The 57671-nt window shown below is 63.5% G+C and carries 48 protein-coding genes, 1 tRNA gene and 1 pseudogene (2 of these 50 cut by a window edge); 20 read left to right on the top strand and 30 right to left on the bottom strand.

The annotated features are described in order from the left end of the window. From P2869_RS18795 to P2869_RS18775, 5 genes are all read right to left on the bottom strand, one after another. Positions 1-917: the 5' portion of a transporter gene (locus P2869_RS18795; protein WP_017773360.1), read on the bottom strand. Its footprint begins 97 nt before the window's first position; 917 of the gene's 1014 nt are visible here — the first part of the coding sequence; its start codon is at positions 915-917; the stop codon falls past the left edge of the window. Between the two features lie 125 nt (positions 918-1042). After that, the gene (locus tag P2869_RS18790; protein WP_017773359.1) at positions 1043-1936 is read right to left on the bottom strand and encodes an acetoacetate decarboxylase family protein; all 894 of its coding nucleotides are present in this window, start codon (positions 1934-1936) and stop codon (positions 1043-1045) included. 30 nt (positions 1937-1966) lie between these two features. Next, positions 1967-3424, bottom strand: a complete 1458-nt coding sequence (locus P2869_RS18785; protein ID WP_017773358.1) for an aldehyde dehydrogenase — start codon at positions 3422-3424, stop codon at positions 1967-1969. Positions 3425-3469: 45 nt separating this feature from the next. Then, on the bottom strand, positions 3470-4333 hold the full coding sequence (locus P2869_RS18780; RefSeq protein ID WP_017773357.1) for a fumarylacetoacetate hydrolase family protein: 864 nt from the start codon (positions 4331-4333) through the stop codon (positions 3470-3472). A gap of 35 nt (positions 4334-4368) precedes the next feature. Then, the gene (locus P2869_RS18775) at positions 4369-5298 is read right to left on the bottom strand and encodes a VOC family protein (protein ID WP_277599148.1); all 930 of its coding nucleotides are present in this window, start codon (positions 5296-5298) and stop codon (positions 4369-4371) included. Between the two features lie 198 nt (positions 5299-5496). On the opposite strand from P2869_RS18775, the gene P2869_RS18770 reads away from it, so the two are divergent. The 4 genes from P2869_RS18770 to P2869_RS18755 all read left to right on the top strand — a co-directional run bounded on the left by P2869_RS18770 (position 5497) and on the right by P2869_RS18755 (position 9721). Continuing rightward, positions 5497-6240, top strand: coding sequence for an FCD domain-containing protein (locus tag P2869_RS18770; protein ID WP_277599147.1), 744 nt, complete (start codon positions 5497-5499; stop codon positions 6238-6240). Between the two features lie 143 nt (positions 6241-6383). Then, positions 6384-7628 carry an MFS transporter gene (locus tag P2869_RS18765; protein WP_277599146.1) on the top strand — a complete coding sequence of 415 codons (1245 nt, stop codon included), beginning with the start codon at positions 6384-6386 and terminating at the stop codon, positions 7626-7628. 84 nt (positions 7629-7712) lie between these two features. After that, positions 7713-9314: a bifunctional 3-(3-hydroxy-phenyl)propionate/3-hydroxycinnamic acid hydroxylase gene (locus P2869_RS18760; RefSeq protein WP_277599145.1), complete on the top strand. Its 1602-nt coding sequence runs from the start codon at positions 7713-7715 to the stop codon at positions 9312-9314. Further along, positions 9311-9721 carry a DUF4440 domain-containing protein gene (locus tag P2869_RS18755; protein WP_277599144.1) on the top strand — a complete coding sequence of 137 codons (411 nt, stop codon included), beginning with the start codon at positions 9311-9313 and terminating at the stop codon, positions 9719-9721. The genes P2869_RS18760 and P2869_RS18755 overlap by 4 nt, the downstream gene beginning before the upstream one ends. Before the next feature lie 161 nt (positions 9722-9882). Here P2869_RS18755 and P2869_RS18750 read toward each other — a convergent pair whose 3' ends face one another. From P2869_RS18750 to P2869_RS18730, 5 genes are all read right to left on the bottom strand, one after another. After that, positions 9883-10476 carry a malonic semialdehyde reductase gene (locus tag P2869_RS18750; protein ID WP_277599143.1) on the bottom strand — a complete coding sequence of 198 codons (594 nt, stop codon included), beginning with the start codon at positions 10474-10476 and terminating at the stop codon, positions 9883-9885. Positions 10477-10580: 104 nt separating this feature from the next. After that, positions 10581-10997 (bottom strand): nuclear transport factor 2 family protein, encoded by a 417-nt coding sequence (locus P2869_RS18745; protein WP_017773348.1) that lies wholly within the window; start codon positions 10995-10997, stop codon positions 10581-10583. 59 nt (positions 10998-11056) lie between these two features. Continuing rightward, positions 11057-12697, bottom strand: a complete 1641-nt coding sequence (locus tag P2869_RS18740; RefSeq protein ID WP_277599142.1) for a carbohydrate porin — start codon at positions 12695-12697, stop codon at positions 11057-11059. Positions 12698-12724: 27 nt separating this feature from the next. Then, positions 12725-14092 (bottom strand): MFS transporter, encoded by a 1368-nt coding sequence (locus tag P2869_RS18735; protein WP_277599141.1) that lies wholly within the window; start codon positions 14090-14092, stop codon positions 12725-12727. An 89-nt stretch (positions 14093-14181) separates the two neighbouring features. Then, positions 14182-15471, bottom strand: coding sequence for an acyl-CoA dehydrogenase family protein (locus P2869_RS18730; protein ID WP_277599140.1), 1290 nt, complete (start codon positions 15469-15471; stop codon positions 14182-14184). 251 nt (positions 15472-15722) lie between these two features. On the opposite strand from P2869_RS18730, the gene P2869_RS18725 reads away from it, so the two are divergent. Beyond that, positions 15723-17543: a tetratricopeptide repeat protein gene (locus P2869_RS18725; protein WP_277599139.1), complete on the top strand. Its 1821-nt coding sequence runs from the start codon at positions 15723-15725 to the stop codon at positions 17541-17543. Here the strand turns inward: P2869_RS18725 and P2869_RS18720 are convergent. The 7 genes from P2869_RS18720 to P2869_RS18690 all read right to left on the bottom strand — a co-directional run bounded on the left by P2869_RS18720 (position 17540) and on the right by P2869_RS18690 (position 26604). Then, positions 17540-18085 carry a flavin reductase family protein gene (locus tag P2869_RS18720; RefSeq protein ID WP_017773343.1) on the bottom strand — a complete coding sequence of 182 codons (546 nt, stop codon included), beginning with the start codon at positions 18083-18085 and terminating at the stop codon, positions 17540-17542. The two genes, P2869_RS18725 and P2869_RS18720, sit on opposite strands and share 4 nt — an antisense overlap. A gap of 127 nt (positions 18086-18212) precedes the next feature. Beyond that, a complete protein-coding gene (locus tag P2869_RS18715) occupies positions 18213-19631 on the bottom strand; it encodes an efflux transporter outer membrane subunit (protein WP_277599138.1) in 1419 nt (472 codons plus the stop codon). Further along, positions 19628-20602, bottom strand: a complete 975-nt coding sequence (locus P2869_RS18710; RefSeq protein ID WP_199542042.1) for a biotin/lipoyl-binding protein — start codon at positions 20600-20602, stop codon at positions 19628-19630. Before P2869_RS18710 ends, P2869_RS18715 begins: the two co-directional genes overlap by 4 nt. Continuing rightward, entirely contained in the window at positions 20599-21348 is a 750-nt protein-coding gene (locus P2869_RS18705; protein ID WP_277599137.1) for an ABC transporter ATP-binding protein, read from the bottom strand. Before P2869_RS18705 ends, P2869_RS18710 begins: the two co-directional genes overlap by 4 nt. Beyond that, positions 21345-22508 (bottom strand): ABC transporter permease, encoded by a 1164-nt coding sequence (locus P2869_RS18700; RefSeq protein ID WP_199542041.1) that lies wholly within the window; start codon positions 22506-22508, stop codon positions 21345-21347. Before P2869_RS18700 ends, P2869_RS18705 begins: the two co-directional genes overlap by 4 nt. A gap of 358 nt (positions 22509-22866) precedes the next feature. Continuing rightward, the gene (locus P2869_RS18695) at positions 22867-25245 is read right to left on the bottom strand and encodes a plasma-membrane proton-efflux P-type ATPase (protein WP_277599136.1); all 2379 of its coding nucleotides are present in this window, start codon (positions 25243-25245) and stop codon (positions 22867-22869) included. Positions 25246-25419: 174 nt separating this feature from the next. After that, complete coding sequence (locus P2869_RS18690; protein ID WP_017773336.1) at positions 25420-26604, bottom strand: acetyl-CoA C-acetyltransferase; 1185 nt, start codon at positions 26602-26604, stop codon at positions 25420-25422. A gap of 387 nt (positions 26605-26991) precedes the next feature. Here P2869_RS18690 and P2869_RS18685 point away from each other — a divergent pair, with 387 nt between their 5' ends. Together P2869_RS18685 and P2869_RS18680 are read left to right on the top strand one after the other, a co-directional pair. Further along, a complete protein-coding gene (locus tag P2869_RS18685) occupies positions 26992-28074 on the top strand; it encodes an ArsO family NAD(P)H-dependent flavin-containing monooxygenase (RefSeq protein ID WP_277599135.1) in 1083 nt (360 codons plus the stop codon). A gap of 132 nt (positions 28075-28206) precedes the next feature. Continuing rightward, positions 28207-29259: a sensor domain-containing diguanylate cyclase gene (locus tag P2869_RS18680; protein ID WP_017773333.1), complete on the top strand. Its 1053-nt coding sequence runs from the start codon at positions 28207-28209 to the stop codon at positions 29257-29259. Positions 29260-29518: 259 nt separating this feature from the next. Here P2869_RS18680 and P2869_RS18675 read toward each other — a convergent pair whose 3' ends face one another. Together P2869_RS18675 and P2869_RS18670 are read right to left on the bottom strand one after the other, a co-directional pair. Further along, complete coding sequence (locus P2869_RS18675; RefSeq protein ID WP_277599134.1) at positions 29519-30034, bottom strand: hypothetical protein; 516 nt, start codon at positions 30032-30034, stop codon at positions 29519-29521. A 55-nt stretch (positions 30035-30089) separates the two neighbouring features. Beyond that, positions 30090-31061 (bottom strand): LysR family transcriptional regulator, encoded by a 972-nt coding sequence (locus P2869_RS18670; RefSeq protein WP_277599133.1) that lies wholly within the window; start codon positions 31059-31061, stop codon positions 30090-30092. Between the two features lie 99 nt (positions 31062-31160). Here P2869_RS18670 and P2869_RS18665 point away from each other — a divergent pair, with 99 nt between their 5' ends. The 6 genes from P2869_RS18665 (at position 31161) to P2869_RS18640 (ending at position 37498) form a co-directional block, all read left to right on the top strand. Further along, positions 31161-32237, top strand: a complete 1077-nt coding sequence (locus P2869_RS18665; protein ID WP_026121152.1) for an ABC transporter ATP-binding protein — start codon at positions 31161-31163, stop codon at positions 32235-32237. 81 nt (positions 32238-32318) lie between these two features. After that, positions 32319-33029, top strand: a complete 711-nt coding sequence (locus P2869_RS18660; RefSeq protein ID WP_277599132.1) for an HAD-IA family hydrolase — start codon at positions 32319-32321, stop codon at positions 33027-33029. Between the two features lie 2 nt (positions 33030-33031). Beyond that, complete coding sequence (locus tag P2869_RS18655; RefSeq protein ID WP_277599890.1) at positions 33032-34366, top strand: FAD-binding oxidoreductase; 1335 nt, start codon at positions 33032-33034, stop codon at positions 34364-34366. 38 nt (positions 34367-34404) lie between these two features. Then, positions 34405-35274: an ABC transporter permease gene (locus P2869_RS18650; RefSeq protein ID WP_277599131.1), complete on the top strand. Its 870-nt coding sequence runs from the start codon at positions 34405-34407 to the stop codon at positions 35272-35274. Beyond that, on the top strand, positions 35271-36074 hold the full coding sequence (locus tag P2869_RS18645) for an ABC transporter permease (RefSeq protein WP_277599130.1): 804 nt from the start codon (positions 35271-35273) through the stop codon (positions 36072-36074). The genes P2869_RS18650 and P2869_RS18645 overlap by 4 nt, the downstream gene beginning before the upstream one ends. Further along, positions 36071-37498: an aldehyde dehydrogenase family protein gene (locus P2869_RS18640; RefSeq protein WP_277599129.1), complete on the top strand. Its 1428-nt coding sequence runs from the start codon at positions 36071-36073 to the stop codon at positions 37496-37498. Before P2869_RS18645 ends, P2869_RS18640 begins: the two co-directional genes overlap by 4 nt. A gap of 37 nt (positions 37499-37535) precedes the next feature. On the opposite strand, the gene P2869_RS18635 is transcribed toward P2869_RS18640, so the two are convergent. Beyond that, on the bottom strand, positions 37536-39221 hold the full coding sequence (locus P2869_RS18635; protein WP_277599128.1) for a GMC family oxidoreductase N-terminal domain-containing protein: 1686 nt from the start codon (positions 39219-39221) through the stop codon (positions 37536-37538). 76 nt (positions 39222-39297) lie between these two features. After that, on the bottom strand, positions 39298-40332 hold the full coding sequence (locus P2869_RS18630; RefSeq protein ID WP_277599127.1) for an ABC transporter substrate-binding protein: 1035 nt from the start codon (positions 40330-40332) through the stop codon (positions 39298-39300). Between the two features lie 593 nt (positions 40333-40925). Here P2869_RS18630 and P2869_RS18625 point away from each other — a divergent pair. Further along, on the top strand, positions 40926-41957 hold the full coding sequence (locus P2869_RS18625) for a phosphotransferase (RefSeq protein ID WP_277599126.1): 1032 nt from the start codon (positions 40926-40928) through the stop codon (positions 41955-41957). 38 nt (positions 41958-41995) lie between these two features. Here the strand turns inward: P2869_RS18625 and P2869_RS18620 are convergent, their stop codons facing one another. The 5 genes from P2869_RS18620 to P2869_RS18600 form a co-directional block, all read right to left on the bottom strand. Next, positions 41996-42523, bottom strand: a complete 528-nt coding sequence (locus P2869_RS18620; RefSeq protein WP_277599125.1) for a cupin domain-containing protein — start codon at positions 42521-42523, stop codon at positions 41996-41998. Positions 42524-42560: 37 nt separating this feature from the next. Further along, positions 42561-44603 carry an ABC transporter permease gene (locus tag P2869_RS18615; protein WP_277599124.1) on the bottom strand — a complete coding sequence of 681 codons (2043 nt, stop codon included), beginning with the start codon at positions 44601-44603 and terminating at the stop codon, positions 42561-42563. After that, positions 44600-46144, bottom strand: coding sequence for a sugar ABC transporter ATP-binding protein (locus P2869_RS18610; RefSeq protein ID WP_277599123.1), 1545 nt, complete (start codon positions 46142-46144; stop codon positions 44600-44602). Before P2869_RS18610 ends, P2869_RS18615 begins: the two co-directional genes overlap by 4 nt. Positions 46145-46205: 61 nt before the next feature. After that, entirely contained in the window at positions 46206-47324 is a 1119-nt protein-coding gene (locus tag P2869_RS18605; protein ID WP_277599122.1) for a sugar ABC transporter substrate-binding protein, read from the bottom strand. A 267-nt stretch (positions 47325-47591) separates the two neighbouring features. Then, positions 47592-48614, bottom strand: coding sequence for an AraC family transcriptional regulator (locus P2869_RS18600; RefSeq protein WP_277599121.1), 1023 nt, complete (start codon positions 48612-48614; stop codon positions 47592-47594). A gap of 116 nt (positions 48615-48730) precedes the next feature. Between P2869_RS18600 and P2869_RS31125 the strand changes: the two are divergent. The 3 genes and pseudogenes from P2869_RS31125 to P2869_RS18590 all read left to right on the top strand — a co-directional run. Next, positions 48731-49279, top strand: a pseudogene (locus P2869_RS31125) (3-hydroxyacyl-CoA dehydrogenase NAD-binding domain-containing protein); the annotation flags it as partial. A 12-nt stretch (positions 49280-49291) separates the two neighbouring features. Continuing rightward, positions 49292-49663 carry a 3-hydroxyacyl-CoA dehydrogenase family protein gene (locus P2869_RS31120; RefSeq protein WP_346833764.1) on the top strand — a complete coding sequence of 124 codons (372 nt, stop codon included), beginning with the start codon at positions 49292-49294 and terminating at the stop codon, positions 49661-49663. Positions 49664-49733: 70 nt separating this feature from the next. Next, on the top strand, positions 49734-51077 hold the full coding sequence (locus P2869_RS18590) for an MFS transporter (protein WP_277599119.1): 1344 nt from the start codon (positions 49734-49736) through the stop codon (positions 51075-51077). A gap of 154 nt (positions 51078-51231) precedes the next feature. Here P2869_RS18590 and P2869_RS18585 read toward each other — a convergent pair whose 3' ends face one another. After that, positions 51232-52224, bottom strand: a complete 993-nt coding sequence (locus P2869_RS18585; protein ID WP_277599118.1) for an SDR family NAD(P)-dependent oxidoreductase — start codon at positions 52222-52224, stop codon at positions 51232-51234. Positions 52225-52336: 112 nt separating this feature from the next. Between P2869_RS18585 and P2869_RS18580 the strand changes: the two genes are divergently transcribed. The 3 genes from P2869_RS18580 (at position 52337) to P2869_RS18570 (ending at position 54641) form a co-directional block, all read left to right on the top strand. After that, complete coding sequence (locus P2869_RS18580) at positions 52337-52921, top strand: TetR/AcrR family transcriptional regulator (RefSeq protein ID WP_277599117.1); 585 nt, start codon at positions 52337-52339, stop codon at positions 52919-52921. 304 nt (positions 52922-53225) lie between these two features. Continuing rightward, on the top strand, positions 53226-54038 hold the full coding sequence (locus P2869_RS18575; RefSeq protein WP_277599116.1) for an ATP-binding protein: 813 nt from the start codon (positions 53226-53228) through the stop codon (positions 54036-54038). A 102-nt stretch (positions 54039-54140) separates the two neighbouring features. Then, the gene (locus tag P2869_RS18570) at positions 54141-54641 is read left to right on the top strand and encodes a TniQ family protein (RefSeq protein WP_277599115.1); all 501 of its coding nucleotides are present in this window, start codon (positions 54141-54143) and stop codon (positions 54639-54641) included. 97 nt (positions 54642-54738) lie between these two features. Here P2869_RS18570 and P2869_RS18565 read toward each other — a convergent pair. The 3 genes from P2869_RS18565 to dnaG form a co-directional block, all read right to left on the bottom strand. After that, a tRNA-Ile gene (locus tag P2869_RS18565) sits at positions 54739-54826 on the bottom strand. Positions 54827-54944: 118 nt separating this feature from the next. Continuing rightward, positions 54945-57332: an RNA polymerase sigma factor RpoD gene (gene rpoD, locus P2869_RS18560; RefSeq protein WP_176049109.1), complete on the bottom strand. Its 2388-nt coding sequence runs from the start codon at positions 57330-57332 to the stop codon at positions 54945-54947. Between the two features lie 107 nt (positions 57333-57439). Then, positions 57440-57671: the end of a DNA primase gene (gene dnaG / locus P2869_RS18555; protein WP_126879258.1), read on the bottom strand. 1658 nt of this gene lie beyond the right edge of the window; 232 of the gene's 1890 nt are visible here — the last part of the coding sequence; the start codon falls outside the window, past its right edge; it ends in the stop codon at positions 57440-57442.

The raw sequence follows: 57671 nt of genomic DNA, 5'->3' as shown, positions 1-57671 counted from the left end.
TTGCCGCTCATCTGCCAGAAGAGGCCCGGACCGATGCCCAGCACCTGTTCGCGCCCGGCCACGGACGTGCCGTTGATCCGGTTGTCCGCAAGCTGGCGGAAAAAGTAGCCGTTGATGCCCACATGCAACGTGGGCGTAAGCGCGTAGGACGTCGTGAAATTGATCCAGGCGGCCTGGCCGGCTTGCGTGTCGCTAACGGGCTGGTTGTCGAACGCGAGCGGGTAGCTCGCCGCCGGATCGTGATTCTTGAAGTTGTACAGGTAATGCAGCCGCCAGCTGATCTCGACCTTGGGAAGCGGAAACAGCGAGGCCGCCCAGTATGGATTCAGGGAGAAATACCCGGAACTCTGGTTGAGGTCTGCGTTGTGCTTGTACTGCCCCGTCGGCGCAATCACGTCGAACTCGAAACGCTGCACGAACAGAGGCTGCCCCGAAGAGCCCAGAATGGGCGCGTACTGAAGTTGCGGTCCGAACGTCACGTCCCCCAGCGCCGTGCCGCCGCCCGACAAGCTCGCCCCAGGCTGGTCGAAACTGCCATGCAGCCACGTGAGCGGCACGATCACGTTGAAGCCCAACGTCCCGCCCGCCAGCTGCCACGGGGATGCATAGGCCAGATGATTGACCCACGTGAACGAATCGACACGGGGATGACGGAACGCGCTGTTCGTGCTGCCGTCCGCGTTCTTGATCGAATCCGCCGTCGAATAGCGCACTTCGCTGAGATACGACCAGCCGGGCGGCCCTGAAAATCCGTCGAAGAAGCTCGTGGAACCGAGATTGAGACCCTGCGGCTCCGAAACCGTCGGCGCACGTCCCACCGCGGTCTGCGCGAATGCCGGCGCGGCGCTCGCAAGGCATGCCGCCAACAATAGCCGCCGTCCGGCTTTCGCAATAAATTTAGTGATGCCAATCATCATGTTTGTCTCCAGATATGCCGGCAGATTCCGGCTGTTGTTGTAATGAACGAATCGGGGGATGCTGCGTTGTTTCACACCGCAGCGGGCCGTTGCTCAGCGCCGCCGCGGCATCGATCTGTCTGGTGCTACAGCGCAGGTTCGACCGGGCGAATGACGTTGGCGGACACTGCCTGGCCCGGCGCGGAAAACTGGACCATTTCCGCACCCAGGTATTCGAGGATGTCGAGGTCCGCCACACCGTTGACGACGTGGAACGTGGTAGGCAGTTGCTCGAACGTCGCGCGATGCCAGTTCACCGAGCCGCCCGCGGCTTTCCACTTCCTGAAGTTAGCGCCGCCGAACTTGATGGGCGACGTGTCGCCCGCCGCGCCCGGTTGGGGCTGCGAGGTGGTGGCGTAGGCCACATCGCAGCCGCCGCTACCGAAGCTGCCCGTGCGCGGCATGTACTTGTAGAAGAGCGCCGCGCCGCCCGGCCCCGGCAGCTTCGGCTCTTCGTGCACTTCAACCAGGCCGTGAAGCGCGATCTCGAAGAACCTGAAGTCGAACCACGAGGCCGATCCGCCCGCTGTGCCGTGCGCATGATCGATCTCGAGCGCCGGAATGTCCGCGAACAGCTTCGGGAACCCGAGTTCCTCGCGGCCCGTCAAGATCGCGTCGGGAATGCCTTCCCAGAGCACGGGGCAGAACGCGCCGTCGATGGTTTCCGTTCTGCCGTGATAAGTCGTGGGAATCTCGATCATGGCGATGCCGTACCCGCGGCCCGCCAGCCAGTACAGGTTGCTGAAGAACGCGAGCGACGCGTGGACTTCAGGCTCGCCTCGCAGCCGAAAGCCGGGCGGCAGGATGCGCTCCAGCTGCTCGCGGTGCGTGCGGTATTTGACGGTCATCCACGTGGCGTTCATGGTGCCCGCTTCCTCGGGCGTCCACAGCGTGCCATCGGCTTTTTGACGCGGACCCGGCGCGGGTCCGAACACGGCAGGCATGCGATAGCGCACGCCCGGTTTGAATTCGACGGTCATGATCGAATGTTCCTGGTTGGGTTGAAGGGTTCAGAACGGGTAGTGGCGCGGCGTGGTCTGCACCGTGAGCCAGCGCAGTTCGGTGAATTCGTGTACGCCCGCGCGGCCGCCGAAGCGGCCCAGTCCGCTCGCCTTGACGCCGCCGAACGGCATCTGCGGTTCGTCGTGGACGGTGGGACCGTTGATATGGCAGATGCCGGAGTCGATGCGCCGCGCGACGTCGAAAACGCGACCCACGTCGCGGCCGAATACCGCTGCAGAAAGGCCGTACTCGTTGTCGTTGGCGCGGGCAATCGCCTCTTCCACACCGTTCACGCGCACGATCGGCTTCACGGGGCCGAACGATTCCTCGCGGTAGACGTTCATTGCAGGCGTCACGTGGTCGAGCAAGGTGGCAGGCATGAGCGTGTTCGACGCCTTGCCGCCGCACAGCAGCGTTGCGCCTTTCGCGAGGGCGTCGTCGATCAGCGCGTTGCAGCGCTCCACTGTGGCCATGTCGACCACCGACCCCAGCACGACGGGCGCATCCCCACGCGGGTCGCCCATGGGAAGCGAGCGGACCTTGTTCGCGAGACGCTGCACGAAGTCGTCGGCAATCGCGGCATCCACGATGATGCGTTCGGTCGACATGCAGATTTGCCCCGAGTTGGCGAAGGCACCGAAGGCAGCGGCGTTCACGGCATCGTCGAGATCCGCGTCGTCGAGCACCACGAGCGGCGCCTTGCCGCCCAGTTCCAGCACGGCCGGCTTCAAGTACCGCGCGCAAGTGGATGCCACGATGCGCCCCACCCGCGTGGAGCCAGTGAAGTTCACGCGGCGCACGGCGGGGTGGGCGATCATCGTTTCCACCACAGCGGCGGCGTCTGTTGCCGCGTGGGTGACGAAGTTCACGACGCCCGCCGGCAAGCCAGCATCGCGGAAGCTTTCTGCAATCAGGCGGTGCGTGTAAGGACACAGCTCCGAGCCCTTGAGCACGACGGTATTGCCACACGCCAGCGGCACGGCCACGGCACGCACACCGAGAATCACGGGCGCATTCCAGGGCGCCATGCCCAGCACGACGCCTGCGGGCTGACGGACGGCGAGCGCAAGGCAACCGGGCACGTCGGACGGAATCGCCTCGCCGCTCACCTGGGTCGTGAGCGACGCGGCTTCGCGCAGCGTGGCCGCGGCAACCTGCACATTGAATCCCGCCCACGCGGCCGTGGCGCCGGTTTCGGCGCACATGGCCTGCGCGAACTGTGGCGCTCTCGCCTCCAGCGCATCCGCTGCCGCGTTGAGCCGCGCCCGCCGCTCACCCGGACCGAGCGCGGACCACGCGGGAAACGCCGCGGCGGCGGCGTCGACTGCTGCATGGGCGTCGCTCGCGGTGGCTGCCGCGGCATGCGAGACCACCGCGCCCGAAAGCGGATTGCGCCGCTCGAAGGTCGCGCCGGACGAGGCCGGCACGTCCTTTGCACCTACGAGCAGGTTGACTTCATAAGCCATAGGGATGGACCTCCTGTTTGCTGCGAACGGCGCCTGGCGCCGCGCTCACGCGGGTTCGGCCGCGACGGTGTTCTCGATATGGCCAAGGCCCTCGATCTCCACCTTCACCACGTCGCCCGGCTGGAGGAATTTGCCGAGCGCAATGCCGACGTTCGCGCAGGTGCCGGTCGCGATCAGGTCGCCGGGCTCGAGCGTCATGACCTGCGAAAGCTCGTGGATCTGCTCCCAGATGCTGTAGATCATTCCGCCCGTGCTCGCGCTCTGGCGCAGCTCGCCGTTCACCCACAGCTTCATTTGCAGCGCATGCGGGTCGGCAATGTCGTTGGCCGTGGTGATCCACGGGCCGATAGGCCCGTGCGTATCGAACGACTTGCCGAGCGTGAACGTCGGGCTCCTGAACTGCCAGTCGCGCGCGGTCACGTCGTTCGAGACGAAGTAGCCGCCCACCACGGACGGCGCATCCTCCACGCTGACGTAGCGGCAGCGCTTGCCGATCACCACGCCCATTTCGGCCTCGTAGTCCATCTTGTCCGACACGCGCGGCTTGACGATCGGATCGAACGGCCCCGTGATGCAGCTCACCTGCTTGTTGAACCACAGTTGATGGGGCGGCACGGTAATGCCGGCGCGCGCCGCTTCGTCGGCGTGGTCCTGATAGTTCATGCCGATAGCGAGGTATTTCTGCGCATCGGGAATGGGCGCTTCGAGCTTCACGCGCGCGAGCGGCACGCCGTCTTTCACGTCGCGAAGCGTCTGTTCGAGGCGGCTCAGCAAGGCGGGACCGGCGGCCAGCACGTCGCGGATCGAAGCGGGTGCCGAAGGGTCGAGCGCCTTCAAGGCAACGACGCGATCGCCATCCACAGCACCGATGGTGGTCACACCGTCATAGGTGTAGCGGGCAAGTTTCATACAGAGCGCTCCTGCGCAAAAAAATGGAAAGGGGTTCAGGCGAAAAATTCGGGCGTGAGCGGCGGCGCCCATTGGCGAAGTTCGTCCGGCGACATGGGCGCGTGCCCGGCCGGCGTGCCGTCGTTGACCAGATCGCCGTCGGTCCAGTGCTCGATCTTGTTGCCGAACGGGTCGCGCCAGTAGTCGAAGATCTGGCTGCCCTGCACATGGCGGCCCACGCCCCACGAGTGCTCGTAGCCGCGCGACTTCAGGTGCTCGCCGCCCAGCACGACGTCGTCGAGGTCCAGCACTTCGAACGCAGCGTGATCGAAGCGCGAGCGACCGTCCTGCGCCGAGATCAGGGCAACGGTGTGGTGGTCGGTCCATTGCTCGCCCAGCCCGCAGTGCAGGAAGGCGGCAATGGTGTTCTGCTCGCTGCCGGCCCAGTACGTGTCCGATACGCGAAAGCCCAACACGTCGCGATAGAAGGCCAGCATGGCGGGGAAGTCTCGCACCTGGAGCGCGACGTGGCCCAGCCGCAGCACGCCGCTGGGCCGCGGCTGCAGGCGCACGGTCTGGCCCAGACGCCGGCGCGCGCCGCCGCAGTTCATGGCGACCGGGTCGCGCAGCGGCAACGGCGCGTGCCGTGCGGCGCCATGCACGACGTCCACGAGGAAGCCGTCCGGGTCGCGAAAGCGCACGCGCTGCCCGCCGCCCGGCTCCGGGTTGTCTTCCACCTGAACGCCCAGATGCGCAGCGAGCCGCTCGAGATCCGCCGCTTCGGCCGCATGCAGGCCGAAGCCCAGGGTGACGTTGTCGGGACCGAGTTCGCTTACATGCACGTGGTGCGCGGTGTCCGCGGCCCGCATGTACAACGCGTGCTCGCCGCGGGCCGCGCGGTGCAGGCCGAAGTCGAGCAGAAAGGTTTCCATGCGGTCGAGGTCGGTGACCTGATACCGCACGAAGGCAATGTCTTGCACTGTCATCACGAAAGCGTCTCCTTGTGTTGTGCGAGGCGTGGCAGGCGAGCGTGGCATCACGGCCAGCCGAATCCACAAATTCAACAATCAAAGATTAACCTCAAAAAAATCGATAAAACATAGGGAATTCCATAATCTTGACGAACGTGGATGGCGGAAGCGAGAATCGCGGCAAGCTCCCCACATGTACGAACGCTTGCTCTCATGGACACGACCCTCACCTCTCCAGGCGCAAAAAGCCTGACGTCGCTCGCGGTGGAACGCCTGCGCGGCGACATCCTTGCCGGGCAGTTGCGCCCTGCGGAACGGCTGCGCATCCAGGCGCTCAGCGAGCGGTACGGCATCGGCGCTACGGCCATTCGCGAGGCGCTGTCGCGCCTCGTCACCGACGGCCTCGTGGATTCGGAAGACCAGCGCGGCTTCTGCGTCACGCCGGTCTCGCGCGAAGACCTGACGGACCTCACGCAAACGCGTGTGGAAGTGGAAGGCAGCGCGTTGCGGCTGGCGCTCAAGCACGGCGGCATCGACTGGGAGTCCAACGTGCTGTCGGCCTTTCACCGGCTGCAACGCACGCCTATGCCCAGTTCGCCCGAGTTGCACGAAGCGTGGGCGGCGGTGCACCGGCAGTTCCACGAAGCGCTCATCGCGGGATGCGCATCGCCGTGGATGCTGCGGCTGTGCCGGCTGCTGTACGACCAGTCGGAGCGCTATCGCAACCTGGCCGAGCAGTACACGACCGAGAAGAACCGCGACGCGGCGAAGGAGCATCGCGAGTTGATGGAAGCCGCCATGGCGCGCGACGCGGACCGCGCGGTCCAGCTGCTCGCCGGGCACTTCTGGGAAACCACCGGAATCATCCTGAAGGCCGTGTTCAGCGACAACGCAACCTCCCGCACGGCCAAACGCGGCTCCGGGCGCAAACCGCGCAGCAGTGGCGACGAAACATAACGGGGTGCCGCGCGTAAGCCCGCCCCGCTAACGCTGCGGGGCCGCCCGCGCCCTTTCCAGATCACGATGCAGATGCTGCGCACAACGCGGCAGGGGCGGACTTTGCCGTAGCGAGCCGCTCACGAACAAAAGGAGACAACGCAATGCAACCTCACACCGCGCCGGCAAGCGACCGGGCATACGAATTCAAGGCGGTCAGCCTGCTGGCGTTGGGCCTCGGCATGGTCGGGCTCGACCGCTTCATCATCAATCCGCTGTTCCCGGTAATGCAGAAGGAACTCGAGCTCAGCTACCAGGATCTCGGCCTGATTTCGGCCGCGCTGGCGCTGACGTGGGGCGTGGCGTCGATCGCCAGCGGACGCCTTGCCGACCGCGTGGGTCCGCGCCGCGTGTTGATCGCCGCGATGGCCATCTTCTCGCTGCTCGTGGCAACCACGGGGTTTGCAACGGGCCTCGGCAGCCTGCTCGTGATCCGCTCGGTCATGGGCCTCGCCGAAGGCGCCTACGTGCCCGCCAGCATCGTGGCGACCGTGAACGCTTCGAAGCCCTCGCGCGTCGGGCTCAACATCGGCCTGCAACAGATGGCCCAGCCGCTCGTCGGGCTGGGCTTCGGCCCCATCGTGGCCGTCGGGCTGCTCAAGGTGCTGCCAAGCTGGCATTACGTGTTCGCCGCGGTCGCGGTGCCGGGCCTGCTGCTCGCCGCCGTGATGGCGAAGGTGCTGCGCGACCCGGCCCGTGTCGCCGGCGCACCGCGCAACGAGGCAAGCGATTGGCGCACCGTCGCCATGCTCGGCGCCGTGCGCGTGAATACGGCGGCCATGCTCTGCTATCTGACCTGCGTGATCACGCTCTCCGCGTTCATGCCCAATTACCTTACCGACTACCTCCGGCTGAATCTGGATCAGATGGGCATGGTGCTGACGGGCCAGGGCGTGGGCAGCCTGGTCGGCATGGTGGTCATTCCCGCGCTATCCGACCGGTTCGGGCGCAAGCCGATGCTGCTCGCGGCGCTGCTCGCGGAACTCGTGGCGCTCTGGGTGCTGCGCACGATCGGCGCCGAGCCGGTCAAGCTGTTCGCGGCCTTGTTCGTCATTACGTTCATGAACTCGGGCGCCATCGCGATCACGGTGGGGCCGCTCACCAGCGCCGCGGTTCCCGCCCGCCTCGCCGCTTCGGCCACGGGCGTCGTGGTGGGCATCGGCGAAATTGTGGGCGGGGCGCTGGCACCCGCCGCCGCGGGCGCGCTGGCCCACGCCATGGGCATCGCCGTGATTCCGGTCATCGCGTTGGTTGCCACCGCTGCGGGCGCCGCCATCGTGGCGTTCGGCGTGCGCGAGCCCCGCCCGTCCGCACACATCGAAGAGCATCCGGCCAACACGCTGCCCTGAAGCAGCAACGACGGCGAGATAGCGACGAGACAGCGGCAAGGCGCCGCCCACACCCCATTCACGACCTTCCATTGGAGACACGAAGTGACATCCGTATCGCAGCACCCTGACGACGGCGCGTCGGAAAACCTCGCCGACGTGGCGATTGTCGGTTACGGCCCGGTTGGCCAGGCGCTGGCCTTGAAGCTCGCGCTGGGCGGGCACCGGGTCGTCGTGATCGAACGCTGGCCGCAGCTGTACGGCCTACCGCGCGCGGTCGGGCTCGATCACGAGGCGATGCGCGTCCTGCAGTCGCTCGGCATCATCGACGAATTCGAACCCAACACGTGCCTGAGCCACGTCTACGAATGGCGCAACGGCAAGGGCGAACTGCTGGTCGCCTTCCCTGGCCTCGACGAAATAGCGGTGTCCGGCTGGCCGCGGCAATTCGGGTTCAGCCAGCCCGCGCTCGAACGTCTGCTCGACGAGCGCATCGGCCGCGCCTACGCGGACCGCGTCACGGTGCATCGCAACCTCACCGTCGTGGCCGCCACCGGGCATCCCGACAAGGTGGTGCTCGAAACGCGGCCTACCGGAGAGATCGACGGCGAGCCTCGCCATATCGCCGCGCGCTACGTGGTGGGATGCGACGGCGCCGGCAGCTTCGTGCGAGACGCAATGGGCGCCTCGCTCGTGGACCTGGGCTTCGTTGCGGACTGGCTCGTGGTGGACGTGCAGCCGCGCGACCCATCGCAATGGAGCGCGGACGTGATCCAGGTCTGCGATCCGCAAGGCCCGACGACGATGGTGCCAGGCGGTCCCGGACGCCGCCGCTTCGAATTCATGATGCTCGAAGGCGAACACAAGGACGAGCAGAACAACCCGCAGGCCGCCTGGGCCCGGCTGGAACGGTGGGGCTGGACGCCTGCCAACGCGATTCTGGAGCGCCACGCCGTCTATACGTTCCGCGCCGCCGTGGCCGACCGGTGGCGGCGCGAGCGGCTGATGATTGCCGGCGACGCCGCTCACCTCACGCCGCCTTTCGCCGCGCAGGGGCTCTGCGCCGGCCTGCGCGACGTGATCGCGCTCGCGTGGCGGCTCGATGCCGTGTTGCGCGGCGAGGCCGAAGCGACGCTGCTCGACAGCTACGGGCCGGAACGGCAGGCGCATGCCACCGCGCTCATCGAGTTCGCCGTGATGCTCGGCAAGATCATCTGCGTGCTGGACCCGGCCAAAGCGGAAGAACGCGATCAGCAACTGCGCAACGACACCGGCCGCGGCGAACAGAAGTGGCCGGCGCCGCGCCTTGGCCACTCGCCGCTCGTGCGCGAAAACGACCCAGGCGCCGGATGGCTCGGCGTGCAGGGGCGCGTGCAGCTTGGCGAGCGGACCGCCCGTCTCGACGACCTGATCGGCTCGGGCTTCGTGCTGATCGGCCACGGGCACGATCCGTCGAACGCGCTCACCGCCGAGCAGCGGCGCTTTCTCGCGGGCATCGGCGCAACGGCGATCGGCATCGGCGGATCGTGCGCGGCCCGCGACGTCGACGGCACCTACGCACGCTGGTTCGAGCAGCTGGGCACCACCGCCGTGCTCGTGCGGCCGGACTTCTATGTATTCGGCAGCGGTGAGGCGCCGGTGCTCGTCGGCGACCTCATGGCCGCCTGGACACGCGGCGTGTCGGCGTTCACCGCGGAGGCCGCATGAACGCGGACATGGCACCCCGGCATGCCGCGCTCGAGCGGCACGGCGAGCGCGTCCGGCGGCTTGCCGCCGGCGACCTTGCCGGCCTCGCCGACCTGCTGGACGACGATCTGGTCTACGTGCATTCCACGGGGCTCGTGCAAGGCAAAGCCGAGCTGGTCGGTTTCTTTACGCAGACGCTGCACGTGCTGGACATTCGGACCCGCATCGCGCACTTCGCGCAGGGCAGCGACATGGCCTGCATCGGCCTGTTTCAGCGCATGCACGCGCAACTGCAAACGGACCCGCCGCGCGAGCTATGCACGTACAGCTACGTGAGTGAAACGTGGCGCCTGTGCGGCAGTGGCAGTGGCTGGCGTCTGCGGCATTTCCAGTCCACGGCGGTCAGCGAGCAAGCGGCGCAGCTTTGATTCGTGTCGAAGAGGCGTGGCCACGTTCGTCGTGGGGCCGCGCTTTTTCCAGATGCGAGGCATGCTCGCCACGTGCTCCACGACATCGCCGCCGCGCGTAAAGCCGGTGCCTTGCGCACCGGCGCTTCTGCGCTCCTGCGCTTCTGCACGAAACGCGTGCCCTATTCGATCCGAGCGACCTCGTCGAAGGAAAGACGCGGCCCTCGCGGACGATAGCCCGCCGGGTCCGCCACGCCCAGATTGAAGAGGAAGTTCGTCGTCCACGTCGTATCGCGGAAGAACGCCTCGTCCACCTTGGCGCGGTCGAAGCCGCTCATCGGCCCCACCGCCAAACCCGCCAGCCGCGCCGCGATCATCAGATACGCGCCCTGCAGGCTCGCATTGCGCAACGCGGTCTCGGCCGCCAGCCCGGCATTGGCCACGTACATGCCGGCAATGCCGGGCACCGCGGGAAACTGGGTGGCGAGCTGCTCGTGGAATTGCCGGTCCATCGCGACGATGACCGTCACGGGTGCAGCCATGGTCTTCTCGACGTTGCCCGGAGCGAGCGCATCCTTGAGCTTCGCCTTCGCGGCAGCGCTGCGCACGAACACGAGCCGCATCGGCTGGCAGTTCATCGACGTCGGGCCGAACTTTGCCGCCTCGTACAGCGCCTTGAGCGCATCGTCGCCAATGGCATCGCTGGTGAACCGGTTGGCGCTTCGCGCGTGCAGGAACGGTTGCTCGAAAACAGCGGGATCGATCAGATAAGTCATGAGAACAGGTCTGGATAGAGTGAAGAGACTGTGTGCGTTGCGCGCCGAACGACGTGCCGAACGACGCACCGAACGTCACGTGGCCACAGCGGGCCACGCGCCGTTCACGGGTGACGGGGCGGCGCGATCTTGTTGATGCTGTTCCAGTGCTCGGCCAGCTTCCCGTCGCGCAGCCGAAACGCGTCGAACACGAAGTAGTCGTAGAACGCACCGGGCTTCGCGGGCTCGGGCTGCGGCACGTAGCCCGCAATGATCACGACGTCGCCCTCGGCCACGAGCAGCGCGGGCGGCGGCGAAAGCTCGTCTTTCACGGGCAGCGGCGGCGCATCGCCAAAGAGCCCGCGCAGGTAGCGCTCGAGGCCGTCCGCCCCGTCGGGAATGTGCCGGCAGTGCTGTTTGTAGTCGGCGGTGACGAAGTCTTTCGCCGCAGCGGGATTGCGCGCCTCCAGCACGTGCCGGAAGAAGTCGACGACCACCTGGCGGTTCTTCTGTTCGAGGGTGGGTTCAGCGGTTGCGTTCATGGTTGGAGTGCCTCATTGGACGAATATCATCGGACGGGTAAAAAATTGAACGGCGTTCTTCACGGTCTGGACAGACCCGTGATGCGGCCCAGGTCGACGACCAGAAACATGCCCACCATCCAGCCGCTGCGGATCGGCGTGGTGGAGACGGAAGCCAGCACGGCGGTGTTGGGATGCAGGAAATACTGCGCAAAGCCCTGGACCAGCACGCCGGGCACAAGGCCGAACTGGCCGTGTACGTCGAACGTGAAGGTGTTGCGGGCCACGCCTTCGTTGACGACCGGCACGGCGCCTCCCGTGGACGCATTCAGCATGCCGGTGAAGGCCGCCCGAGCCTGCTGCTCGTATAGCGCCCGCTCGCTGCTCAGGCGGATGTAACGCACCGTGGAGCCCACCATCGCCGCGGGGTTGTTGCGCAGAAAGCCGCCGTACTCCGCGCCGCCATAAGCTTCGATCGGATAGCTCTGGCCCGGGCCAGGTGTGATGAACGCGCCGCCGTACAGGGCAACGTTGCGCGGCACCGGGCCTGATGCTTCGTCCGCGCGCCACACCACTTTTCTCGCCTGTCCGTAGAAGCCCCACGTGCCGCGCCCGTGTTCGAGCGGCGTGCCCGACGAATTGAGCGCCTGGCTGGACCCGTCCACGTTGTACAGCGCGTCCTGATACGGCGACGTGCGGTGATAGATGCCGGCCTCGGCCTTCAGCGGATACCGCGTTTCGGAGAAGTCTGTTTCGTGCAGCACGTTGACGATGCCGGTCCAGCCCGTCCTCGTTCTCGTGCGCCAGTCCCAGCCGGTGGTGTTCTGCCAGATGTCGGTGTTGTCCTCGATCACGCCGAGCCCGAGCCGCGTGTTGCGCGACAGCGCATACGCCATGCGGGCGCCCCATACCGACTTCGTCACACCGGGTGCGTCGAGCACGTTGGCCATCGTCGAATTCACGCAGCCGCTGCACATCGTCGTCACCATGAAGTCGTCGTTCAGGTTCATGCGGCCGTACTCGATATGAAGCCGCTTGTTGAACAGATCGTGCGACAGCGTGAATTTCACGAGATCCGTGCTTTCGGGCTCCACAGGAAAAGGTGTGAACGCAGAGCCCGTCTGGAACAGGTAGGTCTTCGTGTTGTGCGAAGGCCGGTTCCACGACTCCGTGATGTTGAACTGCGTGTCGGGAATGCCGACGAGCTTGTCGAGGTCCACATTGGCCTTCATGAACAGCGCGCCGTAGTCCGCCGACTTGCCGGGCGAAATGCCCGTGGACGGATTCGCGAAATAGGCGTTCGTGAAGAGCAGGCCAAGGCTCACACCGTGCTCCTCCAGCACGTCGCCTACGTGAGCGAGCGGCCCCTGCCTCGCCGCGGGCCCTTCACCGGGCGGCACGGACGGAACGGGCAAGCCCACGCCCGGCGGGTTCTGGCGCGTCTCGGTTTGCGCCTGCAGCAACGAGGAGGACGCAGGCGTTGCCGCGGCGGCGCTCGGCGGCGCGCTGCCAGCGACCGTCGTACTGGCCGTACTGGCGACACTGACCGCACTTGCCGCGTTTGCCGTACCGGGGGCACTTGCCGCACTGGCCGCACTTGCGGCCTGCACAACGCTCGCGTTCGCAGCAGGAACGCTGGAATCCGACGATTGCGCCGCGTAGGCGCCCTGGGCAGCGAGCAATAGCGAGCCCGCTGCAATCACATTGAATGCAGTTGTCATGTCGATGTCCCGATGCGGGTGTGTGTTTTAGTTGTTTCCCGTTTCGGGACCGACGAATGCAGGCCGGCGTGCCGTCTCGCGCGCCTTGGGCGGCGCGGCAAGCGAGACGGCCAGGGTCGCGACGACCGAGAGCGATATGCACAAGGCGAACACCGGCGAATAGCTGCCGGTACGGTCGAATACCGCGCCGGCGGCCCCCACCAGGAACGCACCCGACCCCGTGCCCACGGCCATCATCAGACCCAGCAGTTGCGGAAAGACGTTCGCGCCGAAGTAGTTGCCGAGCAAGGCCATCAGGCAGACCTGCGAGGCGCCGTAACCAAGCCCCACGGGCACGGCGAACATCCACGACCCTGCGTCGCCCTGAGGATGAACGGCAAGAATCAACCCTGCGGTAAGCGACGCGATGGCCACCGCGCCAATGCGCTGAATGGAAAAGCGGTCGCCCAGCACGCCGGCCAGCGCATTGCCCGCGAGCGATGCCGACACCATGATCGAGACGGCAAACGCAGCACTGCCCGACGAGTAGCCGCTGTCGCGCAGATGCACGACGCCGTGGGCCATCATGAGCATCCAGTCGAAGCCGACCACGCACATGTACAGCATGATGAGCCAGTAGGAGCGCTCGCCGAGCGCTTCACGCCATGTCGAAAACACCGGCGCCGTGGGTCCGGATGCGGCGGGCAACGGCGCAGCGACAGCGCCTTCGCCGGCCGGTTCGTCGCGCCGGATGGCGAACGCCGCAATCAGGAACGCAAGCAGGGCGAAGCCGGACATCACATACCAGCCAGCGCGCCATTCGCCGCCGTCCAGAACAATGGCCTTTTCGAGAAAGGGAGCGGCGATCATGCCGCCAACGTCGATTGCCGAAAATACGATGGACACGGCAAGCGCGCGCCGGTCGGGAAACCATTTCGCCACGGCGGCCTGCGCCGGCAGCAGACCCGAACAGGCCACGCCGCTGCCCACCAGCAGCCCGAATACGAGCGGAAACTGCCACGCGTGCCTCACTGCTTCGGCCATGGTGAGCGTGCCGGCCGCGAGCAATGCCGTTCCGGCGAGGATCACGCGCTTCACGCCCACGCGACGAACACCCATCGCGATGATCGGTCCGGGCGCGCCCATCATGAGAATGAACACGCCGAAGCCTGTGCCGATGACGGTCCGGTCGAAGTGCAGCGCGTCCGCCATGTGTGCGTTCACCACGCTTGCGCCGATACTGGGCAGCGCGGCCGCAAAGACGACGATGACCCAGAGTGCTGCGATCAAACGCCACCGGTAGGCGCTACTGCGCTGCGGCTGCTCAACGGGGTGCTTAACAGGCCGCTCAACGGTCTGAATAAGGGTCTGCGCCTGATTGCCCGGCGAAGACGAACCATCCTGAATGGAACTCATGCATGTCTCCTACGTTGTCATTTTTTGCCGACTGTTTTTGCCGACTGTTTAGTGCAATGCCTCGTGAGCGAGGCATGAAGAACGAGGTATCAGCCTGCCGCCTTGGGCCCAGCCACATCCGGCAGACCGCCGGCAAACATGCCGAACGGCGGGCGTCCGAGCAGATAGCGTCCGTAGATTTCACCGAGCGGGTCGACGCGCACGGCGCCGTGCAGATTGGCCACGCGGATATCGCGCACGAAGCGCTGAATGGGATTGGTGTCGCGCGCCGTGGATGACCCGAGACACAGCTGGATCATGCCCACCGCGTCGTCGCACATCTTCGCGCCGTAGGCCGTGTGCATGGTCATCTGCGATTCCGCTTCGGCGGAAAGGACCGTGCCTTCCAGCGCCGAGCAGTCCACGATTTCGGCGTAACGCTGAATGAGCGCCTGCGCGGCGCCGATCATGGCGTCCGCCTTGGCCGCCACGATCTGGGTGGACGGCATGTCCGCCACTGTTTCGTACGGCAGATTGAAGGGCTTGAGCTTCTGCGTCTGCTCCATGAAACACTCGAGCGCGCCCTTCGCCATACCGTGAGCGATCGCCATGACCGTGAGGTGCGTGACGAGCATCAGGCCCCGCGCATCGACGCGATACGCGATGCCGCGGTACTTGCCCTTCAGCGCATCCATGCGCGGCCCCAGTTCGGCGAGGTCCAGATAGCGATGTGCCGGCACGAACACCTCCTCGCGCGCCGTGACGCTGTTGCTGCACGTGCCTCGCATGCCCATGACGTGCCAGTCATCGAGAATTTCGTATTGGCCGCGCTTGAGCAGCGCCATGCCGCGACGGACCACGCCATCCGCCCCTGCGATTTCCACGCCCACCGTTACCCAGCCCGCGTGCTTGCAGCCGCTGCCGAAGTGCCACGTGCCCTTCACCATGTAGCCGCCCTCCACTACGCGCGCTTCGCCTACGCGTGTCGAAAAGACGGAGGCGCCCGCAGCAAGCGGCCCTTGCCAGCTGTCGCGTTCCGAAAACACCTCTTCCACCGCCTGCTCTGGAAAAGGCAGCAAATTGCGCGTGCCACCCGCGACGAATGCCATCCAGCCGGCCGCGCCGTCGGCCCGGCCGATTTCCGACACGATGTCCACGACGTCGCGAATGCCGAGCGCGTATCCACCCAGCTCGACGGGCGTCGTCAGCTTGAACGCGCCGGCCTGAGTCAGCGCTTCGAGCGTCGGGGCAGGCACCTCGCCCGCTGCCTCGCCCGCGAGCGCGTGCTGCCGGATGAGCGGCACCAGTTCGGTCATCCGGTTGCGCAGTTCGCGCCCCGTCTCGGTGGTCAGCTCGGTTGGCAGATCAAAGCGGGGGGTCGGGAAAAACGGCGCAGTCATGTGATAAATGTCCTTTGGAAAAATTGGGCCGCCATGCGTGCATGTCATGCGACTGGTCGGGATGCCTGAATGTGCATCGCCGCGCGTTGCAGATGAAGTCACAACACGTCTAAGCGCGACGTCTCAACGGCGACGTCGCGCAATACGTCGTAATGACGCACGGGGCGAACGTGGTGTTTTCCCGGCTGGGCCGCAGAGGGCGGACCCTCTAGCATCGGAATCCGGACTCACGGATTGGCGGGAACATCGAGGTGGAAAGCAGCGGCGCGATCATTCGTTCTCACCCCGTCGAGGGGAACACGCCCGACGAACGGGAAGTTCGCGACGAGCTGGCGCGCGTGCTGAAGAGCCAATGCTTCGCGACGTCGGGACGCATGCGCGCGCTGCTCGACTACCTTGTCAACGAGACGCTGCAAGGGCGCGGCGACCGCCTCAAGGAATACACGATCGGTATCGAGGTCTTCGACCGCGGCACGGATTTCGATCCGCGCATCGAAACGGTCGTGCGAACCGAGGCGTGGCGTCTGCGCTCGCGCCTTACCCTTTATTACCAGACCGAAGGCGCGCACAACCCTGTCCGTATCGAACTGGCGAAGCGCTCGTTCGCGACGGCGGCGTATCGCCTCGCGGCCGCCACACCTACCCTCGCCTTCGCCGACCTGGCGCCGCAGCGTATTGCACGGCTCGCCGTCCTGCCCTTTGCCGTAACGGACGACGCGCCCGACATCCACCATCTCGCCGCGAGCCTCGCCGACGAAATGAGCCACGCACTCGCGCGCTTGCCGCGCATCGAAGTGCTCGCGCGCTCGTTGTGCCGCGCCATGCCGGCCACCGCAGCTTCCATCGGCGAGACCGTGCAGCGGCTCGACGTCGACTGGATCGTGGAGGGCAGCGTGCGCCGTTCAGGTACCCGCACACGCGTGCTCCTGCAACTGGTGGAGACGGCAAGCGGTTGCCAGGTCTGGGCTCACGCGATCGAACAGGACTGGAACGACGGGCCGCCACGCGTGGAAGACACAGCGGTGGAGCTCGTCACCGAACTCGCGAAAAGCGAAAGAATCTGGCAGACGCCGCTGGCCGAAGCGTTCGTGGAAGACGTCTGCTCCGGTTCTGACCTGCGGCAGCTGCTTCGCTTCGGCACCGGCGGCTCGCCATCGGTGGTCGATGTCTTGCGCCGCGGTATCGGCTGGCTCGAAGGTCGCCTGCAGCGCAACCCGCACGAAGCCGCCATGCACGCGAGCATGGCCAACCTCCTCGCGGCCTTCGTCTCGATCGTGCCGGGTTCGAGCGCGGACCTCATGCCGCGCCTGAAACGCTCGGCCATGGCCGCCGCCACGGCGCCTCGCAGCGGAACGCGTGGACTCGTCGCGCTGGGAATGGCTTCGCTCTTCGTCTGCGACTGGGTGGCTGCCCAAGATGCGCTGGATCGCGCCATCCGCCTCGCTCCCGACGATAGCGGCGCGCGCATGTGTCTCGGCCTGCTTCACCTGCAAACCGGCAAGCTGGGCGAAGCGCTCGACAACATGCGGGAAGCGCGCGACTTGCATCCGTTGTCGGCAACCGTAACGGGGTCTCTCGCCGCGGTCTTGATGAATAGCCGCCGCTACGGCGAAGCAATGGAGCTGGCGCGCCGGGCCGTCGCACTGGACAGCGACTTTCAGCCTGCCCACGTGCTGCTCGCCGACGCCATGCTGTGGGACGGACGTATCTCGCAGGCCTTGGGACGGTTCGAGGAAATCAGCCAGCTGGATGGCCGCAGCGCGTTCGGCCTCGGAAAAATGGGCTATGCGTATGGCAAGACGGGAAATGGGCCGAAGGCACGCGCGATTCTCGATGAACTCGACAGCCGGGACGACGATCCGGGCCGTGTGCTGATGGCCAAGGCGCAGATCCATCTCGGCCTTGGCGAGCACAACGCAGCGTTCGAGCATCTGGACGCCGCACTCGGCGCACCGACTGCGCCGGAGCTGCTGCTTCGCACCGCGCCGCAATTCGATCCGCTGCGGGCCGACCCGCGCTTCGCAAGGCTGCTCGCCCGGCTCGGCCTGACCGCCTGCCGGGCGGACAGTTAGACGGCAAGCGCGCCGCCCGTCTCGCGCAACGGCCGGGCCGGATCATCGGCCGTGGCAAGCCGCCTGTATTGCCCGCCGTGAAAGACGAGGGGCGCCGCGTCCTGCCGTTGCGTGAACGAGCGGACCTCGCCGAGAAAGATGGCATGGTCGCCGCCGTCGTACTGAACGGCGCGCTCGCATTGCAGCCAGCCCACGCATCCCTCGATCAGCGGTATGTCGCCCAGGCCGTGCCGGGTTTGAACACCGGCGAACCGGTCGATTCCCCGGCTCGCGAATCGGCCCGAAAGCGGCTCCTGCTCCTGCGCAAGAATGTGAATCGCCCAATAGCGCGCCGATGCGAACGCCGCATACGACGACGAACTGCGCGCGAGGCTCCACAGCACGAGCGGTGGATCGAGCGAAACGGAGCTGAAGCTGTTGGCGGTGATGCCGACCGGAGCCCCGTCGGGGCTCCGTGTCGTGATGATGGTGACGCCCGTTGCGAACTGCCCCAATACGCGGCGAAAGGAGGCAGGTTCGATTGCGGCAAGCGGCTCTGTCATGGCTGAACGCTCCGTGTTAATCGGGCCCATCGTCGGCCGGATCTTCACGCAGCGGAAGTCACGAGACGTCTCTTGAGCGCAGCGGCGGTCGATGCAACCACGTCGCCGGTCGGTGCGGTGTTCTGTATCAGTCGCGAGGCGCGAGCGCCGCGGTGCGCTCGCCGTCTTCCCAGCCGCCGCCAAGCGCCTTGTAGAGCGCGATGGCGTCCACCGCGAGGCTGACGTCGCTCTGCGCGAGACTGTCCCGCTGCGAAGCGAGCGACCGGTCGGCCTCCAGCACACTCAGGAAAGTGGTGAGACCGGCCATGTATTGCGCCTGCGAGACGTCGAACGCGCTCTTGTAGGCCGCAACCGTTTTCTTGAGCGCGTCGTTGTGCGCCTTCTCGCGGTCCAGCGCAACGAGCGCGTTCTCGGTTTCTTCAATCGCGCTTCGCACCGTTGCCTGCCAGGCCGCGACTTTCTCGTCCCTGACCGCCTCTTTCTCGCGCACCTTGGCGGCACGCTTGTGGGCGTCGAAGACCGGCACGCTCAACGTCGGACCGAACGACCATGTTGCCGATGAACGAGCGGCCATCGACCGTATGCTCTCCGAGTTCACGCCAATTGCCCCCGCGAGCGAAACAGCCGGATAACGGTCCGCCTCCGATACGCCGATGTCGGCCGTTGCCTCGGCAATGCGCCGCTCGGCGGCGCGCACGTCGGGCCGTCTCGCCAGCACCTCGACGGGCGGGTCCGGTTCGATCGCCCACGAAAGCGCCGGCACGGGAGCGACCTCGCGCAGGCGGTCGAGAACGTCCTGCGGCGACGCCCCGGTGAGCACCGCAAGGCGATTGACCGATTCGCGGAAGCTGTATTCGAGCGGCGCAATGCTCGCCGCCGCGCTTTCCATCTCGGCGCGTGCCTGCACTTCGTCAAGCCCCGTTCCGGTACCGGCCTGCGCCTTCGCACGCGTGAGCCGCCAGGTATCGGTGCGCGAGGCAAGCGTCGCTTTCGCTATGACGAGGCGAGCCTGATACCCGCGCGCTTCGACGTAATAGCGCGCCACGTCACCCAGCAGCGAACGGATCGTATCGTCCAGATCGGCCGCGTACGCCTGCACGTTCGCCGCAGACGACTCCACGCTACGTCGCTGGGCCCCGAAGATATCGAGTTCGAAGCTCGCATCGAAGCCGGCCTCGAAGGTGTTGCTCGTGAGGCTCGCGTTATCTCCGAAACCCGAGAGCTTCTGGCGCGACCGGGTAGCACTGGCCGAGCCGTCGACTGCGGGATACAGCCCCGATCGCGTCTGGACCAGCGAAGCCCGCGCCTCGCGCAGACGCGCCTGCGCCTCGCGCACGTCCGCATTCGCACGCATCGCGTCAGCCACGAGACGGTTCAGTTGAGGATCGTTGAATCGCGTCCACCACGATTTCAGGTCCGTGGCTGCTGACTTCGTGGGCGTCCTGTCCGCCCAGTCAGCCGGTGCGGCGGCCTGCATGGCGTGATAGTCGGGCCCAACTGTGCATGCAGCCAGAAGGGACGCGCACAGCAGCGCCAGCGCTCTCATGGCCGGACCGCGCTGGCCGCGCCACTGTCGAGCGGCGGGGCCTGAATGAAGACGTCCACGAGCTGCCCGAGATACGCGGGGAACCGGTCGTCCTCGATCTGGTAGACCACTTCCAGGACGCGCGTATCCACGCGCTCGGTGCTGTCGCCCGTGAGCGACGTCTTCGTGACGACATAAGGCTCGCTGTACATGTATTTCAATGCCGTGCCGATGTTGCCGTTGCCCCGCAGGTAAGCCCGGGCGGCCGCCCCCGGCTTGAAGCGCCAGGCATCGTTCTGGTCGATCTGCACGCGCACGTGGTGCTTGCCCGAGCGGCCCAGCATGACGAGCGGCGTGGAAAGGGCCGCGGCCGACGCATATTCCCCCGGCCGGATGTTGACCTGAAGGACGGTCGCATCGAAAGGCGCCTTCACGGTGAGACGAACGAGCGAAGCTTCGGAATACGCAAGCTGCGCACGCGCAGAAAGCAGTTGCGCCCGCGCCGACGCAAGCTTTGCTTCGTACAGACGCACCGCGTAACGGCGCTTCGACAAATCTTCCGCGCTCACCGCGCGCGGATCGGAAACCGATTCCGCCAGTTTGAGCTGCGCCCGGTAGTCGCCCAGATTGGCGTCGGCTTCGCGCACATTTGCGACCGCCGTTTCGACGTCGGCGCTGCGCTGATCCCGATCGGCGCGTTTGACGCGGTCGTCGATGCGAAACAGCGTTTGGCCGGCCTTGACCTCGTCGCCGGGCGCGATGGGCACGTCAACGACGATGCCGCCGTCAGGCGCCCCGATGCCCACCGCCTGGCCCGGCGGCTCGAGCTTGCCGGTGCCGCCGATGTAGCTCGGGAACGGCGCACTCGCGGGCTCCGAAAGCGGCTTGGTCGCAGAGATCGAGGACGGTGCCGTGATCACCGCCGTGGCGGCAACGGCGACACCCAGTGCGGCCAGCAGCGGCAACATGGCCTGAGTCAGACGGAGTCTCACGGAGCGGTGCCCTCAACAATGACAGAGGATGAAGCGCGGATACCCGTTATGCGGCCATCGTCCATTTCCGCAATACGATCGGCGTATTCGTAGATGCGCCGATCGTGCGTGACGACGATGAGCGTTGTCCCGCGTTCGAGAACCAGACTGCGCAGCAGCTTCATGATGTCTCGCCCCGTTGTGTGATCGAGCGCGCTGGTCGGCTCGTCGCAGACGATGAGGCGCGGCGAATGGACGATCGCGCGGGCAATGGCGACGCGTTGCTGCTGCCCGCCCGACAGTTCAGACGGCATCTTGTCGGCCTGATCGCTTAGCCCGACCAGTTCCAGCGAACGCTGCGCAGTTTTCGCTGCATCCCTGGGCTTCGCCCGCTGGAGCAGAAGCGGGATGCTGACGTTGTCCCGCACGCTGAGCGAGGGGATCAGGTTGTACGACTGGAACACGAAGCCGATGTGATCGCGCCGGAACGCGGTGGCTTGCGCGGAAGGCAAGCTCTCCGGGTCGACGTCGAAGATCGTGCATCGGCCCGCGTCCCGTCGCAGCACACCCGCCACGATGGAGATCAGCGTGGTTTTTCCGCAGCCCGACGGTCCCACGAGGAACATCACCTCGCGCGTGCGCACGGCAAGATCGACGCCGCGCAACGCGGGCACGCTGCCCGTGGGTGTCGGATAGGCCTTGGCGAGCTGTTCACAGACGACGGCGAACCCGGCGCCGGAGGCCGTGCGTTGCGGATCGTCGTTCATTTGAACACCACCCCGGGATCAAGGCGCAGCACGCGACGCAGCCCCAGCGACCCGGCCGTGCTTCCAACCAGCACGACCACCGCGCAGGCGGCGCCCACCACAGGCCACGTCAAGCGGACGTTGATATCGGAATTGACGTTGAGCAGGATGAACGTCGCAATGCCGCCAATGCCCAGACCGTAGCCCAGCAGCGTCACACCCAGGGCCTGCAGCGCGACCATCCCGATCAGCGTCCCATCCTGGGCTCCGATTGCCCGCAGCACGGCAAAGTGCCTCTGGCTGTCGAGCATGAAGTTGTAGAAAGTCATTCCCGCGATGCCGCCTCCAATGGCAAACGTCATCAGCGCGGAGAGCCCCATGTTGAGAATCACGCTGGTATTGAGGATGAACCAGCGCAACGTCTCGTTGGAAAATTCGCGGCTCGTGCGGGCAAGCAGCTTCAGCCCTTCGCGCGTCTGCGATTTGACGCGTGCGACATCGGCATCCGGCCTGAGCTTGACGAGGACATACGACAGCAGCTTTCTCTGGCTCGGCACATAGGTCTTGACGCGTTCATACGTGGTGTAGACGACCGGGGTCGAGGCGAACGTCTTTTCGCCGCGGTAGATGCCTGCCACCACCACACGGTGATCGTTGAGTTCGAACGTGTCGCCCACTCTGAGCGGACGGCGTGCGCCGCTGGAAGTTGCGCCTGAAGCTGAATAGGCGAGGCGATTGCGTGCCCCGTCTTCGTCGACGAACACGCTGTCGGCCATGCGCAGGTCGGCGAGCGAGCCCGACACCATTCGCCCCGGCGCACCGATCAGTGTGGAATCGTCCACGCCGATCAACTGCACGGACTCTGCGCGGCCATCCGGCAGCCGTGCACTGATGCTGCCTTTGTACAGCGGCACGGCCCATGCCACGCCCGACACGCTGCGCATGCGGTAAACGGCGATGTCGTCCATCGCCTTGACGTCGTCGACGTAGTCCGAATGAAGATCGGTCACCCACATGTCGACGCCCTGAATCTGATCAACGAACGTCGTGGTCGACCGCAGAACGGCAACCAGGGTTGCGGCCTGTTGCGTGATCAACAGCGTAGTAAAGGCGAGCGAAAAGACGATGCCGAAATATTTGGCCCGATCGCCGATCAGCATCCGCCAGGCAATTGCCAGCATGACTACCTCACGCGCAATTCATGTGACGCCCTTTGCTCACGGCGCTTCGTGAATGAAATGCCGGGCAATGTCGTGGCGAGAATATGGCTTCGCATATTCCTTTGAATTGACGTGTATCAATTCAGGCCAATCAGCTGCGGCTCCGTAATAATCGGAAAGTAATTGTTATTTCAAAAATAAGGAAATGGATTGAATAAGCGCGGCGATGAGGCGACCGGCAATGAAGCGGCAGATCGCTTTCGCCGGGCGCGCGGTGACGACCATTGGCAAGCGGACTTACCGGCACGCTTAGCGGCTCAACCTGCCGACGCGCTCACATTCGCCAGCAGCGTCATTTCGGGCAGTGCAAGCGCATCGGTTACGCGCAGCCGAACTTAAAGCGCCGAAACACGACGCTCTTGATTCGGTCGAGAAGCAGAGCGAACACGGCAACGGCGCAGATCAAGGCGCCGACGAGTTCCAGTGGGACTGCTGCCATCAGCGTTCCGGTTACGGCCAGCACACTCACCAGGACGACGTCGATGGCGCTGGCCCACGCCATGAGCGTACCGGGAGCGAACGCCCACATGGGCCCGTCGTTGCGGAGCACGTAGACATTGGCCTGCGTGGTGAATACCAGCAGCAGGAACACCATGGTTTGCATCTGCCCGGCACTCAGCCCGAACCGTGCGCGCGCCGTGCCATACAGCGATAGCGTGAACGCAAGCGAAACCGCTGCGAGCACGCCCGCGGCGCCGACCAGTTGCCCGACTCGCCAGCGTTGTGGCTGGCTTGCCGGTAGAACGCGGTCGGTTGCGATGCTCATCGTAACGAAGTCATTGGCGAACAGCAGTAACACGATCAGCCGCGGTGAAATCACAAAGCCTTTGGTGAGCCAGAGACCCAGTGTGAGGAAAACGACGATCTCAAGTGTCTTGACTATCTTGTTGAGAATGTACGTGAGCATGCGTCGGTGCACTTCTCGCCCCATACCGACCACGGTCAGGACACCGCTCAGGCCTGGATCGGTCAGCACAACGCCTGCTGCGGCCTTGGCCACATCGGTGGCACTGGCCACGGCGATACCGAGTTCCGCCTGTCGCAGCGCAGGTGCGTCATTGACGCCGTCGCCCGTCATCCCCGTGACGTGTCCTGCCTGTTGCAGCGCGCTGACAATGGCGTGCTTCTCTTCAGGCAGCACGCGAGCGAAGATGTCGCATTTTTCGGGTTGTCGTAAGTCGTCTTCGCGCGCAACGCAGATACGTGTACCCAGCCCAAGTCGTTGTCCGATTGCCCGTGCTGTTTCCAGTGCGTCGCCGGTGGCCATGCACACTCTCACGCCAAGCTGGCCGAGTTTTGCGATGAGTTCGGCAGCGTCGTCCCGAGGCGGATCGGAGAGGCCCACTAGACCGATCGGTCGAATCGCGCCCACCGGACCCGCCGCAACCGCGAGCACGCGCGCGCCCCCAGCGGCCAACGCCCGCCCCGTGTCTTGCGCGGCTTGACGCTGCGCCACGTCGGCACCGCAATGTTCGAATACTGCGCTGGTCGCGCCTTTCAGCGCATGCCACGCCTGTCCATCGACGACATAGATGCCTTCGCTGAATCGGGTTGCCGGATCGAAGGGCCGAAAATCCGTGCGCGCGGGCAGAAGGGCAGATTGCGCGCTCGTACGATAAGCAGAAAGGATCGCAAGGTCGAGGGGATCCTGAGAGGCATCGTCGCTGGCCATTGCTGCTGCGCGCAAGACGGTGGCCTCGTCGACGTCTGCCAATGCCTTGACCCCGGCGACGGACAGCCTGTTCTGCGTCAATGTCCCGGTCTTGTCGGACAGAAGGGTATCCATTGCTGCCGCTTCCTCTACCGCAGGCAGCCTCGTAACGAGAACCCCCTGTTTCGAAAGACGTGTGCTCGCGAGAGCCGTAGCCAAAGTGTAGGTCGCCGGCAAGGCAACCGGAACCGACGCGACGAGCAGCAATAACGCGAACACCGCGGTATCGCCCCACGGCAAACCATGCGTCGCGGCGTAAAAGACGACCAGTACCACGAGCACGAGGTCGAAGGCGACGAGGCGCTTGACGATCGAGAAGATCGTGCGTTGCATATGGCTGGGGGCATTGGACGTGCGCACGAGTTCCGCCGTCCGGCCGAAGTAGGTTCGCGAGCCGGTGGCAGTGACTTCGCCGCTGGCTTCGCCCTGATGCACGATCGACCCGGTGTACGCGGGCTGTCCGGGGCTTGCATCGACAGCGAGAGACTCGCCGGTCAGGGCCGACTGATCCAGCGTCACTGCGCCATCGAACAAAACGAGGTCTGCGGGGACGATGTCGCCTGCTCGCACGTGCACCACATCTCCAGGAACCAGTTGCGCGGCGGGAAGACGGCCCCAGTGCGCGTCGCGCAGCACGCGCGCGTTGACCTGCAATTGCCGTCGCAGCAACGTCAGCGCGTCTTGCGCGCGCCCTTCCTGTATGGAGGCAACAAGGGCATTGAAAGCAAGCAGGAACAGGATGACCAGCGCCTCCTCGCCACGATGAAGCATGACCTGTAGCACGATCACCGCTTCGAGCATCCAGGGCACGGGTCCCCAGAGTTTGGCGAGAAGCTGGCGCCATCGCGGTGTGCGAACCTCTTCGATAGCATTGACGCCGAATGCTTGCAGGCGATGCTGAGCCTCTGCCGACGTAAGCCCTGTTGCGCGGTCGGTGGTCGGCAGCGCTTTTGCGGTGTCGGCGGGAGGTTTAGCGGCGATTGTCATTGTGAGGAGCGGTTCGCGGTGGTTGGGGCGCGCCGGCCACCGTGCTGACGATCGTCGCGTCACTTCTACGAAGAGCGACGTAGCGGCCGGCGTAGTTGCTCTGCTGCTCGCATGCCAATGGTCGGTTCACCGCTTCAACGAATCATGGCTTGCGGGCGGAACCACTACCGGCGTTCACAGAAGTTCGAGTGCCAGCGCGATGCCCTGTCCTCCGCCAATGCACAGCGTCACGATCCCGCGCCGAGCGCCGCCACGCTGCATCTGATGCAACAGCCGCGTAGTCAGCACCGCGCCGCTAGCACCGATCGGATGTCCATGAGCAATCGCGCCACCCTCTGTATTTACAACGTCTTCCGCAAAGCCGAGCTCGCGCAGACACGCCAGCGCGATTGCCGCAAACGCCTCGTTGATTTCCACGCGATCCACGTCCGATATAGACCACCCGGCGCGTGCAATTGCCTGTCGCACCGCGGGAATCGGGCCCAGGCCGAAGAAACCGGGCTCCACGGCTGCCACGCCATAACTGACCAGCCGGGCCATGGGCGTCAGGCCATTGCGTTCGGCCCAGCCTCGCTCGGCAACGACCATTGCAGCCGCGCCGCTGTTCAGGCCAGGCGCGTTGCCTGCGGTAATCGTCCCGTCCTTGCGAAAGGCCGGTTTGAGCCTGGCAAGCGACTCGGCGCTGGTATCCGGCCGATTGTGCTCGTCGCGGACAAACACCGTTGGCCCTTTGCGACCCGGCACCTCCAGCGGCACGATTTCTGCGTCGAAGAGCCCGGCAGCCTGCGCCTGCGCGAAGCGTTGCTGCGAACGCAACGCCCAACGATCCTGGTCCTCGCGAGAGATGCCGCACTTCGCCACGAGGTCTTCTGTGTGCCAGCCTGAATGCTGACCGCTAAAGGCGTCGTTGAGCCCATCGAGCAGCATGCTGTCGAACAACGTCACGTCGCCCATCCTGGCCCCCCAGCGCCCTTGCGGCAGCAGGTAGGGACTGCGATCCATGTTTTCCATACCACCGGCGAGCGCGCATTCGATCATGCCGGCCCAGATTTCGGTGGCCGCGCTGGCGATGGCCTGCGCGCCGGACCCACAGACACGGTTGACCGTCAGCGCCGGAACGCCGACCGGCAATCCCCCGGCGATGCCCGCCTGTCGCCCCGGATTCATTTTCACGCCGGCCTGAATCACATTGCCCATGACGAGCGAATGGACCTTGTCGGCAGCCAATCCAGCGCGCCGGAGACTTTCGCGGATAACGGCAGCGCCAAGCGTTGGCGCCGCCACGTCCTTGAGTGTCCCGCCGTAGGTGCCGATCGCCGTGCGTACAGGGCTGCACAGGACCACTTCAACGTTGCTCATGAGCTTGCTCCTCAAAGGAATGCCGCGGAATCAGGTAATACGGAAGATCGTGCCGGCCAATGCAGTTCCGGTGCGAGGGTGTCGAGGACCGTCCCGCATCGCTTCAGGTTCAGGTTCAGACGAAGCCACAGGTTTGTGCGGGGCACGGGTCGCTCGTGCGGTCCCGTTTGTACATTAGACGGTTTTCCATGATGGCGAGGGCCGTCCGATCCTTCTTGACGTGTGTCAAGACGAGTATCGTCGCCGCCCTACAAGCTGAGGCACAACAATGGTTGAGCCACATGGTCTGTGACAAAACGGAGCGACGTAGCCCGCCGACCATCGCCATGAAGCGAACCGGGCTGCGTCGCCGCCAGAATCCGGTTCGGGAGATGGGGAAGAAAGCGCATGCCTGCAGACATTGATGTCGTAGTAATCGGAGGTGGCCAGGCCGGGCTTGCCACCGCCTACTTCCTGCGCCGTGCGGGACTCGACTATATCGTGCTGGACGACCAGAGCGCCCCCGGAGGCGCCTGGCGACATACCTGGGACTCACTACACCTGTTCTCGCCGGCGCAATGGAGTTCGCTGCCAGGCTGGCAGATGCCCGTATCAAACGGCACGTACCCGTCGCGCGACGAGGTCATCGCCTATCTGGCGCGATATGAGGATCGTCATCACATCCCTGTGCGGCGCCCGGTTCATGTCAAATCCGTTTCACGCGTCCAGGGCAGCTTGCTGGTCAGCACCGATCGAGGGGAATGGCTCGCGAGAGCAGTCGTGAGCGCGACCGGCACCTGGAGCGCGCCGTATGTCCCCGACTATCCCGGACGCGAGATCTTTCGGGGTCGCCAGATGCATTCGGCGCAGTACCGCAACGCGGACGATCTGCGCGGACAAAACGTGCTGGTGGTGGGCGGCGGCAATTCGGGCGCGCAAATCCTGGCGGAGGTATCGACAGTCTGCAACGCTATGTGGGTGACGTTGCATGACCCCGTTTTTCTTCCCGATGATGTGGATGGCCGGGTCTTGTTCGAACGCGCGACAGCCAAATGGCAGGCTCTTCGCGATGGGCACACGATGACGGCGCCGGTAGGTGGTTTGGGCGATATCGTCATGGTGCCGCCTGTACGGGACGCGCGGGCGCGAGGCGTTCTGCACCCAATGCGTCCGTTCAGCCACTTCGATGCGGACGGCGTCGTGTGGAGCGACGGCACGCATTCCCGCGTCGATGTCGTGATCTGGTGCACGGGGTTCCGCCCCGCGCTCAAACATCTTGACCCACTACAGATCTGCGATGCCAACGGATTGCCGAGGACAGACGGGACGCGCGCCAGAGGCGAGGAGCGCCTGTGGCTGGTTGGCTACGGCGAATGGTGCGGCGCTGCCTCGGCTACGCTCGTCGGTGTCATGCGCAGCGCAAGGGAAGCGGCGCAGAGCATAGCGCAATATCTCATTGCCATAGGGCCGCGAAGCGCATCATCACCGTAGCCGGCAGGGTCCTCCGAAACCAGCGTCGAACCGGGCGAGTTCCTTCAATCTTGTCGATCGATCTTCCAAGTCGCGTTCAAGACCCTACCGTTAGCGGCCGATAATGCACTTACGCGTTATGGGACGATCACGATGAGCCACGAAGACAAAGATCCGGCCGGCGGTTCCCTTCAGGCCGCATTCCTGCGCCACGAGGCGAGCCTTGCACCGCCCGGGCGCCAGCCCGGCGAGGACAACCCCGCCGTTTACCGCACGCTGCTCGAATCCACCCGGGCAATTCCCTGGAAGATCGATTGGGCGACGATGCAGTTCGCCTATATCGGCCCGCAGATCGAAGCGCTGCTCGGCTATGCGCCCTCCACCTGGAAAACGGTCGAGGACTGGGCCGCGCGCATGCATCCGGACGACCGCGAGTCCGTGGTGAATTTTTGCGTCGCGCAATCGCAGGCGGGCGCCGACCACGAAGCGGACTATCGCGCACTGACCGCCGACGGCGGCTACGTGTGGATCCGCGACGTTGTCCACGTTGTGCGCAAAGAGAACGGCGACGTTGACGCGCTGATCGGCTTCATGTTCGACATCAGCGAGCGCAAGCGCACCGAGGAACGGCTCGCGCAGCTCCAGCGCGAACTGGAACGCCTGTCGCTCGCCGACAGCCTGACGGGCGTGGGCAACCGTCGCATGTTCGACACGGTCATCGCGCGCGAATGGGCGAGCGCGGCGGCATCGGGCAAGCCGCTTTCGCTCGTGATGGTCGACATCGATTTCTTCAAGTCGTACAACGATTATTACGGTCACCTGCAGGGCGACGAATGTCTGAAGCGCATTGCGCGCGTGCTCGGCGAGGCTGCCGGGCCGAACGCGTTCGTGGGCCGCTTCGGCGGCGAGGAGTTCGTGCTCGTGCTCGCGCAAACCGACGCTGATGAGGCCGTACGCGTCGCAGAGCGTTGCCGCGCGCTGATCGCGGATGAAGCGATCGCGCATCTGCGCTCGCCGCATAGTCAGCGGGTCACGGCGAGCTTCGGAGTAGGCACCGTTGTGCCGAATGAAGGCATCGACGTCACGGCTTTCATCAATCTGACGGATGCGCAGCTCTATCAGGCCAAGGATCAGGGCCGCAACCGCATTTCGGCGGTGGACAGGGCAGGTATCGGCGGCGAAGGATTCAAGCTGCAGTCGCGCTGACACTTTGATGGTGCGAGGATCGTTCCGGCATAGGGGCGCTTCATGGGAGTCACGCCGGGACGGCACAATTGTTGGTCAGGTTGTTGGGACGATGGCCGATATAAAGCAAAGGTCTGGCAAGGAAAGAGCGGTCTTCGACCCGAAGCGATCCTTCATGCCTCTTGAAGGCGGACGATTAGAGTCAGCAACTCCAACGCAAACTTAATCATCTTGACACCGATTTAAGACGGTTGGCGGTTGCGCCAGCCGCCGACGGACGTTACATGGTCGATGCGCGATTCGACGATTTCCACGTCTGGTCAACCGAAGCGCAGCCCTTCTGGACAGAATAGTTCTCCAGAACCGGACCCGTTTCTACCGCCAGCCGAAGCAAAAATAAACCTAAAACGGGCCGATCGAGCTCAAAGGTCTCGTTTGCTTCGGTAACTACTGAGCCAGAAGAATACTCCTCACAAAGTAAGCCATCCGCCATATGAATTACCGTGTCCGGCCCAGCTGCGAAATCGCTGAACGCCCAGAAGACACCGAACAGTACCAAGGGCGATGCCAGAATTGAGATTGCGATCGGGAGCGACAGCAGGCTTCCCATACCCCATCCCAGCAGTCGCGGTCGCAGCGCGAACGCACCGAAAGCGATATACGCGTAGGCCACGAAGCAAGAAAAGAACAGCAATACATTGATCACGTGACTGCGCGTCACGAAACCTGACTTCACTCCGACCAGCACGACGGAAATTAGCGCGAAGGCTGACAAATATTTTGTTCTTGGCTGCATAGTGTCTCGCAGTGGCGCATGCGCCGTGCAGGCCCGACAGCCCTTGGTCGGTCCGTTACCCCTGGCGCCCCAACCCCGAGCGCACCGCTGCCGCCAACCCGAGTTCCGGATAGGCCGCATCGACTGCCTCGATGTCCGCGCGCGTCTCGGCAATGAGCCAATCACGCACCTCGGCGACGATCGGGCGCGGGGGCCGGCCCGGCGCCCATGAAAGACAACATATCCGATCGGTCACCACCAACTCGCTCTCGGCCGGCACGAGCGCCCGCTGTGCGAGCCAGTGCATCACCACGTTGACCCAGCCGAGCGCGATTCCCTGGCCCAGCAGTGCCGCCTGCACGACGATCGCATAGTCGTTGAAGCTCAACACGCCGGCCGCGTGGCGCGTCTTGTTCTTGAACGCCGCGAAACGCGCGTGCCAGCCGCGCTCCTCGTCGTCCATCACGATCACCGTGTCGCCGTGCGCGCGCCATTCGTCGGTACACGCAAGTTCCTGATAGCGCGGATTACAAACGGGCAGCAGGACTTCGGGCATCACCGGCACGCTGTTCTCGAGCATTTCGCCCTCCTGCACGAAACGCATTCCGAGATCGACGTCGCCGAGCGGGCCGCCGATCCGGCCGGAAATCAGCTGAAAGCGCAGGTCGACCGACGGAAACGCTTGATTGAGCCGGCTCATCCGCGGCATCAGCCAGTGTGTCGTGAATGCGGTCGACACCGACAGCGTCACGGGCTCGACGCCCGTCGCGCGCGCCTCGATTTCGCGGATCGCGTCTTCGATGCCGTTCAGTCCCTCGGAAATCTTGCGATACAGAATCCGGCCGTTCTCGGTGAGTTCGATGCCGCCGTGCACGCGCTCGAAGAGACGCACGCCGAGATGATCTTCCATGCGCGAGAGCATTCGGCTGACGGCCGGCTGGCTGACGTACAACTCCTGCGCCGCGCGCGTGAAGTTACCGCAGCGCGCGGCCGCCTCGAACACGAAAAGCGCGTTAGCGCTGGGAAGTTTTCTGCGTAGGCTGGGCATGACCTGATGTTATGCCTAATCCAACAATTCGGGAATTGCAGCCAAAAAAATCGGCGCCTATATTTTTCCTCACTGAGGCAGCCGAGCGGGAACCCAACAATGGATGCACGAGCCAGGGCGGGCGTATCGATTCGATCCGCAGCAAAGCGTTATGGGCCTGTCGTGGCGCTCGACGACGTGTCGCTCGACGTAGCGCAGGGCGAATTCGTCTCACTCCTCGGCCCGTCCGGTTCAGGCAAGACGACGCTACTGGGCATTCTCGGCGGCTTCGTGCAACCGAGTGCCGGCAGCGTCTGGGTTGGCGAGCGAGACATTACATTCGCGCCGCCGCACAAGCGCAACATCGGCATGGTGTTCCAGAGCTACGCGCTCTTTCCTCATATGACGGTTGGCGAAAACGTCGCTTTTCCGCTGCGCGCCCGCCGCGAGCCCAGGTCGGGCTGGGCCCGCAAAGTGGCCGACGCGCTCGCGATGGTCGAACTGCGCGGCTATGAACACCGGCGGATCAGCGAATTGTCGGGCGGGCAGCGGCAGCGCGTGGCGCTCGCCCGCGCGATGGTGTTTGAGCCGCAACTGATCTTGATGGACGAGCCGCTCTCCGCGCTCGACAAGCAACTGCGCGAGACGATGCAAATCGAGCTGCGGCGCCTGCATCGCCGGCTCGGCGCGACGATCATCTATGTGACGCACGACCAGCGGGAAGCGCTGACGATGAGCGATCGGGTCGCGGTATTGAAAGACGGCCGGCTCGTCCAGGTCGATACGCCCGAGCACCTCTATGACCGGCCCTGCAACGCCTTCGTCGCGAGCTTCATCGGCGAGGCCACGCTGCTGGCCGTCGTGCGCGTGGGCGACGATGCGGTGAGTCTCGGCGACACCGTGCTGCGTACGGCCTACCCGCTTCCGCGCGCCGAGCGGCTGCTGCTCGCGGTGCAGACCGAAAAGCTCGTGATCGACGCGGGCGATGCGCCGCCCGACGCGAACCGGCTCACCGCACGCGTGACGGAGGTGCTGTACCAGGGCGAGAGCCTGCGCGTATTTGCGTCGCTCGCCGACGGCACGATAGTGAGCCTGCGCCAGCCCGGCAATCACGAGGCGCGGCAGCGCGTGCCGCCAGCCGGCGCTTCCATACGTGTCGCGATTTCGCCGTCCGACACGATCGTCGTTCCGGCATGACGGGCGCGCGACGCCCGGCCCTGCCCTTCTCTTCCCGGCCAATTCTTCCCGGCCAATCGCAACGCAATCAAGGATGAATTCATGAAGCTCACCGATTTCAAGGTGCTGACATTCGACGTCGTCGGCACACTCATCGACTTCGAGCGAGGCGTGCTCGCATCGGTGCGCCGCATCGGCGGCAGCGCCACGAAAGATCTGAGCGACGAGCAGATCTTCGAGCCGTACATGCGCGGCCGTGCCGCGTTCCCCGGCCGGTCGAGCCACGAAATGGCGAACGTGTACCTGTCGCTCGCGAAGGAGCTGGGTTTGCCGGACGATGCGCAGTCGGCCGCCGCGTTCCAGCGTGACGTGCTCGAGTGGCCCGCGTTCGTCGATTCGGTCGAAGCGCTCAGGCGGCTGCGCAAGCATTTCCGCCTAGTCGCGATGACGAATGCAGACCGCGTGGCGCTGTCCTCGTACGCGCATACGCTGGGCGATCCGTTCGACGATTCGGTCTGCTGCGACGAAACCGGTGTCGCCAAACCGGACCCGCAGTTCTTCGCCTACAACCGCGGGCGTCAAGCGGCGTTCGGCTACAAGTTCCGCGAGATTCTCCATACGGCGCAGAGCCAATACCATGACATCGGCATTGCGACGCAACTGGGCTACGCGACTTGCTGGATCGAGCGCCGTCGTGGACAGAACGGCTTCGGCGCAACACCGGTGCCCGAGCAGGTGACGACACCGACGTTCTGCTTTCCGACGCTCGCCGCGCTGGCGGATGCCGTCGAAGCCGAGCTCGCCGTGGCCTGATGATGCTCGCGCCGCTCGCCTGCACTTCGCCGCCGCCCGATTCGCTCTGGCGCCACCTCGCCGCGCGCGCCGGTACGCTCGACGCCCCGGTCGGCAACGGGCCGCTTGCGCGCGATCTGCACACCGACGTTGCCGTGATCGGCGCGGGCTATTCGGGCCTCGCCGCAGCCCATGCGTTGGAAAAGCGCGGTGTGCCGTGCGTGGTGCTCGACGCCAATCCCGTGGGGTGGGGCGCGAGCGGGCGCAACGGCGGCGTGGTGTCATCGAAGTTCCGGCTGTCGTTTCCTGCGATTGCGGCAAGGCACGGTCTCGACGTCGCGAAGCGGATGCACCGGCTCGCGCACGACAGCGTGCGCGTGGTCGAATCGCTCGTCGACGAGTTTGCTATTGCGAGCGCCGCATTCGAACACACCGGCAGCCTGCGCTGCGCGCATACCGAGCGCGCGCTCGCCGCCTGTATTGCCGAGGCGGACTGGGTGCGCACCGAGCTAGGCGACCGCTCGATGTCGGCGTTGACCCGCGGTGAGGTCGAAGCGGAATCGGGATCTGCGGGATTCGTCGGCGGGGTGTTGAGCGCGGACGCCGGGACCATCCTGCCGCTCGAATACGTACTCGGCATCGCGCGCGGCCTTGCAGCGCGCGGTGTGCCGATCCACGAATCGACGCCCGTGGTGGCAATCGAGCGTGTGTCCGGCGCCCCAGGCGTCATCGTGCGCACGCCGGCTGCGACGGTACGTGCAAAGCAGTTGATCGTCGCGACGAACGCCTACTCCGGCCTTACGTCGGCAACGGCCGCCTACCAGCGCGAGCTGGTGCCGTTTCGCAGCGCGATGATCGCGACCGAGCGGCTGCCGGCCGGGCTCGACGCGAAACTCATGACTGCGCGCCGCAGCTACACGGAAACGCGCCGGATGATGAAATGGTTTCGCCGCGCCGATGGACGCATGCTGTTCGGCGGACGCGATGCGTTCGGCAAGGAAGGACAGCAAACGGGCTTCGAGGCGCTGCGCCGCGCGATGGTCGCCCTGTTTCCCGACCTGGCCGGCCTGCGCATCGAGTTCCAGTGGTCGGGCTATGTCGGCATGACCTTCAACGCGCTGCCGCACGTCGGCCGCAGCGACGACGCCACGGTGTTCTGTCTCGGCTACAACGGCGCAGGCGTCGCGATGGCGAGCCTTGTCGGCCAGCAGGCGGCCGCGCTCGCGCTGGGCGAGACGCCCGATCTCGCGCTGCTGGCGCAAGAGGGGCTGCGGCCCGTCCCGTTCCATTCGCTGCGCGCGCCGGGCGTCAGGCTCGTCGCTGCGTGGTATCAGTTTCTCGATGCCATGGGGGCATGATGACGGCTGCCAGAGGAATCGTTTCCGGGTGCGACACGATGAGGCCGAGCGAGACAGATGCGGCGATGCGCCACCAGCGGCGCGAAGACCGCGCGATGTTGCTGCTGATGGCGCCTGCATTGGCGATCGTCGTCATTTTGCTGGTCGTGCCGCTTGCATGGCTGTCGTGGCAATCGATCCGTCACGATGGCGGGTTCACGCTCGCGAATTACCGGCGCGTTTTCAGCGGTACTTACCTCGATACCTTCCTGCTCACCTTCAAGCTGAGCGCGATCGTCACCGGGGTGACGCTGCTGCTCGGCTATCCGGTGGCCTATCTCGCGGCATCGGTGCGCCCAAGGCTCGCCACGCTGATTCTCGGCATGGTGATTCTGCCGTTCTGGACGAGCGTGCTCGTGCGCACGTATGCATGGCTCGTGCTGCTGCAGCGCACGGGCATCGTCAACAAGGGGCTCATTGCAGCGGGCGTCATCGATCAGCCGCTGCAGCTCGCCTACAACCAGTTCGGCACCATCATCGCGATGGTCCACATCCTCCTGCCGTTCATGGTGCTGCCGCTCTACTCGGCAATGCAGAAGATTCCCTGGAGCTTGTCGCAAGCGGCCGCCAGCCTCGGCGCATCGCCGACCCATGCGTTCCTGCGCGTGTTTCTGCCTCTGTCGATGGGCGGCGTCGTTGCGGGCGTCACGCTCGTGTTCGTGCTTTGCCTCGGCTTTTACATCACGCCCGAGTTGATGGGCGGCGGCAAGTCGATCATGGTCTCCATGGTCGTGAGCCGTAACGTCGAGATCTACAACAGCTGGGGCGCGGCGAGTTCGGTCAGCGTGGTGCTGCTGGTTTGCGTGTTTGCGATCTTCTATGCCGCGAGCCGTGTGATTCCGCTCGACAAGACCCTGGGGGCGAAATGAAGCCGAATCCGCTCGCGCGTGGCCTGCTCGTCGCATCGGTCGCGCTGATCCTTGCGTTTCTGATGATTCCGGTGCTGATCGTCGTACCGCTGTCGTTTTCCCATACGCGCTTCATGACGTTCCCGCCGCCTGCGTTGTCGCTGAGATGGTATGAGGCGTTCTTCGGCAATCCCGACTGGCTCGCGGCGGCACGCACGACGCTCATCGCATCGTCGTGCGCGACTGCGATCGCAACACCCGTCGGCGTGGCCGCGGCGTATGCGATCGAGCATGGCGCGCATCCCCTGATTCGCCGGCTCCGAACGGTATTGATGCTGCCGTTGATGGTGCCGATCATCATCGTCGCCGTGGGCGTGTTCTTCGTCTATGCGCAGCTGGACTACGTGAATACGCTCGGCGGATTGATTCTCGCCGACACGATGCTCGGGTTGCCGTATGTCGTGATTTCCGTCGGTGCGGACCTGCGCTCCTTCGACCATGCTCAGGAGATGGCCGCGCGCAGCCTCGGAATGAACCGGCTGCGCAGCTTTCTGGCCGTGACGCTGCCGCAGATTCGTTCGAGCGTGATCTCCGGCGCCGTGTTCGTGTTCATTCAGGCGCTCGACGAGACGGTCGTTGCGCTCTTCATCTCCGGCGGTCCGAACCAGACGCTGACGCGCCGGATGTTCGTCACGCTGCGCGACGAGATCGATCCGACGATTGCGGCGATCAGTACCCTGCTCACGGCGCTCACGTTGGCCCTGGTGCTCATGATGGTGATCAGCCGCCGCGGCGGCATGGCGGAGGCAGCACGCGTATGAAGAACGCCTTGAAGTTCTATATCGACGGCGCCTGGAGCACGCCTGCCGGCAATACCCGGCTGCCCGTGATCGACCCGTGCACCGAAACACCGTTCGCGGAAGTCGCCCTCGGCGACCCACGCGACGTCGATCGCGCAGTGGCCGCCGCGAAGCGCGCATTCGCGACGTTCTCGCTGACCGACCCCGCGGAGCGCATTGCGCTTGCGCGCCGGATTCTCGACGTCTATCTCACGCGCAGCGACGAGATTGCCGACACGATCTCGCGTGAGATCGGCGCACCTCGCCAGTTCGCACGCAACTGGCAAGCCGCGCTCGGCCGCCGGCACCTGGAGGAACTGCTGCACACCTGCGAAACGTTCGCGTGGCAGCGCAGCAAGGGCACGACGCTCGTGCGTTACGAGCCGGTGGGGGTTGCCGCGCTGATCACGCCATGGAACTGGCCGATCAACCAGATCGTCTGCAAGGTCGCGCCCGCGCTCGTGGCGGGCTGCACGATGGTGCTCAAACCGAGTGAGATATCGCCGCTGAACGCGGTGCTCTTCGCCGAAGTGCTCGACGAGGCAGGCGTGCCGGCCGGCGTCTTCAATCTCGTGCATGGCGATGGCCCAACGGTCGGCGCGGCGTTGTGCGCCCATCCGGACGTCGACATGGTGTCGTTCACCGGTTCGACGCGCGCAGGGGTACAAATTGCGACGCTCTCGGCACCGACCGTCAAGCGCGTGCATCAGGAGCTTGGCGGCAAGTCCGCGAACGTGCTGCTCGACGATGCCGATTTCGAAACGGCGGTGACGAAGGGTGTCAACAGCTGCTTCAACAACAGCGGGCAATCGTGTAACGCGCCCACACGTATGCTGGTGCCGGCCTCGCGGCACGACGAGGCGGTCGAGATCGCGCGGCGCGCCGCGGCCGCGCATCGTGTCGGCCCCGCCGACGCGCCGGAAACGACGATGGGCCCCGTCGTCAGCGACGTGCAGTTCGAGCGCGTGCAACGGCTGATTGCGGCGGGTATCGAGGAAGGCGCGACGCTCGTCGCGGGCGGGCTCGGCCGGCCCGCGGGGCTCGAGCGCGGCTACTACGTGCAGCCGACCGTGTTCGCGCACGTGCGGCCCGATATGACGATCGCGCGCGAAGAGATCTTCGGCCCCGTTCTGTCGATCCTGCCTTACCGCGACGAGGAAGATGCCATCTCCATCGCGAACGACAGCCCGTATGGGCTCGCCGCGTACGTGCAGTCGCGCGACCTCGACCGTGCGCGCCGCGTCGCGTTCAGGCTGCGTGCGGGAAGCGTTCACCTGAACTACCCCGCGTGGGATCCGGGTGCGCCGTTCGGCGGCTACCGGCAGTCCGGAAACGGACGCGAGTATGGCGAGTGGGGGCTCGAAGCGTTTCTCGAAGTGAAGGGCGTGGTCGGATACGGCGCCTGATACGCCCGCGCGCCGTCGACCGCAGCGCGCCCCCCCGCTATTCGCCCTGGCGCCCTCGCAGCATATCGGCGATCCGCTCCGCGATCATGATTGTCGGTACGTTCGTATTCGCGCAGGGGATCGAAGGCATCAGCGATGCATCGCACACCGTCAGTCCCTCGACATCGAAAACCGAGCCGTCCGGTGCCGTCACCGCGAGCGGGTCGTGAGCGGCGCCCATTCGGCAGGTGCCCGACGGATGCCATGTTCCACCGACCGATTGCATGACGAACGCAGTCAGCGCCGCGTCGTCGGCAAGCAGCGTATCGAGCGAGACGCCTTGCGTGATGATGTGCTCGACCAGCGTGCCACGTAGCGGCCCGGCGCTGTCGAGCAGCGCGCTCAGTACGCCGCGCTGCATCGCGTTCCACTTGCCGGGCCGCGCGACCGACGCAACGCGGGGCGAGTAGCTCGACGGAAAGATCGGCCCGAGCGCGCTCGCGAACATCGGGTCGGCAAGCGTATGCGCGCCGAAGCGTACAGCGCCTTTGAGCCGTTCGAGGTCACGCGGGTCCGACAGCATCGAGAACTCGACAAGCGGTTCTTCCTCCGCATGCGCGGAGGCGAGCCGCACGCGGCCGCGCGAGTACGACTTGTTGACCCAGAAGAACATCGTGCCGAGCCGATATCCGATCGAGTGCCAGCCCGAGCGTGACAGAATCGCGCCATGCATGTCGCCTGCAGGTGTGCCTGGCAGCCCTGATGAGTAGCGGATGATGGCCTGCTCATGGTGCTCGTCGGGAAACGGCGTGCGCATTTCGCGCGGCAGGAACGCGGATACCGCAATGGACGGGTGCTCCATCAGATTTCGGCCAACGCCATCACGGGCGACGACAACGCCGATGCCGGATGCGGCAAGCTCGTCGGCGGGGCCGATCCCGCTGCGCATGAGAAGTGCCGGACTGTGGATCGCGCCCATGCAGACGATGATCCGTCGCGCACGCAACGTATTGAACGCACCATCGGCCAGGCGCACGTCGGCGCCGATTGCACGGCGGCCTTCGAATCTCACGCGCTCGACGAGCGTGTCGGTGCACACCGTCAGATTGGGACGCGCCCGGACGGTCGCGTCGAGATAGCAGATCGACGTGGGAATACGTTCCCCTGCCGCACTGACCGCAATGGCGCCCACGTAGGCGCCATCTTCCCACGGGCCGTTCTGATCGATACGCAGCGGATGACCGTGCCGCGCAAGCGCGCCGAGCACGCCGCGCACGAATGGCGACAGGCGATCGGCGCTCGCGCGGCGGATGCGCAGCGGGCCATTGGTGCCGTGAAGCGGTCCGTCCAGGTCGCAGTCGGTTTCGAGCTTGCGGAAATAAGGCAGACACTGTGCCCAGGTCCAACCCGTTGCGCCGAGCGCGTCCCATTCGTCATAGTCGGCGGGCGCGCCGCGGTTGGCCATCAGCGCATTGATCGCCGAGCCGCCGCCGAGCACGCGCGCCTGCTCGTAGCGCCGCCGCGCGGCCGGCGCGCTCATGCGCGCATGCAAACGCTGCCAGATATTGCGTGTATCCAGATAGGCCCGCCCCGGATATCGGCTGCGGATATCGGCCGGCATCGACGCCTGGGTGAGATCACGGCCGGCTTCGACGAGGCAAACAGTCTTGCCGGCCTCTTCGGTGAGCCGTGCGGCAAGCACGCAGCCGGCCGAGCCGCCCCCGAGAATGAGGTAGTCGTACACGGTGGGCGAGTGGTCGATGCGCAGCGAAGGGCTCGTGCGGGCTGCTCGTGCAGGCGGCGCGCGATGAGTCGTTGCGCTACTGCTGCATGAACTTGAGCCAGCGTGCCTTCGCCTGAATGCCGGCTTCGGACGCCCACCATTCCTCGGACATCAGGGCCTGCCTGCTCGCATTCTCGGGCGAACTCGGCAACTCGCTCGCGCGCTTCGCCGAGATCTTGCCGGTCTTGTACGCAGCCGGGTTGCCGGGACCATAGTCGATGTAGGTCGGCAGGTTGGCCTGAAGATCGGGCGATACGGCCGTGTCGACAAAGCGCACTGCGTTTGCGAGATTCGGCGCGTTCTTGAGAATGCACAACTGCGTGTTCTGAAGAATGCCGTCGTTATAGGTGAAAGTGATGTCCGGATTGTCTTTCGCGACTGCGCTCGCGCGACCGTTCCAGATCATCTCCATATCCACTTCCCCGTCGTGCAGCAACTGCGCGGACTGGCCGCCGGAAGTCCACCACACGGCAATATCGGGTTTGATTTGCGCAAGTTTTCTGAACGCACGATCGACGTCGAGTGGATAGAGCTTGTCGCGCGGTACGCCGTCGGCGAGCAGTGCGGCCTCGAGCACCGTTTGAGGATCATTGCGCAGGGCGCGCGTGCCCGGGAAACCCTTCACGTTCCAGAAGTCCGCCCAGCTTTGCGGCACCTTCTTCACAGTCTTCTTGTTGTAGCCGATCACGGTCGAGTAGAACTCGTACGCGACCGAGTATGGCGTGCGGTACTTCTCCGGCACGGCCGCGGCGTTCGGCATCTTCGAAAAGTCGAGCTTCTCGAGCAACCCTTCGTGGCCTCCGCGCAGGCAGTTCGATGTCGGCGTATCGACGACGTCCCAGATCGGCTTGCCCGCCGAGCCTTGGGCCTTGATCTGCGGCCATGCGTCCGGAATGCTGTCTTGCTTGATCGTGATGCCGAGCTGTTTTGCCGCCGGATCGAGAATCGCCTTCGTCTGCGCTTCCTGGTAAGCGCCGCCTTGCGACACGAATGTTATTTCGCCGGTGGCGAATGCGGGCGCGCAGACGAGCGCAAGTGTTATGGCGACCGGGTTCAGGCTCTTCGGTTTCATCACGGCTCTTCCTCGACTCGATTGAGAGAACAATGTTGCCCCGGGAGGGAACACCGCCGTATCGGCGCGACCGCGCGGGCGGTCACGCTCTCAGGGTGCTTCGACTATAGTGAGCCAATTTCGCGGGTACAACGCCGAAATTGTTGGAGCCGGCATGACTTGATGTAATGCCGGCCTCGACGCTGTTCGCCACACGATCCCTCTTCGCCGACATTTGCGTTATGTGCTTTCCGGCCTCGGCCGGATCCTGTCCAGCAGCGAATTTCTTTCGTGCGTTCGCTACGCCGTTTGCGAGCGTCTTGAAGAGATACGTCGGGATAGGCGCGAGGAGCCAGCAACTTTTCCTTGCCCCCCGGAACGGAGGAAGCCAACGGATCGGTCAGGAAGTATCGGAACAGAGAATTGTCGGGAGACCGCCCGACAACGTTTCCGGCGATGCAGCCGGAACAGTGTGCCGTTACCCATAATCCGTCCGCAAAATAAAGCATAAGCTGTCCGCGGATGTGCGCCGTCTCATGGCTGTTTGCGTGCGAGTCAAGCGTTACTGACGGTGCTACGTTTTGCTTCACGTTCCCCCTTCGTTCAATATGCCCATGAACCAATCTGTGGATTCGCCCCAGCTGCGGGCGGTGAGGTCAGTAATTGAAGCTGACAGCATCGCCGAGGCCGTCGAAAGCCGATACGCGGTAGGGCAGATTGATAGTTGCCTGTTTTTGCGTCGCGGGTTCAACGACGTCTACGAACTCCAGCTTGCAGATGGCGAGCGCAGAATCGCGAGGCTTGCAGCACTAAGGGCTCGCGGTGAAGGTAATGCGGACTTCGAGCTATCGTTGCTCGAACATCTGAAGGCAGAGGGGGTTGCAGTTGCCGCCGCGCACAGGACACGGGATGGTGCCCTGTCGACAGACGTGCCCGCGCCTGAGGGCGTTCGTTCACTCGCAGTCTTTGACTACCTTGACGGCAAGCATCTTGGCGATGACCTGGATGATGTCCGGCTGACTGGTGCCGAACTGGCGCGCATCCACGACGGGGCCAAGACGTATGCCGGTCCTGAAAGTCGCTATGTGCTTGACATCGCTCATCTACTGCTTCGACCGCTATCCCGCATAAAGGCACTCAGGCATCTGGACGATGAGGTAAAGGGAAAACTAACCGAGATAGCGACAGCGCTAGAGGACAGGTTCTCCACCACCGAAGCGTCGCTATCGCGCGTCATATGCCATGGGGACTGTCACGGCGGCAATACTATGATTCGCATTGGCGGCGATGGCAGCCGACGTGCGGCGTTCTTCGACTTCGATGACAGCGGGCCCGGTTATCTCGCCTACGACCTTTCGGTCTTCCTCTGGGGCAATCTGCTGGCCACGCATCGCGAAGAGCCCGACGAAAAATCACGTGCAAGGTGGCTAGCCTTCATTGACGGCTACAGGTCAATAGCACCTATACCGGAAGCAGACTACCGTGCAGTGGCGACTTTTATTCCGGTGCGAATGATGTGGTTGTTGGGCGAATACGCCGGCAACGCGGGCGCCGGCGCAGTGGGCGTCCAGAACCTCCCCAACGTGTGGTTCCAGGACATTGCCGCCCTGATGGAGAAGTGGCAGGGGTTGACCACGCCGGAGTGATGCACCTCTCTGAACGCACACTCGCTAAAGTGAGGTGCTTAAACGCCTTTGGCGTCAACGAGCACCGCCATCAGGAGCGCTTCTTCGGTGCCGCGATTCACCCAGGCATGGTTAGTACCACGCTGAATCACAACATCGAATGGCTTGAGGTCGTGTTCGGTCTTATCGAGGACCAGCGTAATCTGGCCGGACAACAGGATGATGTAATCGGTCGTCGAAGTCATATGCATCCCCGGGTCGCGACTCGTATCCGGTTGGCAATGGGACGCGCCAATGTTGCGGAACAGGTCGCTCCACGCTTTCAACCTTTCTTCTCGTGAGAGGTGTTCAGTCGAAGACTGCGGTGGAATCTGGAAGTAACGGAAAACGGTCCCGTTGGCCACCGGTTCCAGCGTCTTCGATTTTGCGCCAGCGTCGTCGATGGTCTTATGGTCGTGAGGTGCGGGACCGGTCGTCCAAAGCTCTGTCAACGTACCGATGATATTCGTTGCTATCTCATCCTTCAGCGCGTACGAGCGTCCTTCTGCGTCGTTATGGGTAACGATGCGGCGAACGGGAACTAACATGGGATGTCTCCTTTGAAATATGTCGCGGCCATCAGGGTCAGGACGGGCGCTTTTCGCGCATGGCGACAACGGCTGCGAGCACAACGGCGCCGTACACGATACTTCTTGCCGCTGAGGGCAATGTGGAACTCGAAAGCAATGTTGAGAGCGATGTCAGCATCAAGGCGCCGCCAAACATACCGGCGTAGTTTCCGCGCCCCCCGGTCATGAGCGTCCCACCAACGACCACAACAGCTATCGAGGTCAAGAGATATGGGTCTCCCATATCGTTGAATGCCTGTCCGGTGAATCCACTCAACATCACTCCAACGAGTGCACTGCAAAGCCCACTCAGGGCATACGTCGACACGAGGACACCCTTTACGGGAACCCCGGAGAATTCGGAAGCGACGGGATTGCTTCCCACTGCGAACAGGCGTCGACCATACACGGTCGAATGCAGCAGGATATACGCCGCAAACACGAATGCGATGAGCGCAAATATGACCGGTGTAACGCCGAGGAGCCGTCCTGTCATGAGCCATTGGACAGCAGGTGGCGCGAAGCCCGTAGGCGAGCCATTCGTATAAACGAGTGCGGCGCCTTGCAGGATGCCGTTCATGGCCAACGTCATGATGAGGGGCGAAATACGCAGGAACGCCACACCCATACCGTTCGCCACTCCAATCAACGCACCAAGGCATAGGACCAGCGGAATAGCCCAGATACCGGCAGCGTTAGCCCCATTCGCGAGCCCGGTCAAGACGACACCAGCCAGGGTAATCGTAAAGGGAACGGACAGGTCGAGGCCACCGCCAAGTACGACTGCGCCTTGGCCCAACGCGAGTACAGCGAGGAACGAAGACAGCACGAGCATCGACTGAAGGTACGCGCCGACACCAATGCCAGCATTTAGCGACAGGGTCAGCACGACGAGGAGCACCAGACCCGCGAAGGACGGGAGGCAGGTACGCAAGGTCTCCGCGCTGTAACGCAGGCGGTCTCGTAGGGACACGTCCGGCAGGGCTTCGCCCTTCGATTCGACGCACGCCGATTTGATTTTTGATGATGTTTTCTGTTTCGCGGTTGAACGCATAAGCCCGCGCAAGCTCAGTGAACGAAGAACGTTGCCTGCATCAGTCGAGCCGAGGACAGCGAGTATGAGGATGAAGCCTTCGACGATTGTGCTGTAGTAGGTCGATACGTTGAGCACAAGCAGCATGTTCGCAATCAGCGTGACCGAGAACGCACCAACGACCGTGCCAAGGCAGCCTCCGCGGCCACCGCCGAGCGGTGTCCCGCCCAGCACAACAGCGACGAAAACTGGCAACAGCATCCCTGCTCCAGCGAGCGGGTCACCACCTCCGGTTTGTGCCGAGAAGAAGACACCGGATGCACCATAGAAGCAGCCTGCAATGACATACACCCAGAACTTTACAGAACGTGTTGAAACCGCTTTGAGATAGGCAGCCGACTCATCGCTACCGACGGCATAGATTGCGGTCCCAAGTCGCATGTTCTTGAGTACCAGCCATGCAAGAAGCCCCATGGCAATAACAACAAGAGGCATAGGCACGCGACCACCGAAAGCGTCACCTGCGAGCGCGGCGGAGAAATCTTGCGGAACCGTTCCTCCCGGCTGTTTCATCACAAGCAGTGTGATGCCCTGGGCCATGAACATGGTCGCCAGCGTGACGACCACAGGCTGTAGTCTGATGTAGGCGATAAAGAAACCATTGACGGCACCCACCAGACCACACGCTGCGATAGCGATGCACGACCAGAGGACGTAAGACTCCATGGACACACCCACGTGTGTCACAAAAAGGCAGTTGCCAAGCGATATGGCTGCGCCTGCGGAAAGGTCGAGGCCGCCGCTGATGATGACGATGGTTTCGCCGATTGCGGCAAGCGCGAGACTCGCCGTACTCGACGCCGTCGAACTCAGGTCGCTATAGCCAAAAGGCTGCGCAAGGCTGAGTGCGAGTACAGCAAAAACAATCGCGAGAACAGCGATTGCAACCAGAAGACCGCGGTGCCGTCCCAGACGACCCGGCCGCAACCGGCGCCTGTGGCTTTGCCTTGCGAGGGTAGACATCATGTTTGCCCCTTCACGACTCGCTGGCCCACGGCCAGTTTGCTTCCGAGCATTGCTGTCGTAATCTCATGCTCCGAGGCAACCCGCCCGTCCATTTCAGCTACAACGCGCCCGGCGTACATGACCAGAATGCGGTCGCAAAGATTGACGGCCTCCGGAATCTCCGTGGAATGCAGCAGGATGGCTCCGCCGGATTCCAGGTAGCTACGCATCACTTGATAGATTTCGAATTTCGCGCCGACGTCCACGCCGCGCGTTGGGTCGAAGAGAAGCAATACCCGACTTTCAGCGAGTAACCACTTGGCAATGACAAACTTCTGCTGATTGCCACCACTAAAGGATGACGCCGGTTCAAAGAGGCCGCGCATATCCCCGTTCACGCGCTTGAGGGCGCGCGAAACAGCCAGTGTCTCGGCAACCCTTTCTACTCTTCCCCAACGCGAGAATTGCGAAATTGTGGGCAGCGAGATGTTTGTGCGGCCCGACAGGTTGAGAGCCAGTCCTTCGGTCTTACGTTCTTCCGGGACGAGGCTTAGGCCTATGTGCGCGTTAATCGCATCGCGAGGCGACTTCACGCTAACGGTCTTGCCGTCAACTTCTATTGTTCCAGTCGTGGCACGCGCGAGACCAAAGAGCGCCTTGAAGAGCTCGAGCTGCCCCATGCCTTGCAGGGCGACGATGCCCACGCATTCGCCCGGCCGGATTTCAAACGACACGTCGTGAAGCCGGTTGCCAGAACCCAGATTTTTGACCCCCAGGCGAGGTTGCATCGACGCGTCTGGAAGCGGGAGGCGCTCCGGGAACGCCGAGCCGAGTGTTCGCCCCATGATGAGGCGGAAGACTTCGTCATCGGCAATTTCATCGGACTTGAATGTCCCAATACACGTTCCGTTGCGTAGTATCGAAAGCTCTGCGCAGAACTCCCGGACCTCGGGCATGCGGTGGGTGATGAGCACAACGGTGATTCCCTTCAAACGGCAGTCCGCAATCCGTTTGCCGAGCCACACGACGTCCTGACTGGTGAGAGCGGACGTCGGCTCGTCAAGCAGAAGGACTTTCGGCTTACGCGATATGGCATACGCAATCTCCAGCTTTTGACGTACGCTCAGGTCCAGTTCCTTGACCAGTGAGTGAGGGTCGATGTCGCCGAGACCGAATTCCTGGAGAATCTCTAGCGCCAACCTGATGCACTCTCCTGTTCGTCTCAATCCGAAGCGGGTTGGCTCCGCCGGCATCAGCATGTTCTGCGCTACGCTGAGATGAGGAATCTGGGAGAGTTCCTGAAATGCGGTGGCAATTCCCGCAGATTGGGCGTCATCAGGCCGCAAGAAGGAAACCTGCTTTCCCATGACGTGAATCGTGCCTTCGTTTGGCCGCACGATACCGCTCAGCACCTTGATGAGCGTTGACTTTCCCGCGCCGTTTTCGCCGAGGATTGCATGCACGGCGCCCTGCTGTATCTGCAGGGATGCTCGATTGAGTGCGACGGTCGCCCCGAACCTCTTCGTGACACCGTCGATGGCGATTGCATACGTGCTGCTCATCTGAAGCTCCGTCCGGCTATCGGACCGCAGCGCCCGGCGCAACGACCGGGCGCCCCGGTCATCACTTCGGTTCTGGCTCGCCCTTAAGCGCCGCCGCAAGACCAATCTCCGGGGTGTCCGGGCTATAGATATTGGCGAACCAGCCCGGCGGGACGAGCGACGGGTCAAAAGTGTTGCAGCCATCCCGCATCTCGGCCCACGAACCGGTCTTGCACAGCTTCACGGTATCGGGCGTCACAACGGCAAGCGGCATCATCGTTATCCGGGATACGGACTGTCCCGCGAGCACCTTCAAAGCGAGCTTGAGCGCGAGGGCGCCTGCGGCCGGATGGCTTTCGATGGAGATGCCAGGTGCGCCAGCCGGCGCGTAGTCGCCTTTTCCGCTCGTCTGCGTACCTGCCTTGAGCATGGCGACGCGCATACCATTCGTCCCTTCGGACCCGCACGGGACAAGCTTGTCCGCCGGGACGCCGGCCTCTCGCTCCATCGACCAGGAGACGTAACACGCGGCACCACCCCACACGCCGTTGACGTCGGGCCATTTGCGCGTCGACATCGTCTCCGTCAGCGCTTTGCGCGCAACTGCAGCAGACCACATGCCGTTGGGCTCGCCGACAATCTTGATGTCGGGATACTTCTTGAACACAGCGTGCGCGGCCTCATTTCTTTCGGTATCGACGGTGGTGCCGGGCACCCCCGTAATGAAGATGAGGTTGCCCTTATGGTTCATCTTGTTGGCGACCCATTCCGCGCTGTCAGTCGCGAGCTTCTTCTGGTCGGTGAACACGTTGTATGCGCACGGTTCCGTGACCTTTGAATCGTACGCGACGACCACCACGTGCTTCGCACAGGCGTTGCGGATAGCGGGGTTAAGGGCGGTCGGAGAAATCGGATACACGATGATGGCGTTCGCTCCCGCTTGTACCATCGCATTGATTTGCTGAATCTGGCGCTGAACGTCGGTACCGGAAATCTGGGTTTTCAGGTCGACCTGGTCACTGTGCGCTTTGGCCATCGCGTTGACCATGTTCTGCGCTTCAGTCTGCCAGTCGTTCCCTGAATAACTCATGCTCAGGAAGACCTTGTACTTCCCGGCAGCGTGAGCGACCTGAGGGGCCGCCATTATGGCGGCCATCGCAAAAGCTGTAGCGGCGGCAACGACCGCCCGAGAGAATCGCATCTCTGTCTCCTGTCCTTTTTATCGAATCGCGCGCGCGAACCGGGAGCGTTTCCCATGCAAACGTCACACACTTCCCTCAGCACCGGAAAGTGACCTGATAGTAAGGAGAGGTCTGCGCGCGGGCGAGGTCTTTACAGGACACGAAAACGTGCGAAAAGGACATGCCCGTATCCGAAACGCCGTCGGTCCTTATGCGGCGGGCATTTTGAGGATAGTTAGTGCTTTCCCTATAGGGGAAACCGGCCTGGAGGGTCGGAAGAGACCGGGTCAGCGATAGTCGCTGGGGACTTTGCCCGTCCAGCGCTTGAACGCGCGCCGGAAGTTGGACGTCTCGCCGAATCCGACGAGATTTGCGATGTCATCAGTGCTGAGCTTGGTCATTCGCAGGTACTCCGTAGCGAGCGAGCACCGAACATCGTCTGAAATCTGCGCGAACGTTGTGCCTTCGGCTTCCAGATGGCGCCGCAACGTTCGCGGTGTCATGCTGAGCACGCTCGCCGCCTCCTCCATCGTCGGGAACTGGCCGGGCGTGCGCATCAGCAGTTGATAGATCTCGCCAGCGGTTCCGGTCGATGTCTTCGTTTGGCCAATAAGCCTGTCGCACGTCTCCTGAAGCAGCGTCGATGTCAGCCGATGGGCAAGCTGCGGGCGCTGGTCCAGAAGCGACGCAGGGTAATAGAGCTCGCACTCTTGCTGGTCGAAGTAGCACGGACACCCGAGATACTGTTCGTAGATGGCGGCGTGAGCCGGCGCCGGGAATGAAAAACAGGCTCTGGTGGCCACTGTTTCCCGGCCAGCGACATCTCGCAAGTGGGTAACGTGCTGCCCAAACTGCTGTTCGATGAGGAACTCCTTCAGTTCCCGCGAAGGGCCCGTGATGAAAGCGTCCGGAAACACCCAGACTGCCGCGTCGGCATCCTCGCGCCACTGGATAGTCAGCGTCGGCGTCGCCAGCTTGTGGTACTTCACGCCGAGATTGAAGAAGTCCCGCATCGTCTCGCTGCACATCAAGGCGTAGCCGTACATCCCGTACGCGGAAAGATGCATCCGCAATCCGACCTTGAATGGCGTTGCAGGGTCCCTGGAGAGGTTGACCGCATTACGGCAGACACCAAGGTACTGGCGCACCGAGGTGAGGCGGTCTGGATTGTGGATTTCATCGACGCCGAGGCCGCTTCCGCGAAGACATTCTTCTGCCGGAATCCCCTGTTCGCCCAGGACCTCCACCAGCATTTCAATTTTATAGGGAGCGTAAATGCGCTCGTTCAGCAACGGCAGTCTCGCTGACACATCGGTCCTCCGTGTCCCATTTGGATACAATGTTGTCCGATAACGACCTTACTGCGCAAGCCCCCTCTGCATAGTATCGACTCCAGAACTGCAGCTCGAGCCATCGTGGCTGCAGACACATATTGGAGACAGTCGTGCAGAGGAAATCGAAAGTGGCGGTCGTCGGCGCCGGCCTGATGGGTCACGGCATCGCTCAGGTATTTGCTGCGGCAGGTCACGATACGACCATAACCGACACAAGCCACGATGTACTGCAGGCAGCGCGCCACCACATCAGGAACAATCTCGACCAGATGGGAATCGAGCCGGGTCCCGTGCTCGAGAGAATCCGTTTGTGTCGCGACCTCGCCGAATCGGTTTCAGACGCCGACTTCGTCATTGAAGCGGCCCCGGAACGCGTTGCGCTGAAACAGAAGCTCTTTGCGGATATCGCCGAAGCTGCACCGGAGTCCGCGGTTCTGGCGAGCAATACGTCTGTTATCCCCATCACAGCAATTGGTGAGAACCTCGACGAGCAGGCACGCTGTCGTCTCGTGGGTACGCACTGGTGGAATCCCGCGCACCTCGTTCCGCTCGTTGAAGTCATCCGCACCCGCTTCACTTCCGGCGTCGTCTTTGAGGACACCTTGAATATTCTTGCCGCGGTCGGTAAGTGTCCGGTCAAGGTTCACAAGGACGTGCCAGGGTTCATCGGCAACCGGCTCCAACACGCCCTATGGCGTGAGGCCATCTCGCTTGTGCACCGCGGTGTGTGCGATGCAGAAACCATCGACACCGTCGTCAAGCTGAGCTTCGGCATGCGCCTGCCGGTGCTCGGGCCGATGGAGAACGCAGACCTCGTCGGGCTCGACCTTGCACGCAGCGTCCACGAAATCATTTTTCCCGACCTGGACTGCGCAAGAGAGCCGTCTCCCTTGCTGAATGAGCTTGTCAGCGCCGGGCATCTGGGAATGCGCACCGGAAAAGGATTGCGCAACTGGACTCCTGAGCAGGCCGACGAGGTCCGCAGAAGACTGGCGCTTCATCTCATTGCGGCCAACAACCGCTAGTTCGCCTCGAAGCGATACCCGGCCTGTTTCTGGACACTGCCTGCACAAAGACAAAGGCAACGGAGACAACATGTCCATCTCATCCAACGCTGACAAAGGCGCTTATACCCCGGCGCGTGGCGACGCTGTGGAGGAAGACCACGTCTATCGCAAGATTGCCCTGCGCGTGATGCCGCTCCTCTTCCTCGCGTATTTGCTCGCGTTTCTCGACCGAATCAACGTCGGCTACGCGCAATTGCAGATGAAGGCGGACCTTGGCTTCACTGATGCCGTGTACGGTCTCGGTGCGGGCATTTTCTTCCTGGCGTATCTCCTGTTTGAAATTCCGAGCAACATGCTTCTCGAACGGGTTGGTGCAAGACTCACGCTCTTACGCATCATGGTGCTTTGGGGCATAACGTCGGCAGCAATGATGTTCGTGAAGACCCCGACTCACTTCTATGTCGTGCGCGCGCTTCTCGGGCTGTTCGAGGGAGGCTTCTTTCCGGGCATCATCCTGTACCTCACTTATTGGTTCCCGCGAAGCCGGCGTGCTGCGGTTACCGGGCAGTTCATGTTTGCAGTCCCCGTTGCTGGCATCATCGGCGGTCCTATATCGGGCCTGGTAATGACCTCCATGAACGGTACGCTCGGGCTTGCTGGTTGGCAGTGGATGTTCGTTATCGAAGGACTGCCAACCATCCTGCTTGGTTTCATCTGCTATCTCATGCTGGCAGACCGACCATCGAAGGCGCGCTGGCTGGACGACGAAGAGAAAGCCATCGTCCAGCGCGTCCTCGATGCAGATGCAGACACGGCCGACAGTGCCGAACGCAATGTGTTGCTGGAACTCAGGAAGGCTGTATCCGACCCGCGTGTCTGGCTACTTGCCTTCGTGTACTTCTCAATCGCCTGCGGCAACTACGCCTTCACGTTCTGGTTGCCCACCATGATTAAGGGTCTTGGCGTCGACAACCTCGCCAAGGTCGGTCTTTACAGCGCACTGCCCTATGCGTTCGCCGGTGCGGGAGTTTTGCTCATCTCGCGCAGCTCCGACTACTTCAAGGAACGACGAATCCACGTGGGCGGATTCCTCGTGCTGTCCGCAGTGGCGTTCGCCCTGATGCCGCAGCTCCATTCGTCGCTCCCGGGGGCCTTGGCGCTCCTCTGCTTTGTCGCATTTTTCGAATTCGGCGCGAGCATCTCCTTCTGGTCCATTCCGCCGACCTATCTGAGCAAGGAAACGGTTGCAGTGGGTTTGGCGCTTGTGAGCTGCATTGGTGTCATCGGCGGTTTCGTCAGTCCGACGGTGCTCGGATTCATCAAGTCGCGAACTGGGAGCCTGACAAACGGCGTCTACTTCGTCTCGGCCATCATGACCGCCGGCGGCCTCGCCGTGATACTCGGACTGCCGAAGCGCGCCACACGTGTGTGAACCGGGCAAGCGCAAATTGCTCCGACGAGTAAGTTCAAGAGATGAACAAGGCGCTGGACGCAAATTGCGAGTGCCGCAAGGGGCGATGTACTCGAAGCCTTTCAGGGCAGCCCGCGCTCAGCCTGCCCTGATTATGGTGCGCGCAGCGCCTCCGCTACAGGGTGGGCGGGTTGAAAGACTCTCCCACCATCTCCTCGCTCTTTCGCCAAAGTGCCTCCGCGCGAACAGGGTCGAGAGCATACCGGCGAACACCTTCGCTCACGGGTGTAATCACGGCGTTGTCAGCCACAACGTCACTCACATGACAGTTTTCGCAATACCGCGCCCCAACTTCCTCCGGCGACGCCACTACGGCGGCCCAGACGGACGTGGCGGCACCTTGAGGCACGCTCTTGAATTCAAACGGAGGCTTGCCCTCGGATGCGAGCTGTCTGTTAATCGTCTCGACGAGCGCGGTGTGATGTTCTTCGCTCATGTGACGCCCCAGTTCAGTGCGGACTCCACCGGGATGCACGGCCGTAGCCCGGACGCCGCGGGCTCGATGCCGGCGGTCAAATTCGACTGCAAAGAGGATATTGGCTGTCTTGGACCGCCCATATGCTACGAACGGCTCATAGGGCGTACGCTCAAAGCCGGGGTCATCAAGGTCGACATCCGCGAACCGATGGCCTGAGGATGCGAGCATCACCACCCGGCCGCCATCCTGAAGCAGCGGCGCGAGCCGGTTAATGAAAACGAAGTGCCCAAGATGATTGGTGCCGAACTGCGTTTCGAAGCCGTCCGCGGTTTTTCCGGGCGGCGTGGCCATAACCCCTGCATTGGCGATGATGACGTCGAACGGCCGGCCATCAGCGAGCAGGGTGTTGGCACACGCTCGAACGCTACTGAGGTTTGCAAGGTCCAGTCCGGTAAGCTCCAGGCTGCCGCCAGCCGGTACTGCCTCCTGCCGTGCCTGTCTGGTTATTTCTTGTGCTTTCGCAAGGTCTCGCGCTGCGCCAACGATGTTCGCGCCATGCGCCGCGAGGGCGCGCGCAGTCTCCACACCAAGGCCGGCAGATACGCCCGTAACAAGAATCCGCTTTCCGCGAAGGTCAATCCCCGATAGCACGTCGTCGGTCGTTGATGCCGCTCCATAGCGTCTGGTCATTTCATATCTCCGTCACTGTAAGATTGCCACGACTACGGCCCTCCATCCGGAGGGCGGCTCCGTTTCGCATGATAATCGGAGGCCACCTCCGATTGCAACCAGCCTTTCGCCCATGACTGATTCGACGCCAACAGAAAAGAAGCCGAGAGCCGACGCGCTGCGCAACCGCGAGCGCATTCTCGAAGAGGCAAAAAAGGCATTCACGGACAAGGGGGCCGACATCAGCCTGGAGGAGGTTGCCCGCCAGGCCGGTGTTGGCCCAGGTACGCTTTATCGCCACTTCGCCACGCGCGCAGCTCTGCTGGAGGGCGTCTACCGTGCAGAAGTCGAGCGGCTCGCGGGAGAGGAGCGCCGGCTCTCTCGTGAGCTACCCGCGCTGGAGGCACTGAGAACGTGGATGCTGCTATTTGTCGACTACATTGCGGCCAAGAAAATCATTGCGCCCGCACTGAACACGATTGTCGGCGTGACATCGCCCGGGTTGTTCGAAGAATCTGGGAAGCAAATCAAGACTGCAATTCGCACACTGGTATCGCGCGCGGTAGCGAGCGGAGACCTCCGCGCAGACCTCGAACCACTCGACCTGCTGCGTGCGCTCGTGGGAGTGTCAAACGTCGCTTCTTCTCCAGACTGGCAGCAAAGCGCCAGACGACTAGTCGACATCCTGCTGCTTGGGTCGAAGCCAATCGATAGGTGATTCTGTTGTGTCGAGTTGATTGCCCCAGCGGCAGTTATGCGCCTCCGAAAACCTGTTTCGCCGCCAGATTCTTCATCGTTGCGGCGGCGACCTTACCCCGGCCAAGTACGCGATTTGTAATTGGTTAGCTTGCCGGTTTTCGGTACTTCAGAGGGGTAAGGCCGGCTCCAAATAAGTTAGCTTCGGAGCACTCACTGAATCAGCACCGGGCGGCACCATTTCGGGCGTCAAGCAGCATTGCCACTTTGCGGCTTCCCAGCCATTTTCCGTCTTGCTGAAGGCAGCCCATGCTTTACGAGGAACCTTGGTTCCTACTGAACTGGAAACCTTGATTTACCCCGACAGCCAGGACAGCACGCTCCTCGTTTGCGGCCCGACCGGCGCCGGCCAAACCACGCTGGCAAGGTACATGGTCGAAGCGGCGGTTGAGCGAGCCGCCGTCGAAATGGAGGCCAACGCCGGAACGATTCCGGCAATCTTTGTCGAAGCACCTGCCTCGGGCGAGAACGATTTCTCGTGGAGACTCTTCTATCGGCAGACTCTCGCTCAGCTTGGCGACGACCTCGACTCGCCGAAATCGGCTTATGGCATCGACCCGCAGTCTGGACGCATGGACCGGCTGCGGGGTGCAAGCGGCAACAGTCTCGCGGCGCTGCGAACAGCCGTCGAACGTACGCTGCGCGAGCGGAAAGTCCAGTTCCTCGTCATTGACGAGGCTGCTCACAGCATTCACCAAACGCGCGGCAGCTCCAAGCTGGAGATTCAGCTTGATACCCTGAAGTCACTCGTGAACCAGTGCGGCACGCAGATGGTGTTGGTCGGTTCATACGACCTCTACCGGCTCATGTCGCTGTCTGGTCAGCTCGCGAGGCGCTCTCACGTCCTGCACTTCAAACGCTACCGACAGGACCGGCCCGAGGACGTTCGGGCGTTCATTGCCTGCCTCCAGTCATTCGAAAAGATGCTGCCCGCGCTGTGGGGCGGCGAGTTGGCGCGTTACGCGGAGGCGCTCCATGAAAACACGCTGGGTTGTATCGGCACGTTGAGCAGCGTGCTTGTTCGAGCAGCCAGACTGGCCGAAGCCGACGACCGCTGGTCCGCAGAGGCGCTCCGGTGAGCGTTGCTCACGGAGGCGCAGCGGGACGGGATACTTACCGAAATCCTCGATGGCGAGGAAGCCATCAATGCCCAAGGCATCGGCTGGCAGAAGGAGCGCAGCATGAGCTACGCAATTTCGAATCCGCGCTCGACGCTGCACGCTCTCGCTCCCATCGGCGTCGGCACCCCCGAGGTCGAGAGCTTGCTCGGTTACTTCTGCCGGCTGGCCGTATCGCACAGCGTGTCGGTCGCGGCGCTGTGTCGGCAAGTGACCAAGGCAGTCGGCTGGGAACTCCCCGAGAAATATACTTGGCACGTTGGAAACATCGACAGCATTGGCGATTCAGCAAACAACTGGTCGGCTGCGCTGTCTGCTTTGACCGGTGTCGAGCAACTCGACAAGCTCACGCTCTTGCCGTGGCGTGACGTTGTTTGCCCGACGAGTGGGTCTATGCAAGGCCACGGCCCATCACTGGTTGAAGGAGGGAGGCGCTCGGCGCGAGCTAGGCGACGCGGCCCCCCGCCACAACAAAAAAGCCGGCCCTTAGGCCGGCATTTTTGCGTCCGTTCGCCTCTGCGCGATGCGAACAAAGCTCTTCACGCTACCACCGATTCCCGATAAAGCAAAATGCGTCCCATCGGGAAATAAAGCATAACGTGTCACGATGGCCACTTTATGCTTAACGGCACAACATGTTGAAGTTCGAGGGAACGGGGAATGGTGGGCCGGGTGGGATTCGAACCCACGGTGTCCTTTCGGAGGCGGATTATGAGTCCGCTGCCTGCAACCAGCACGGCGTCCGGCCCAATAAAAAGACCCGGTCTTTGGGAAGGCCGGGCCTCGTTTACAGTCGCGACATGTTACACGAAACCGCTGCACTCAGGGCCATGACGCAGCCCTCGAAACCGCGGCAACGGTACTACGTCAATTGCCTTCCAGGAACGACTTGAGCTTGTCCGAACGGCTCGGATGACGCAGCTTGCGCAGTGCCTTCGCCTCGATCTGGCGGATCCGTTCACGCGTCACGTCGAACTGCTTGCCGACCTCTTCGAGCGTGTGGTCGGTGCTCATCTCGATACCGAAGCGCATACGCAGCACCTTCGCTTCGCGCGGCGTCAGCGAATCGAGCACATCCTTCACCACGTCGCGCATGCTCGCGTGCAGCGCGGCGTCTGCCGGTGCGACGGTGTTCGTATCTTCGATGAAGTCGCCCAGATGGGAATCGTCGTCGTCACCGATCGGCGTTTCCATCGAGATCGGCTCCTTCGCGATCTTCATGATCTTGCGGATCTTGTCTTCCGGCATCTCCATCTTCTCGGCAAGCGTTGCCGGATCCGGCTCGAGACCGGTTTCCTGCAGAATCTGCCGCGAGATGCGGTTCATCTTGTTGATCGTTTCGATCATGTGAACCGGAATACGGATCGTGCGCGCCTGGTCCGCGATCGAACGCGTAATGGCCTGGCGGATCCACCACGTCGCGTACGTCGAGAACTTGTAGCCGCGGCGATATTCGAACTTGTCCACCGCCTTCATCAGGCCGATGTTGCCTTCCTGGATGAGGTCGAGGAACTGCAGACCACGGTTCGTGTACTTCTTCGCAATCGAGATCACGAGACGCAGGTTCGCCTCGGTCATTTCACGCTTGGCCTGACGTGCCTTCAACTCGCCCGCCGCCATCTGGCGGTTGGTTTCCTTCAGGTCCTTGAGCGGCAGCACCACGCGCGCCTGGAGGTCCAGCAGCCGTTGTTGCTGTTCGCGGATCGCCGGAATGTTGCGCGACAGGATGGCGCTGTACGAATGGCTCTCGCCCACGATCTTGTCGGCCCATTCGAGATCGGTTTCACTGCCCGGGAAGCGGGCGATGAATTCCGAGCGCGGCATGCCGCACTTGTCGACCACGATGTGCAGAATCTGGCGTTCCACCTGGCGCACTTCATCCACCTGCGCACGCAGCGTATCGCACAGACGCTCCACGGTACGCGCCGTGAAGCGGATCGACATCAGTTCGTTCTGGATCGTTTCCTGCGCCTTGAGGTACGACTTCGACTTGTAGCCTTCCTTCTCGAACGCGCGACGCATCTTGTCGAACCATTCGCTGATCAGCGCGAACTTTTCGAGCGAGGTGCGCTTGAGGGCTTCGAGCTGCGCCGCGTTGGCCGTGGCCTGCGCGGTGCCGTCGTCGTCTTCCTCTTCTTCCTCTTCCTCTTCTTCCTCTTCCTCTTCGGCGTTTTCGATCTCCTCCGCTTCCTGAGCCGAGAAGCCGTCGGTATCTTCCGCGTTCGGATCGATCAGGCCGTCGACGAGTTCGTCGACGCGAATCTCGTCGTTCGCCACGCGCTCGGCCATGGCGAGAATGTCGGCGATCGTCGTGGGGCACGCCGAGATGGCCATCACCATGTGCTTCAGGCCGTCTTCGATGCGCTTCGCGATTTCGATTTCGCCTTCACGCGTGAGCAGCTCGACGGTACCCATTTCGCGCATGTACATGCGCACGGGGTCGGTCGTGCGGCCGAATTCGGAGTCGACGGTGGAGAGTGCGACTTCCGCTTCCTCTTCCACTTCGTCGTCCGACGACGCGGCCGGCGCGTTGTCGTTGAGCAGCAACGTTTCCGCGTCGGGCGCCTGCTCGTACACTGCCACGCCCATGTCGTTGAACGTGCTGATGATGCCTTCGATCGCCTCGGTTTCCGTGAAGTTGTCCGGCAGGTGATCGTTGATTTCGGCGTAGGTCAGGAAGCCGCGTTCCTTGCCGAGCTTGATCAGCGCACGCAGCTTGGAGCGGCGCTCCTCGAGCTCCTCGACGGTGCCGGGCTGCGTCGACGCGAACGCGTCCTTCAGCAGCGCCTTTTCCTTTGCGCGGCGGTCGCGGGCACGCGCCTTCTCACCCTTGGCGGGCGTGGGCGCCGTTTCTTCGCTCTGGGTTGCGTCGTCATCGACGGATACTTCGTTCAGCTTTTTCGTCATGGAGTTCGCCGTACCGGCTGTAGTCTCGACTCGCGGCTGCTGGACAACAGCCTCTTGAACCGTGGATACTTGAGTCTCGCGCTCTGCCGCATCGTCCGCGACGGCAGGCACTTCCCTTGCGCTTCTCTCACCGGACCGCTTCGTGGCCGGTTGGGTCGAAGCTTTAGCTGCACGCGCTGGTGCAGCTCGCGCGGCCGAAGCCGCCGGGGCCCGTTTTCTGGCAACAGGGGCGGTGCCGGCATCAGACGCTTTTGCTGCGGAACGAGAGGATCTGGCCTGATTGACCGTCGTGGTCGGCTCTTCGGAGCCCTTGCCTGTCGCTCTTTTTCCGCCCGTAGTCTTTGCCATTGCGAGTCCGTCCCTTGCTGGATTACTGGATGCCTGGAAAAACAGCCGCTGGAAACCTTTTATTATAGCACGCGGGCTTACCCCCTCCCCGCGCGGCCTCCGATCGGTTACAGCCCGAGCTGCCGCTTCATTTCGGCGCGCTTCTGGTTCAGATCCGTCAGCTCCGCCAATTCCTCGGGCGTGTGTTTCGATTGACGCGACAGCGCATCCAGGCGGTCGCACCACGCGTCGTAACGCATCTTGAGAATCGCCGCCTTCAGCTCCTCAGCGGCCAGTCGCTCCTGCTCGCGCCGTTCCTCGATCACGGCGGAATCCTCGGCATCCTTCAGCAACAAATCC

This window comes from Paraburkholderia sp. SUR17 (assembly GCF_029536165.1).
Taxonomy (GTDB): Bacteria; Pseudomonadota; Gammaproteobacteria; order Burkholderiales; family Burkholderiaceae; genus Paraburkholderia; species Paraburkholderia kururiensis.
The sequence above is the reverse complement of the archived record's forward strand: the minus strand, read 5'-3'. Positions and strand labels throughout refer to the sequence as shown.

Excerpts from the sequence above, each read along its gene's own strand:
- P2869_RS18645 (WP_277599130.1), top strand. The coding sequence starts at position 35,271 with ATGAAGCCGAATCCGCTCGCGCGTGGCCTGCTCGTCGCATCGGTCGCG.
- P2869_RS18730 (WP_277599140.1), bottom strand. The coding sequence starts at position 15,471 with ATGACTGCGCCGTTTTTCCCGACCCCCCGCTTTGATCTGCCAACCGAG.
- P2869_RS18630 (WP_277599127.1), bottom strand. The coding sequence starts at position 40,332 with ATGAAACCGAAGAGCCTGAACCCGGTCGCCATAACACTTGCGCTCGTC.
- rpoD (WP_176049109.1), bottom strand. The coding sequence starts at position 57,332 with ATGGCAAAGACTACGGGCGGAAAAAGAGCGACAGGCAAGGGCTCCGAA.
- P2869_RS18680 (WP_017773333.1), top strand. The coding sequence starts at position 28,207 with ATGAGCCACGAAGACAAAGATCCGGCCGGCGGTTCCCTTCAGGCCGCA.
- P2869_RS18715 (WP_277599138.1), bottom strand. The coding sequence starts at position 19,631 with ATGAGAGCGCTGGCGCTGCTGTGCGCGTCCCTTCTGGCTGCATGCACA.
- P2869_RS18785 (WP_017773358.1), bottom strand. The coding sequence starts at position 3,424 with ATGGCTTATGAAGTCAACCTGCTCGTAGGTGCAAAGGACGTGCCGGCC.
- P2869_RS18580 (WP_277599117.1), top strand. The coding sequence starts at position 52,337 with ATGACTGATTCGACGCCAACAGAAAAGAAGCCGAGAGCCGACGCGCTG.
- P2869_RS18735 (WP_277599141.1), bottom strand. The coding sequence starts at position 14,092 with ATGAGTTCCATTCAGGATGGTTCGTCTTCGCCGGGCAATCAGGCGCAG.
- P2869_RS18775 (WP_277599148.1), bottom strand. The coding sequence starts at position 5,298 with ATGACAGTGCAAGACATTGCCTTCGTGCGGTATCAGGTCACCGACCTC.
- P2869_RS18660 (WP_277599132.1), top strand. The coding sequence starts at position 32,319 with ATGAAGCTCACCGATTTCAAGGTGCTGACATTCGACGTCGTCGGCACA.
- P2869_RS18605 (WP_277599122.1), bottom strand. The coding sequence starts at position 47,324 with ATGCGATTCTCTCGGGCGGTCGTTGCCGCCGCTACAGCTTTTGCGATG.
- P2869_RS18740 (WP_277599142.1), bottom strand. The coding sequence starts at position 12,697 with ATGACAACTGCATTCAATGTGATTGCAGCGGGCTCGCTATTGCTCGCT.
- P2869_RS18670 (WP_277599133.1), bottom strand. The coding sequence starts at position 31,061 with ATGCCCAGCCTACGCAGAAAACTTCCCAGCGCTAACGCGCTTTTCGTG.
- P2869_RS18770 (WP_277599147.1), top strand. The coding sequence starts at position 5,497 with ATGGACACGACCCTCACCTCTCCAGGCGCAAAAAGCCTGACGTCGCTC.
- P2869_RS18590 (WP_277599119.1), top strand. The coding sequence starts at position 49,734 with ATGTCCATCTCATCCAACGCTGACAAAGGCGCTTATACCCCGGCGCGT.
- P2869_RS18685 (WP_277599135.1), top strand. The coding sequence starts at position 26,992 with ATGCCTGCAGACATTGATGTCGTAGTAATCGGAGGTGGCCAGGCCGGG.
- P2869_RS18615 (WP_277599124.1), bottom strand. The coding sequence starts at position 44,603 with ATGATGTCTACCCTCGCAAGGCAAAGCCACAGGCGCCGGTTGCGGCCG.
- P2869_RS18640 (WP_277599129.1), top strand. The coding sequence starts at position 36,071 with ATGAAGAACGCCTTGAAGTTCTATATCGACGGCGCCTGGAGCACGCCT.
- P2869_RS18650 (WP_277599131.1), top strand. The coding sequence starts at position 34,405 with ATGAGGCCGAGCGAGACAGATGCGGCGATGCGCCACCAGCGGCGCGAA.
- P2869_RS18755 (WP_277599144.1), top strand. The coding sequence starts at position 9,311 with ATGAACGCGGACATGGCACCCCGGCATGCCGCGCTCGAGCGGCACGGC.
- P2869_RS18745 (WP_017773348.1), bottom strand. The coding sequence starts at position 10,997 with ATGAACGCAACCGCTGAACCCACCCTCGAACAGAAGAACCGCCAGGTG.
- P2869_RS18705 (WP_277599137.1), bottom strand. The coding sequence starts at position 21,348 with ATGAACGACGATCCGCAACGCACGGCCTCCGGCGCCGGGTTCGCCGTC.
- P2869_RS18655 (WP_277599890.1), top strand. The coding sequence starts at position 33,032 with ATGCTCGCGCCGCTCGCCTGCACTTCGCCGCCGCCCGATTCGCTCTGG.
- P2869_RS18700 (WP_199542041.1), bottom strand. The coding sequence starts at position 22,508 with ATGCTGGCAATTGCCTGGCGGATGCTGATCGGCGATCGGGCCAAATAT.
- P2869_RS18665 (WP_026121152.1), top strand. The coding sequence starts at position 31,161 with ATGGATGCACGAGCCAGGGCGGGCGTATCGATTCGATCCGCAGCAAAG.
- P2869_RS18720 (WP_017773343.1), bottom strand. The coding sequence starts at position 18,085 with ATGACAGAGCCGCTTGCCGCAATCGAACCTGCCTCCTTTCGCCGCGTA.
- P2869_RS18750 (WP_277599143.1), bottom strand. The coding sequence starts at position 10,476 with ATGACTTATCTGATCGATCCCGCTGTTTTCGAGCAACCGTTCCTGCAC.
- P2869_RS18690 (WP_017773336.1), bottom strand. The coding sequence starts at position 26,604 with ATGAGCAACGTTGAAGTGGTCCTGTGCAGCCCTGTACGCACGGCGATC.
- P2869_RS18625 (WP_277599126.1), top strand. The coding sequence starts at position 40,926 with ATGAACCAATCTGTGGATTCGCCCCAGCTGCGGGCGGTGAGGTCAGTA.
- P2869_RS18790 (WP_017773359.1), bottom strand. The coding sequence starts at position 1,936 with ATGACCGTCGAATTCAAACCGGGCGTGCGCTATCGCATGCCTGCCGTG.
- P2869_RS18620 (WP_277599125.1), bottom strand. The coding sequence starts at position 42,523 with ATGTTAGTTCCCGTTCGCCGCATCGTTACCCATAACGACGCAGAAGGA.
- P2869_RS18570 (WP_277599115.1), top strand. The coding sequence starts at position 54,141 with ATGAGCTACGCAATTTCGAATCCGCGCTCGACGCTGCACGCTCTCGCT.
- P2869_RS18780 (WP_017773357.1), bottom strand. The coding sequence starts at position 4,333 with ATGAAACTTGCCCGCTACACCTATGACGGTGTGACCACCATCGGTGCT.
- P2869_RS18765 (WP_277599146.1), top strand. The coding sequence starts at position 6,384 with ATGCAACCTCACACCGCGCCGGCAAGCGACCGGGCATACGAATTCAAG.
- P2869_RS18675 (WP_277599134.1), bottom strand. The coding sequence starts at position 30,034 with ATGCAGCCAAGAACAAAATATTTGTCAGCCTTCGCGCTAATTTCCGTC.
- P2869_RS18695 (WP_277599136.1), bottom strand. The coding sequence starts at position 25,245 with ATGACAATCGCCGCTAAACCTCCCGCCGACACCGCAAAAGCGCTGCCG.
- P2869_RS18610 (WP_277599123.1), bottom strand. The coding sequence starts at position 46,144 with ATGAGCAGCACGTATGCAATCGCCATCGACGGTGTCACGAAGAGGTTC.
- P2869_RS18585 (WP_277599118.1), bottom strand. The coding sequence starts at position 52,224 with ATGACCAGACGCTATGGAGCGGCATCAACGACCGACGACGTGCTATCG.